The following is a 41,642-nucleotide window of genomic DNA, read 5'->3' as shown; positions in this document are numbered from 1 at the left end:
TGCGCTTCGCGATCCGCGAGGGTGGCCGCACGGTCGGCGCCGGCGTGGTGGCCAAGATCATCAAGTGACGATTGGCCAGCCCAGCGCCCAGGCGCTGGGCGCCAACCAATCGCCATCCCTGGGTGCTTCATCGGGGATCCGGGGTTGGCTCTGCAGGCGAATCACTCTGCGAAAATGATCGAACCGGGCTTGCAATGATTTTGCCGGCCCCGCTATAATGTTCGACTACTTCGGGGATTGCCTTCGGGCATCCACGAAGACCGCGAAATGAGGCGCCGGATGCGCTTCGTTTTCGCCAGACACGGAAATGTCGCGTGGCAGCGCTCCACCCGTCCCGAAGTTCTTCGGGGCATATAGGGAGGAGCCAGCCGGCGCGTCTGCGATCCCAAGTCTGGCGGACCGGGTAACCGGTCCGTTCTTGCGTTCAGGATACTGCCGAGGCACGGACAACCTTCGGCAAGTCATTGTTTCCACGGGGCTCTGCGCAAACAGCCGCACAGCCTGTCGCTCTTTCAACGAAGGAATCTCCGTCATGGCGGACCAAAAGATCCGGATCCGGCTGAAAGCGTTCGATCATCGCCTGATCGACCGTTCGGCCAGCGAGATCGTCGAAACGGCCAAGCGGACCGGCGCCCAGGTGTGTGGCCCGATCCCGCTGCCGACCAAAATCGAGCGTTACACCATCCTGACGTCCCCGCACGTCGATAAGGATGCGCGTGACCAGTACGAAACCCGCACGCACAAGCGCGTGCTCGACATCATCGACCCCAACGACAAGACCGTGGACGCGCTGATGAAGCTCGAGCTCGCGGCTGGCGTCGACGTCCAGATCAAGCTGACCTGAGGGCCACGACCATGACCGCGAAGAAGTATTCGTTGGGCATCGTCGGCCGCAAGGCCGGCATGAGCCGCATCTTCACCGAGGATGGCGTGTCCATCCCGGTGACGCTGATCGAGGCGACCCCGAACCGCATCACCCAGGTGAAGACCCCCGAGACCGACGGCTACAGCGCCGTGCAGGTCGCCGTCGGCGTCAAGCGCGCCGCGCTGGTCAACAAGCCCGAAGCGGGCCACCTGGCCAAGGCCAAGGTCGAAGCCGGTCGTGGCCTGTGGGAGCTGCGCGTGGCCGACGACAGGATCGCCGACTTCAGCGTTGGCGGCGAGATCAAGGCAGACATCTTCGAAGTCGGCCAGATCGTCGACGTCGAGGGCGTCACCAAGGGCAAGGGCTTCCAGGGCACGATCAAGCGCTGGAACTTCAAGATGGGCGACGCGACGCACGGCAACTCGCTGTCGCATCGCTCGCCGGGCTCGATCGGCCAGCGCCAGACGCCGGGCCGCGTGTTCCCGGGCAAGAAGATGTCCGGCCACATGGGTGCCGTGCGCCAGAGCACGCAGCGCCTCGAGGTGGTCCGGGTCGACGCCGAGCGCGGCCTCATCGCGATCAAGGGCGCCGTGCCTGGCGCGCCGGGCGGCGACGTCATCGTCCGTCCGTCGAGCAAGGCATAAGGAGAACGACGATGGAACTTGCCATCAGAAATAGCAACGAGAAGCTGTCGGTTTCCGACGCCGTGTTCGGTCGCGAGTTCAGCGAGGACCTGGTCCACCAGGTCGTCGTCGCGTACCGCAATGCGGGTCGCGCCGGCACCAAGGCGCAGAAGACGCGCTCGGAAGTCAACGGCACCACCAAGAAGTCGAAGAAGCAGAAGGGCGGCGGCGCGCGTCATGGCGCCCTGACGGCCCCGATCTTCGTCGGCGGCGGCGTGACGTTCGCGGCCAAGCCGCGCAGCTTCGCGCAGAAGGTCAATCGCAAGATGTACCGCGCGGCGATTTCCGCGATCCTGTCGGAGCTCAACCGCCAGGGTCGGTTGACGATCGTTGACGGGTTCGACATCGATGCGTCCAAGACCAAGGGCCTGGTGTCCAAGCTGAAGGATTACGACCTGGGCCGCCGGCCGCTGATCGTGACCGAGGAAGCTTCCGAGCACCTGTACCTGTCCGCGCGCAACCTGCCATACGTGGAGGTGCGCGACGTGCAGGGCCTGGACCCGGTCGCGTTGGTCACTGCCGACAGCGTCCTGGTCACCAGCGATGCGGTGAAGAAGATCGAGGAGTGGCTGGCATGAACGACGCCAAGCTCTACAGCGTGATCCGTGCTCCGCGCGTGTCCGAAAAGACCGCGCGCCTGCAGGAAGTTTCCAACCAGTACGCGTTCGAAGTCGCGAAGACCGCGACCAAGGCCGACATCAAGACGGCCGTCGAACAGCTTTTCAGCGTCAAGGTCGAAGGGGTCAACGTGGTGAACGTGAAAGGCAAGAACAAGGCCTTCCGCAATCGCCAGGGCAGCCGCGGCGACTGGCGCAAGGCGTACGTGACGCTGGCCGACGGCCAGTCGATCGACGTGATGACGGCCAAGGCCTGAGGACGGACCGATGCCATTGATGACTTTCAAGCCTACTTCCCCCGGCCGCCGTTCCGCGGTGCGCGTGGTCACGCCCGACCTGCACAAGGGCGCGCCCCATGCGCCGTTGCTCGAAAAGCAGAGCAACAGCGGCGGTCGCAACCACCACGGCCGGATCACCACCCGGCACATCGGCGGTGGCCACAAGCAGCACTACCGCATCATCGACTTCAAGCGCGACAAGGAAGGCATTCCGGCGCGCGTGGAGCGGATCGAATACGATCCCAACCGCACCGCGCACATTGCGCTGCTGTGCTATGTCGACGGTGAGCGCCGCTACATCATCGCGCCCAAGGGCCTGAAGGCCGGCGACCAGGTGATCGCGGGCAACGACGCGCCGATCAAGACCGGCAACACGCTGCCGCTGCGCAACATCCCGGTCGGCTCCACGGTGCACTGCATCGAGATGAAGCCCGGCAAGGGCGCGCAGATCGCTCGCGCGGCCGGAGCAGGCGTGCAGCTGGTCGCCCGCGAGGGCGTCTACGCGACGCTTCGCCTGCGTTCGGGCGAGATGCGCCGCGTTCCGTCCGAGTGCCGCGCGACCATCGGCGAAGTCGGCAACGTCGAGCACAACCTCGAGAAGCTGGGCAAGGCCGGCGCCAGCCGCTGGCGCGGGATCAAGCCGACCGTCCGCGGCGCGGCGATGAACCCGGTCGACCATCCGCATGGTGGTGGCGAGGCGAAGGCCGGACAGGGCAACCCGCATCCGGTCACCCCGTGGGGCGTGCCGACCAAGGGTTACAAGACCCGCCACAACAAGCGGACGCAGCAGTTCATCGTGCGCGATCGCAGGAGCTAATCGACCATGGCACGTTCACTCAAGAAAGGTCCGTTCGTCGACCACCATCTCATCAAGAAGGTGGAAGCGGCGGGCAACACCAAGCGTCCGATCAAGACCTGGTCGCGTCGTTCGATGATCCTGCCGGAAATGGTGGGCTACACCATCGCCGTGCACAACGGCAAGAACCACGTTCCGGTGCTGGTCAACGAGAACATGGTCGGCCACAAGCTTGGCGAATTCGCGCTGACGCGGACCTTCAAGGGTCACGGCGGCGACAAGAAGTCCGGGAAGTAAGGAGATGACGACCATGTCCAACCAGAATGGGGCGAAGGCGATTCTTCGCAGCGCCCGCATCTCCCCGCAGAAGGCCCGCCTGGTCGCCGACCAGGTGCGCGGCCTGACCGCCGAACGGGCCGTCAACCTGCTGAAGTTCTCGGACAAGAAAGCCGCCCACCTGATCAAGAAGGTGGTGGAGTCGGCGATCGCCAATGCCGAGAACAACCAGGGCGCCGACGTCGACGAGCTGAAGGTCCAGACCATCATGGTCGACGAAGGCCCGACGCTGAAACGTTTCATGGCGCGCGCCAAGGGTCGCGGCACCCGCATCCTCAAGCGCACCAGCCACATCACCGTCGTCGTCGGCGAGGGGAAGTAACTCATGGGTCATAAAGTTCATCCGACCGGCATCCGCCTTGGCATCTCCAAGGACTGGAACTCGAAGTGGTATGCCGGCAAGAAGGAATACGCCGGTTATCTCGCCGCAGACCTCAAGGTTCGCGAGATGCTGCGCAAGAAGCTCGCCGCCGCGGGCATCAGCCGCATCATGATCGAGCGTCCGGCTAAGACCGCCCGCGTCACGATCCACACCGCCCGCCCGGGCGTGGTGATCGGCAAGCGTGGCGAGGACATCGAGAAGCTGCGCAAGGAAGTCTCCGACCTGATGGGCGTCCCGGCGCACATCAACGTCACCGAGGTCCGCAAGCCGGAACTCGACGCGCAGCTGGTCGCCGAGTCGATCGCGCAGCAGCTTGAGCGCCGCATCATGTTCCGCCGCGCGATGAAGCGCGCCGTCGGCAACGCGATGCGCCTGGGTGCGCTGGGCATCAAGGTCAACGTCGCCGGCCGCCTCAACGGCGCCGAGATCGCGCGTTCGGAGTGGTATCGCGAAGGCCGCGTGCCGCTGCATACGCTGCGTGCGGACGTCGACTACGGTTTCGCCGAGGCCAAGACCACCTACGGCATCATCGGCATCAAGACATGGGTCTACAAGGGCGAGATCTTCGATTTCTCCCAGGTCGGCCAGGAAAAGCAGGACGACACGCCGCGAGGTGACCGCGAGCGTCCGCGTGGACCGCGTCGTGAACGCGAGGCGAGGGACTGATCATGTTGCAACCCAAGCGAACCAAGTACCGCAAGATGCACAAGGGCCGCAATGACGGTCTGGCATGGAACGGCAACCTCGTCAGCTTTGGCGAGTATGGCCTGAAGGCCACGCAGACCGGCCAGCTGACCTCGCGCCAGATCGAGGCCGCGCGCCGTTCGATCAGCCGCTACGTCAAGCGCGGCGGCAAGATGTGGATCCGCGTGTTCCCTGACAAGCCGATCACCAAGAAGCCGATCGAAGTGCGGATGGGCTCGGGCAAGGGCGCCGTGGAGTTCTGGGTCGCCCAGATCCAGCCCGGCCGCATGATCTACGAGATCGAGGGCGTCGACGAGGCGACCGCGCGCGAGGCATTCCGCCTGGCCGCCGCCAAGCTTTCGGTCACCACCACTTTCGTGACCCGGACGGTGCGCTGATGGAACTCAAACAACTCCGCGAGAAGTCGGCCGACGACCTCAAGGCCCACCTGCTCGAGTTGCGCAAGGAGCAGTTCTCCCTGCGCATGCAGAAGGCCACCGGCCAGCTTGCCAAGACCCACGACGCGCGCCGCGTTCGTCGCGAAATCGCCCGCGTCAACACGCTGCTCGGCACGAAGCAGTAAGGACCCATGACCATGGACAACATTGATAAAAAGCAGCGCACGGTCGAAGGCCGCGTGGTCAGCAACAAGATGGACAAGACGGTGACGGTGCTCGTCGAGCGCCAGGTCAAGCACGCGCTGTACGGCAAGTACATCCGCCGCTCGACCAAGCTCCACGCCCACGATGCCGACAATGCCTGCAACGAAGGCGACGTCGTCCGGGTGGCCGAGATCGCACCGATGTCGAAAACCAAGAACTGGCGCGTGATCGAGATTCTCTCGCGCGCGGCCGAATAAGGGAGGCTGAACCATGATCCAGATGCAAAGCCACCTCGACGTGGCCGACAACTCCGGCGCCAAGGAAGTGATGTGCATCAAGGTGCTCGGCGGCTCCAAGCGCCGTTACGCCGGCATCGGCGACATCATCAAGGTGTCGATCAAGGATGCGATCCCGCGCGGCAAGGTCAAGAAGGGCGAGGTCTACGACGCCGTCGTGGTGCGCACCCGCAAGGGCGTCCGCCGCGCCGATGGTTCCTTGATCCGCTTCGACGGCAACGCCGCGGTGCTGCTCAACAACAAGCACGAGCCGATCGGCACGCGCATCTTCGGGCCCGTGACCCGTGAACTGCGTTCCGAGAAGTTCATGAAGATCGTCTCGCTCGCGCCCGAAGTGCTCTGAGCGGCCTAGACAAGCAAAGCTGGGCGAAAGCGACGCAGCCCCGGATTGAAGAGAGAACGATATGAACCGTATCAAGAAGGGTGACCGCGTGATCGTCACCGCCGGCAAGGACAAGGGCAAGCAGGGCGACGTGGTGCGCGTCATCGGCGACAAGGTCGTCGTGTCGAACATCAACATCGTCAAGCGCCACACCAAGCCGAACCCGCAGATCAACCAGCCGGGTGGCGTGATCGAGCGCGAAGCGCCGATCGACGCGTCCAACGTGATGTTGTTCAACCCTGCCTCCGGCAAGGGCGAGCGCATCGGTACCAAGGTCCTCGAGGATGGACGCCGCCTGCGCGTGTTCCGCTCGAGTGGTGAGGCGATCGACGCCTAAGGAATGCTGAGATGAATACCCGTCTGGAAAAGTTCTACAAGGAAGAAGTGGTGCCGAAGCTCATGGAGAAGTTCGGCTACACCAATCCGATGCAGGTGCCGCGACTGACCAAGATCACGCTCAACATGGGCGTGGGCGAGGCGGCGACCAACAAGAAGATCCTGGAGAACGCGGTCGCCGACATGTCGAAGATCTCGGGCCAGAAGCCGATCGTGACCAAGTCCCGCGTCTCGGTGGCCTCGTTCAAGATCCGCGACGGCTGGCCGATCGGCTGCAAGGTCACCCTGCGCCGCTCGAAGATGTACGAGTTCCTTGATCGCCTGGTGAACGTGTCGCTGCCACGCGTGCGCGACTTCCGTGGCGTTTCGGGCCGCTCGTTCGACGGCCGCGGCAACTTCAACATGGGCGTGAAGGAGCAGATCATTTTCCCGGAGATCGACTTCGACCAGGTCGACGCGCTGCGCGGCATGGACATCGCCATCACCACCACGGCGAAGACCAACGACGAGGCGCGGGCGCTGCTCGAAGCCTTCCGCTTCCCGTTCCGCTGATCCGAGGATAGAACCATGGCAAAGACATCAATGGTGAACCGCGAGACCAAGCGGACCAAGCTGGCGAAGAAGTTCGCAGCCAAGCGTGACGCGCTGAAGAAGATCATCAGCGACCAGGCGACCGGCTACGACGAGAAGATGGAGGCCGTGGTCAAGCTGCAGAAGCTACCGCGCGACTCCTCGCCTTCGCGCCAGACCACGCGTTGCGCCCTGACCGGTCGTCCGCGGGCGGTCTACAGCAAGTTCGGCCTGGGCCGCAACAAGCTGCGCGAAGCCACCATGCGCGGCGACGTGCCCGGCCTGCGCAAGGCATCCTGGTAACCGACCACAAACGTCCTGCCTTCCGGCGGGACCCCACGAAGACGTTCGCGAAAGCGGATATCGGTGTACTCAAAGGTAAACATCAATGAGCATGACTGATCCCATCGCCGACATGCTGACCCGCATCAGGAATGCGGCGGCAGTTGGCAAGCAGACGGTGAAGATGCCGTCGTCCAAGACCAAGGTCGCCATCGCCAAGGTCCTGCAGGACGAAGGCTACATCGGCGGTTCGCGCGTGACCGAGAACGGCGCCAAGGCCGAACTCGAGATCGAGCTGAAGTATTACGAAGGCCGCCCGGTGATCGAGCGCCTGCAGCGCGTGTCGCGCTCGGGCCTGCGCCAGTACCGCGGCAAGGACGCGCTGCCGACGGTCCTCAACGGGCTCGGTGTCGCCATCATTTCCACCTCGAAAGGCATCATGACCGATGCGCAGGCGCGCCAGCAGGGCGTCGGCGGTGAAGTCCTGTGCTTCGTGGCCTAAGGGAGTAACGAACATGTCCCGAGTAGCCAAGAAGCCGATCGTCCTGCCGAAGGGCGTCGAGCTGAACGTCCAGGCCGAAAGCGTCAGCGTCAAGGGCCCGAAGGGCACGCTGTCGATCGCCAAGCCGTCCGACGTCGACGTGCAGGTCGAGAACGGCCAGGCGCAGCTGTCGACCAGCGACGCCGAGAAGATCGCCATCACCGGCACCCTGCGCGCGATCCTCGCCAACATGGTGCACGGCGTGTCCGAAGGCTTCGAGCGTAAGCTTGAGCTGGTCGGCGTCGGCTATCGCGCCGCGATGGCAGGCAAGGACCTGAACCTGTCGCTGGGTTTTTCGCACCCGGTGCTGTTCAAGACCCCGGACGGCATCACCATCGCCACCCCGACCCAGACCGAGATCGTGGTCAGCGGCACCGACAAGCAGCAGGTCGGTGAAGTCGCAGCCAAGATCCGCGGCTTCCGTCCGCCGGAGCCGTACAAGGGCAAGGGCGTGAAGTACGCCGGCGAGAACATCATTCGTAAGGAAGCCAAGAAGGCCTGATCCCGCAAGGGATCCCAAGGTTTTCAGCTTTCGCCAGGAGCAAGAAGATGGACAAGAAAATCGCACGCCTGCGCCGCGCCAAGTCGACCCGCGCGCATATCCGCCAACTCGGCGTGCCGCGCCTGTCGGTGCTGCGCACCGGCCAGCACGTGTACGCGCAGCTGTTCAACGCTGACGGTTCGAAGGTGCTTGCCGCGGCCAGCACCACCCAGGCCGACGTCCGCGACGGCCTCAAGAGCGCCAAGAACACCGAGGCCGCCGCCAAGGTGGGCCGCGCCATCGCCGAGAAGGCCAAGGCCGCGGGCATCGAGAAGGTCGCTTTCGACCGTTCCGGCTACCGCTACCATGGCCGCATCAAGGCGCTGGCCGATGCCGCGCGCGAAGGTGGCCTGCAGTTCTGATGCTTGAACGCGTGGGGCGTTGTCCCCATGCACTGCTGTCCCTGCCGGCGCGGGTTGCGCCGGGCGGCGCGGCGGGTTCCCGCCACGACCGAAACGCCCGATCCATATCCCAACAATAAGCGGCGACAGCCGTAATCAAACTCTCCAGACAGGACAAGACAATGGCTAACGAACGCGATTCGCGCGGGCGCAACAACCGCGAGGAAATCGACGACGGGATGATCGAGAAGCTCATCGCCGTCAACCGCGTCTCCAAGACCGTCAAGGGCGGTCGCCAGTTCACCTTCACCGCGCTGACGGTGGTGGGCGACGGCAACGGCAAGGTCGGCTTCGGCTATGGCAAGGCGCGTGAAGTGCCGGTCGCGATCCAGAAATCGATGGAATATGCGCGCAAGGGCATGTCCAACGTCGAGCTCAACAACGGCACCCTGTGGCACGCGGTCAAGTCCGGCCACGGCGCGGCGCATGTGTACATGCAGCCGGCGTCCGAAGGTACCGGCGTGATCGCCGGTGGCGCGATGCGCGCCGTGCTCGAGGCCGTGGGCGTGAAGGACGTGCTGGCCAAGGCGACCGGCTCGCGCAACCCGATCAACCTGGTGCGCGCGACGCTCAAGGGGCTGACCGAAATGCATTCGCCGGCCCGCATCGCGGCCAAGCGCGGCAAGAAGGTGGAGGACCTGCATCATGGCTAAGAACGAAAACACCGGCGGCACCGTCAAGGTGCGCCTGGTCAAGGGGATGCGTGGCTCGCAGGCGAAGCATCGCCTGTCGGTCAAGGCGCTCGGCTTGAACAAGTTGAACGATGTCCGGGAACTCAAGGACAGCCCGCAGGTCCGTGGCCTGATCAACAAGGTCCACTACCTCGTCCGTGTGGAGGAATAAGACATGCGCATGAACACACTTTCGCCCGCAGACGGCGCTCGCCAGGAGCGCAAGCGCGTCGGCCGCGGCATCGGTTCGGGCCTGGGCAAGACCGCCGGCCGCGGCCACAAGGGCTCGTTCGCGCGCTCGGGCAAGGGCAAGATCAAGGCCGGCTTCGAAGGCGGCCAGATGCCGATGCACATGCGCCTGCCGAAGGTCGGCTTCCGTTCCAAGCTCAAGGGCGACACGGTGCAGGTCATGCTGTACCAGCTCGACAAGCTCGAGGGCGACATCGACCTGGCCGCGCTGCGTGCCGCCAAGCTGGTCCCGGCGAGCGCCAAGCAGGCCAAGATCGTGAAGAAGGGCGAGGTTTCCAAGAAGCTCGTGCTCAAGGGCCTGCTGGCCACGGCCGGCGCCCGCGCGGCGATCGAAGCCGCCGGCGGCAGCTTCACGTCGGTGGAAGCGGAGTAAGCAGCGCATGGCACGAAGCGGCAACGCGGTGGGCGGGCTCGGCAAGTTCACGGAACTGCGCCAGCGACTGCTGTTCGTGCTCGGCGCGCTGCTGGTCTATCGCGTCGGCTCCTTCATCCCCGTGCCGGGCGTCAACCCGCAGGCAATGCTGGCGTTGATGGAGCAGCAGAAGGGCACCATCGTGGACATGTTCAACATGTTCTCCGGTGGTGCGCTGTCGCGCTTCAGCCTGTTCGCGTTGAACGTGATCCCGTACATCTCGGCCTCGATCGTAATCCAGCTGCTGGTGCAGATCATGCCCAGCCTGAAGGCGATCCAGAAGGAAGGCGAGTCGGGTCGCCGGCGCATCACCCAGTGGTCGCGCATCGGCGCGATCCCGCTGGCGATATTCCAGGCCGCGGGCATCGCGACTGCGCTGCAGGGTGGCGGCGCCACCGGCGGCATCCAGGCCGTGTACAGCCCCGGCATCGGCTTCATCCTGACCGCGGTGGTGGCATTGACCGCGGGCACGATGTTCCTGATGTGGGTGGGCGAACAGGTGACCGAGCGCGGCGTCGGCAACGGCGTGTCGTTGATCATCTTCGCCGGCATCGTCGCCGGCCTGCCGGGGGCGGTCCTCACGACGCTCGAAGCGTTCAGTAACGGCGACATGAGCGCGATCACGCTGATCCTGATCGTGCTGGTGGTCTTCGCGTTCACCTTCTTCGTGGTGTTCGTCGAAAGCGGCCAGCGCCGGATCACGGTGAACTACGCCCGGCGTCAGGGCGGTCGCGGCGCCTACATGAACCAGAGCTCGTTCCTGCCGCTCAAGCTCAACATGTCCGGCGTCATTCCGGCGATCTTCGCCTCGTCGATCATCATGTTCCCGGCCACGGTCACGACATGGTTCGGCGGGCAGGGCGCCGGCGGCTTCCAGCTGACGCTGCAGAAGATCAGCCAGGCGCTGTCGCCGGGCGAGCCGCTGTACCTGATCCTGTTCGCGGCGCTGATTACTGGCTTCACGTTCTTCTACACCGCGCTGGTCTTCAACTCGCAGGAAACCGCCGACAACCTCAAGAAGTCGGGCGCGCTGATCCCGGGCATCCGCCCGGGCAAGGCGACGGCGGACTACGTGGACTCGGTGCTGACCCGGCTGACCGCCGCCGGCGCGGCCTACATGGTGCTGGTGTGCCTGCTGCCGGAGTTCATGCGCAAGGACCTCGGCGCGTCGTTCTACTTCGGCGGTACCTCGCTGCTGATCGTGGTGGTGGTGGTGATGGACTTCATTTCCCAGATCCAGGCCCACCTGATGTCGCACCAGTACGAAAGCCTACTCAAGAAGGCGAACCTCAAGGGCGGAGCCAGGGCGCGCTAGCGTCGGCATCGTCGGCGGACACTCGCCACGCGGGACGGACGCGGCCGACGCGGCGCGATCGGAACACCACTTCCATGTTCGTTGGAAGAGCGAAATCAAGGTCCACCCACGGAGCGGGAGGACGGCAGAAAGCGGCCCATCGGGCCGCGCCAGGATGGCGGTTTGACCCTCACAACGAGGGCTGATGGGCAACCCGGGCGGCGGTCTCGCGCACGGGTGGGCCAGTGCCGGTTCCCGCGCTTGAGTGGCGAGGGGCGGGCGGGGCGCCGGATCCACGGCGTCGCGTCCAGCACGGGTCCGTTGCCGGAGCATGGGCACACTCCCCATGCCGGAGCGGGGCATTGGCCGGTTCAGCGGCCAGATGCGGGCAGGATGCCGGCCCCCTTCCTAGCAACCCGAGACCCTGTTAGAATTTCGTGTTCACTCCGCCGGATTTCCCTGTCCGGCCGCCAAACAGTTGGAGATCTCGCGCATGGCGCGTATTGCAGGTGTCAACCTGCCTGCCCAGAAGCATGTCTGGGTCGGGCTGCAAAGCATCTACGGCATTGGCCGTACCCGTTCGAAGAAGCTTTGCGAATCGGCCGGCGTCAACTCGTCGACCAAGATCCGCGACCTGTCCGAGCCGGAAGTCGAGCGCCTGCGCGCCGAAGTCGGCAAGTTCGTGGTCGAGGGCGACCTTCGCCGCGAGATCGGCATGGCCATCAAGCGATTGATGGACCTGGCCTGCTACCGCGGCCTGCGCCATCGTCGCGGCCTGCCGCTGCGCGGCCAGCGCACCCGGACCAATGCCCGTACCCGCAAGGGTCCGCGCAAGGCCATCAGGAAGTAAAGGAAACAGACCATGGCCAAGCCAGCAGCAGCCAAACCGAAGAAGAAGATCAAGCGCGTCGTCACCGACGGCATCGCGCATGTCCACGCTTCGTTCAACAACACCATCGTGACCATCACCGACCGCCAGGGCAACGCGCTGTCGTGGGCGACTTCGGGCGGCGCGGGTTTCCGCGGCTCGCGCAAGTCCACCCCGTTCGCAGCCCAGGTCGCCGCCGAGAAGGCCGGCAAGGCCGCGCTCGACTACGGCGTGAAGTCGCTGGAAGTGCGCATCAAGGGTCCGGGTCCGGGCCGAGAGTCGGCCGTACGTTCGCTCAACAACGTCGGCTACAAGATCACCAACATCATCGACGTGACGCCCATCCCGCACAACGGGTGCCGTCCGCCGAAAAAGCGTCGCGTCTGAGGAGCTGAGAAAAGATGGCTCGTTATATCGGTCCCACCTGCAAGCTCGCCCGTCGCGAAGGCGCCGACCTGTCACTCAAGAGCCCGACGCGCGCGTTGGACTCCAAGTGCAAGCTGGAACAGAAGCCCGGCCAGCACGGCGCGACGAACACCCGTCGCGGCAAGCTGTCCGACTACGCCACCCAGCTGCGCGAAAAGCAAAAGGTCAAGCGCATCTACGGCCTGCTGGAACGCCAGTTCCGCAACTATTACAAGAAGGCCTCGACCAAGAAGGGCAACACCGGCGAGAACCTGCTGCAGTTGCTCGAAACCCGCCTGGACAACGTCGTCTACCGCATGGGTTTCGCGGTGACCCGCCCGGCCGCGCGCCAGCTGGTGTCGCATCGCGGCATCACGGTCAACGGCAAGCCGGTCAACCTGCCTTCGTACCAGGTCAAGGCAGGCGACGCGATCGCCCTGTCCGAGCGTGCGCAGAAGCAACTCCGCGTGAAGGAAGCGCTGACCGTGTCTTCGACGATGGACCTGTCCCCGTCCTGGGTCGAGGTCGACTCGAACAAGTTCAGCGGCGTGTTCAAGGCGGTCCCGGACCGCGGCGACCTGCCCGCCGACATCAACGAAGCGCTGATCGTCGAGTTGTACTCGAAGTAGGCAAGCGCCCGCTTCAGCCTTCCCGAAGCATTTGCATGGCATCGCCGGCCCCACCGGCGAGCCCCAGGAGACACCAGAACATGACGGCTAACGCCAACCAGGTCTTGCGCCCGCGTGGTCCCCAGATCGAACGCCTCGCGGGCAACCGCGCGAAGGTCGTGATCGAACCACTGGAGCGCGGCTACGGCCACACCCTCGGCAACGCGCTGCGCCGCGTGCTGCTGTCGTCGATCCCCGGCTTCGCGATCACCGAAGTCGAGATGGACGGCGTGCTGCACGAGTACAGCACGATCGAGGGACTGCAGGAAGATGTGCTCGAAGTCCTGCTCAACCTCAAGGATGTCGCCATCCGCATGGGCACTGGCGAGAGCTCCACGCTCACGCTCGCCAAGTCGGGCCCCGGCGTCGTCACCGCCGCCGACATCAAGACCGACCACAACGTCGAGATCCTCAACGGCGACCACGTGATCTGCCACCTGACCAAGGACGCGTCGATCAACATGCGTCTGAAGATCGAGCGCGGCTTCGGCTACCAGTCGGCAGCCTCGCGTCGTCGTCCGGACGAGGAAACCCGCGCGATCGGTCGACTGATGCTCGATGCCTCGTTCTCGCCGGTCCGCCGCGTGGCGTATGAAGTGGAAGCCGCCCGCGTCGAACAGCGCACCGACCTCGACAAGCTGGTCATCGACATCGAGACCAACGGCACGATCGATGCCGAGGAAGCCGTGCGCACTGCCGCCGACATCCTCACCGACCAGCTCAGCGTGTTCGGCGACTTCACGCACCGCGACCGCAGCGCGCCGAAGACCGCGCCGACCGGCGTCGACCCGATCCTGCTGCGCCCGATCGACGACCTCGAGCTGACCGTGCGTTCGGCCAACTGCCTCAAGGCCGAAAGCATCTACTACATCGGCGACCTGATCCAGAAGACCGAGGTCGAGCTGCTCAAGACCCCGAACCTGGGCAAGAAGTCGCTCACCGAGATCAAGGAAGTGCTCGCCCAGCGCGGCCTTTCGCTCGGCATGAAGCTCGAAAACTGGCCGCCGGCCGGCGTCTCCGCCCACGGCATGCTCGGCTAAGCCAAGAATCAACAGGAACCAAGACCATGCGCCACCAGAAATCCGGACGCAAATTCAGCCGCACCAGCGCGCACCGTGATGCGATGTTCACCAACATGGCCGCTTCGCTTTTCAAGCACGGACTGATCAAGACCACCCTGCCGAAGGCGAAGGAACTGCGTCGCGTCGCCGAGCCGCTGATCACGATGTCGAAGATCGATGGCGTCGCCAATCGTCGCCTGGCGTTCTCGCGCCTGCGCGACAAGGAAGCGGTCGGCAAGCTGTTCGTCGAGCTCGGCCCGCGTTACCAGGCCCGCCCGGGCGGCTACCTGCGGATCCTCAAGTGCGGCTTCCGCGACGGCGACAACGCGCCGATGGCGTACGTCGAACTCGTCGACCGGCCGCAGGCCGCCGAGTAGGCAGGCGGAACACCCGCATGCCACCAGAAACCCCGGTCTCCGCGCCGGGGTTTTTGCTATGGTGGCGCCGCCGCGGCGGGTGACCACCGCAATCGACACGAAGCACAAGGCGACCGGCCGTGACCTTCAATCCTTCCCGCTGGACCTTCCGCAGCCAGTGCCTCGCCGGTTTCCTGGTGTGCGTGGCCTTGGTCGGGTTCGCGATCTTCTCGCAGTTCCAGTGGGGCCTCGCGCCGTGTCCGCTGTGCATCTTCCAGCGCATCGCCTTCGCGGCGCTGGCGCTGGTGCTGTTGGTGGCGGGGCTGCACGCGCCGCGTGGCGCCGGCGGACGGCGCGCGTACGGCCTGCTGGCCCTCGTTCCCGTGCTTGTGGGCATCGGCATCGCCACGCGTCATGTCTGGCTGACCCATCTGCCGGCCGACCAGGTGCCGGCCTGCGGACCGCCGCTGTCTTTCATGATGGAAGCCAATCCGCTGACCGACGTGATCCGCCAGGTGCTGACCGGTTCCGGCGAGTGCGCGAAGGTCGACTGGACGTTCCTCGGCCTCTCGATGCCGGCCTGGAGCCTGCTCTGGTTCGTGCTGCTGGGACTGCTGGTGCTGTCCGCTGCGTTCAGGCGTCGCTGAACCGTCCGATGCGACGGGTTGCGGCGGGCTCGTTTCGGGCAGATGATGGCTTTCGCTGCGACGCAACATAAGCTGCCCGACGATGGCCCATTCCGAACGACCTGCCCTGCAACCTGTCAGCCTGCCCGAGGACTGGGCGCCGTCGAGCTGGCGTTCGCGCCCGGCGTTGCAGCTGCCCAGCTACCCCGATGCCGAGGTGCTCGCCGGCGTGCAGGAGGAACTGCGCGACCTGCCGCCGTTGGTGACCTCGTGGGAAATCACGGCCCTGAAGCAGCAGCTTGCCGATGCGCAGGAAGGTCGGCGCTTCCTGCTGCAGGGCGGGGACTGCGCGGAGAATTTTTCCGACTGCAGCTCGGATGTCATCTCCAACCGGCTCAAGGTGTTGCTGCAGATGAGCCTGGTGCTCGTGCACGGGCTGCGCCTGCCGGTGGTGCGCGTCGGCCGCTTTGCCGGCCAGTACGCCAAGCCGCGCTCGGCCGACACCGAGACGCGTGACGGCATCACCCTGCCGAGCTACCGCGGCGACATCGTCAATTCCCCCGGTTTCAGCGCGCAGGAACGCACGCCCGACCCGCGGCGCATGGTCAAGGCCCACGCGCGCTCGGCGATGACGATGAATTTCGTGCGCTCGCTGATCGACGGCGGCTTCGCCGACCTGCACCACCCCGAATACTGGGACCTGCGCTGGGTCGGGCATTCGCCGCTGGCCGACGAGTACCACCGCATGGTGTCCGGCATCGGCGACGCGGTGCGCTTCATGGAAACGCTGTCCGGGACCTCGGTGAACAACCTCAACCGGGTCGACTTCTTCACCTCGCACGAAGCCCTGCTGCTGCCCTACGAGGAAGCGCAGACCCGGCAGGTGCCGAGGCAGTGGGGCTGGTTCGACCTGTCCACCCACTTTCCATGGATCGGGATGCGCACCGCGGCGATCGACGGGGCGCACGTGGAGTATTTCCGCGGCATCCGCAATCCGGTGGCGGTGAAGATCGGTCCATCGGTGACGCCGGACCAGCTGCTGGCGCTGGTCGACGTGCTCAATCCCGACGACGAACCCGGCCGGCTGAGCTTCATCCACCGGATGGGCGCGACCCATGTCGCGTCCAGGTTGCCGCCGCTGCTTGATGCGCTCAAGCGCGACGGTCGCCGCGTGCTATGGATCTGCGATCCCATGCACGGCAACACCGAGGCGACCAGCAACGGCTACAAGACCCGGCGCTTCCGCAACATCCGCAGCGAGATCGAGCAGTCGTTCGACATCCACGCCGTCGCGGGCACGCGCATGGGTGGCGTGCACCTGGAGCTCACCGGCGAGGATGTCACCGAATGCACCGGCGGCGCGCGCGACCTGAGCGACCGCGATCTCGAACGTGCCTACCGCTCCAGCGTCGATCCGCGCCTGAACTACGAGCAGGCGCTGGAGACCGCCATGCTGATCGTGCGCAAGCAGAGCCTGCCGCGGACCTGATCCGGGGGCGACTGCCGCATGGCGCCAGCGTGGTGCCATTCGCACCCGGCGCCCAGCCGTCGCAGCCACGGCGCTTTTCCCTCACTCCAGGATAAGCACCTTCGTTGAAAGCGGGGCACGACGGATCGGCGCACCGTGATCCACTGACTACCGCTTCGCCGCTGTTGCCGTCGTCGCAGATCCAGGAGTGACGGTGGGCAGGAAGCGCGGCAGCTTGCGCGCTTTGGTGGCCTGCTCGAATGCGTAGGCCATCTCGACCATCCGCGGTTCGCTCCACGCCCGCCCCATGAACACGATGCCGACCGGCAGGCCGTGGCTGTCGCCCATCGGTACGGTGATGCTGGGCGTGCCGGCGGTGGCGGCGGCTCCGTAGCCGGCGCCAGTGAAATGGTCGCCGTTGACCGGATCGATCAGCCACGCAGGCGACGTCGCCGGTGCAACCAGCGCGTCGAGGCGTTGCGCCGCGAGCGCGGCGTCGATGCCTTCCGGTCCGGCGAGGCGGCGTGCCTTGGTGCGCGCGGCGAGATAGCCCGGCTCGCTGAGCGGACCCTTGGCCTGCGCCTGTTCGAAGATCTCCTGGCCGAAGAACGGCATCTCCTGGCCTGCATGCTGCCGGTTGAATTCGATCAGTTCCGCCAAGGTTCGGACCGGCGCCTCGCTCTTGCGCAGATATGTCTCGAGGTCGGCCTTGAGCTCGTACTTCAGGACCTCGAACTCGGCGTCGTTCCATTGCCCCAGGGTCGGGATCCTGGCGTCGACCACGGTCGCGCCAGCGGCCTCGATCGCCTGGATCGCCCGCTCCATCGCGGCGTCGACATCCGGCTGGTAGCCCATCAGTTCGCGCACCACGCCGATGCGGGCGCCCTCCAGGCCATCGGCCTTCAAATGCGCCGAGTAGTCCAGGACATGGTCCGCGCTCGCGCGGGTCGCGGGATCCGCAGCGTCGGTGCCCGTCATTGCCGTCAGCAGCGTCGCGGCGTCGGCGACGCTGCGTGCCATCGGCCCGGCGGTGTCCTGGCTGTGCGAGATCGGGATGATGCCGTCGCGGCTGACCAGCCCCACAGTCGGCTTGATCCCGACCAGCGCGGCAACCGCGGAGGGGCAGATGATGCTGCCGTCGGTCTCGGTGCCCACGCCGACCGCGGCAAGGTTGGCCGCGATCGCGGCGCCGGTACCGGCACTCGAGCCGCAAGGGCTGCGGTCGAGCGCATAGGGGTTGCGGGTTTGCCCGCCGCGCGCGCTCCAGCCGGAGGTCGAACGCGACGAGCGGATGTTGGCCCACTCGCTGAGGTTGGTCTTGCCTAGGATCACCGCGCCGGCTTCGCGCAGCCCGCGCACGAGGAATGCATCCGCCTTCGGGCGGTGGTCGGCGAGCGCGAGCGAGCCTGCCGAGTTCACCATCGGCGTCGCATCGATGTTGTCCTTCAACAGCACCGGGATGCCGTGCAATGCGCCGCGCAGCTTGCCGGACTTGCGCTCGGCGTCGCGCGCATCGGCCTCGGCGATTGCGTCGGGATTGAGTTCGATCACCGCATTGAGCGTCGGCCCGGCGTCATCGATGGCCGCGATCCGGTCGAGGTAGGCCACGGTCAACTCGTGGCTGGTGAGTTTGCCGCCAGACATGCGCGCCTGCAGGCCGGCAATGTCGGCTTCCTCGAAGGCGAAAGTGCCGGCAGTGCCGGTGGCGGCGGTTTCGGGTCCGGTTTCGGGGCCGGTGGGTGTGGCTGCGGCGGCTGCGGCTGCGGCGGGTGTTGCTGGTTGCGGGCCGCAGGCAGTGAGAAGCATGCAGGCCAGGAGTAGCCCGAACCTCGTTGGATGCGTCATGTGGTGCTCCCCGTGGCAGGGCTGCAGCATCGCGCGGTCTGGGTGGCGTGGGCAAGGAACGGGTTGGGTCGGTTTCCGCGAGCATCGGGGCTGAAGGCGCTCCCGCGAGTGCGTCGAATCAACCAAGTGCGTGAAGCCAGGCGACCTCGCGGCCGCGGGCGTTTCAACCGGGTCGCGCCGGATCCCGGATTCCGGTCGCGCGTGCCCGATGGGCCCGGTGCCGGCGCTTGATCAGGTCGCGCGCCAGCACCCACACGACGACGAGGTTGATTGCCACCACCGCCAGCGAGATCCAGCCCGGATGCCTCGCCAGCGCGAAGACATCGAACGGCAGGTAGGCCGCCGCGGTCACGCAGCCCAGCCAGGAAGCTCAGGACTTCGCCCGCCACAGGCCCCACGCTTCGAGCAGGTGCAACGCGCCGTAGAAGAACACCGCGGCTGCGGCCAGGTGCACTGCGCCGGGATTGATCGCGCCAACCAGCCACGCCATGGCGCCGTGCCCCGGGTCGAGCTGGAGGCGCGCGATCAACAGCTGCAGGAAATGCTGCAGTGGCGCCGGACCCAGCAATTCCAGCCCGCTGGCCGCCAGCACGGCGAGCGCGCCCTTGACCGCCTCCACGATCGCGATGACGTGCAGTCCCGGATGCGCATCCGGATCCGGGTCATAGGGCGCGTCCGTCACGACAGCGAACCCTGCTCCGGCGGGCGGGGCAATTCGGCGCGAGTCAACGCCCAGCTTCCGAGCGCGTCGTAGTGACCGCCGGGATTGAACAGCAGTTCGAAACGGTCAACGAGGAACGTGCCGGTCGAAGTGCAGTCGATGTCGTCCAGCCAGCCTTGGGGCTCGAGGTGCTTCTCGAGGTAGGCAAGGGTCAGGTGCGGCTGCGTGGTGACCAGGGCGGGGATGATCCCGCTTCGACGGATCGCGTCACGGGTGGCATCGCACAACGCCTGGAGCGCGTGGCACTGGGAAGGCAGGGCGACGATCACGCCCGACCCCGACCAGTAGGCGAGGCGCTCGATCCGGAAGGCGTGTGGCGGGATCTGCGCCGCGGCCCGGGCAAGCTGCTCCCGCAGCGACGGTGTTGCCAGATGCGGAGCGTCTTTGCCGATGAAGCACAGCGTTACATGCCATTGGTCCGGCGTGCGGAAAGACGACCGGAGTTTGAGCCCGCGTTCCCGGATGCCGTCCTGCAGCGCGGTGGCCGGCGGCGCGAGCCGTGCCGCCTCTTCCTTGTTTGGCCGCCAGCCCGGGAACAGCGCCTGGCTCACGCCGCGCGCGAAGCCCGCTTGCGGTCGGTTTCGGTGAGGAACTTCTTGCGCAGGCGGATTTCCTTCGGCGTGACTTCCACCAGCTCGTCGTCCTCGATGAAGTCCAGCGCCTGTTCCAGGGTGTACTTGATCGCCGGCGTCAGCTGGATCGCATCATCCTTGCCCGAAGCGCGCATGTTGGTCAGCGGCTTGGTCTTGATGACGTTGACGGTGAGGTCGTTGTCCTTGCTGTGGATGCCGACCAGCTGGCCTTCATAGACCTGGTCGCCTTCGGCGGCGAACAGCTTGCCGCGCTCCTGCAGTGGCCCGAGTGAGTAGGCCGGGGTCGCGCCGGGAGCGTTGGCGATCATCACCCCGTTGATGCGCTTGGCGATCGCGCCCTGTTCCTTGGGCCCGTAGTGGTCGAACACGTGGAACAGCAGGCCGGTGCCCTGGGTGAGGGTCTTGAATTCGTTCTGGAACCCGATCAGGCCACGGGCCGGGATCATGTAGTCCAGGCGCACGCGACCCTTGCCGTCGGACTCCATGTTCTTCAGCTGGCCCTTGCGGGTGCCGAGCTTTTCCATGACGCCGCCCTGATGGACTTCCTCGATATCGACCACCAGCTGCTCGATCGGCTCCATCTGCTGGCCGTCGATTTCCTTGATGATGACTTCCGGGCGCGACACCGCCAGCTCGAAACCTTCGCGGCGCATCGTCTCGATCAGCACCGACAGGTGCAGCTCGCCGCGGCCGGAAACCAGGAACTTGTCCGGGTCCGAGCCTTCTTCGACCTTCAGCGCGACGTTGTGCAGGGTTTCGCGCTCCAGCCGCTCGCGCAGCTGGCGGCTGGTGATGAACTTGCCGCCGCTGCGGTCCTTGTTGCCGGCGAACGGCGAGTTGTTGACCTGGAAGGTCATGCTGATCGTCGGCTCGTCGACGGTCAGCGCCGGCAGCGCTTCGGGCGCGTCCAGGGCACAGATGGTGTCGGAGATGCTGAGATCGGCGATACCGGACAGGGCGATGATGTCGCCGGCTTCGGCTTCCTCGACCTCGACCCGCTCCAGGCCCATGAAGCCGAGCACCTGCAACACCTTGCCCTGGCGCTTCTTGCCATGACGGTCGACCACGCTGACCGGCATGTTGGTCCGCACCTTGCCGCGCTGGATGCGGCCGACGCCGATCAGGCCGACGAAGTTGTTGTAGTCCAGCTGGCTGATGCGCATCTGGAAGGGGCCGTCCTGGTCCACGGTCGGCGGCGCGACGTGCTGCATGATCGCTTCGTAAAGCGGTGTCATGTCACCGTCGCGCGCGGTATCGTCGAGGCTGGCATAGCCGTGCAGCGCCGAGGCGTAGACGATCGGGAAGTCGAGTTGCTCGTTGGTCGCGCCGAGCTTGTCGAACAGGTCGAACACCTGGTCGATCACCCAGTCCGGGCGCGCGCCCGGGCGGTCGATCTTGTTGACCACCACGATCGGCTTGAAGCCCATCGCGAACGCCTTCTGGGTGACGAAGCGCGTCTGAGGCATCGGCCCGTCCATCGCGTCGACCAGGATCAGCACCGAATCGACCATCGACAGCACGCGCTCGACCTCGCCGCCGAAGTCGGCGTGACCGGGCGTGTCGACGATGTTGATGCGGTTGCCCTGCCAGGTGATGGCGGTGTTCTTGGACAGGATCGTGATGCCACGTTCCTTTTCCTGGTCGTTGCTGTCCATCACGCGCTCGGCGAGCACGGTGCGTTCGGAGAACGTTCCCGATTGCTTCAGCAGGCAATCGACGAGGGTGGTCTTGCCATGGTCGACGTGGGCGACGATGGCGATGTTGCGGAGGCGTTCTGTGGACATGACGAGGGGCGCGCCGGAACTGGTGAGGGCAGGGCGCGTCATAGGAAGTGGAGGAAGCCGAGTAGTATACCTCGCCGCCGCCCCGCAATTGAATCTCGTTGAATCCGGGGGCCAAGGCCGCATATCGGGCCCGCCCCCCACCCAGACCGAGGAATCCCATGTCCCTGAACGCCGTTTTCGATACCGACCGTGGCCCGATCAAGGTCGAGCTGTACCCCGACAAGGCCCCCCTGACGGTGGCCAACTTCGTCAACCTGGCCAAGCGCGGCTTCTATGACGGCCTGAGCTTCCACCGGGTGATCCCGGATTTCATGATCCAGGGCGGCTGCCCGCAGGGCACCGGCACCGGCGGCCCGGGCTACAAGTTCGAGGACGAGACCAAGAACGGGGTCCCGCATGAGCGCGGGGTGCTGTCGATGGCCAACGCCGGGCCCGACACCAACGGCAGCCAGTTCTTCATCACCCACATCAAGACCGACTGGCTCGATGGCAAGCACACCGTGTTCGGCAAGGTGGTCGAGGGCCTGGAAGCGGTGGACGCCGTCAAGCAGGGCGACACCATCAAGTCGGTGACGATCGAGGGCGATGCCGATGCCGCGCTGGCGGCCAAGGCCGACCGCGTCGCCGAATGGAACAAGATCCTCGCCGCCTGACCGCGGCGACAGGGCTCCCGGCACCCGCCCGGGCAGGCCGGCGCGGGTGGCCGGCGTGCTAAAATTCAGGCCTGCAACAGCGCGCGAAAATGCTCCTTGCCGCGCGCCATCCCGCAGTCCCGCTCCCCAAACTCCCGAGGTTCCGCGATGCCCCAGCTCGCCAAGCGCATGGGCCGTGCCAAGCCCAGTGCGATCATGGTGGTGGCCGAAAAGGCCAAGCAGCTCAAGGCCGAAGGCCGCGACATCATCAGCTTCTCGATCGGTGTCCCCAACTTCCTGCCCGGCGACCATGTGTACGCCGCCGCGCGCGAGGCGCTGGAGCACGACTCCGGCCAGTACGGCAGCAACCGCGGTTCCAACGAACTGCTCGACGCCTTCCTCAAGCACATCGAACAGGTCGGCCTGACCGGCTACACGCGCGCCAATTGCGCGACCGGAATCGGCGCCAAGCATGTGCTCTACAACCTGTGCGAAGCGCTGCTCGACGAGGGCGACGGCTTCGCCTTCGCCACCCCGTACTGGACCAGCTACGTCGACATCGGCGAGATCCTCGATGCCGACATCCAGCTGCTGCCGTGCCCGGCGGAGCAGGACTACAAGCTCACCCCCGCGCAGCTCGATGCGGCGTTGGCGAAAAAGCCCAAGGTGTTCCTGTTCAACAACCCGTCCAACCCGACCGGCATGGTCTACACCAGGGACGAGATCTCGGCGCTGGCCGACGTCCTCGTGAAGCATCCCGAGACCTGGGTGATCACCGACGACATCTACAACCGCATGGTGTTCGACGGCATCGGCTACCACAACTTCGTGCACGCCCGCCCCGAACTGCGCGAGCGGGTGGTGTTCATGGACTCGCTGTCCAAGACCTACGGCATGCCCGGCTGGCGCGCCGGCTTCATGGTCGGCCCGGAGGTGGTCGCCAAGGCCGTCACCACGATGAATTCCAACCACATCACCAACATCCCGGAAATCGTAACCGCGGCCGCCGTGGCGGCGCTGTCCGGGCCGCAGGACGTCCCCAACGCCAAGCGCGCCGAGTTCCAGGCCAAGCGCGACCAGGTGGTGGCCGCGCTGAACGCGATCCCGGGCGTGGTCTGCCCTGTTCCGCAGGGCGCCTTCTACGCATTCCCCGACATCAGCGTGGCCTTCGGCACGTCGCACGACGGCAAGACGATCGCCAACGACGTTGACCTGTGCAACGCGCTGCTCGAAGCCAAGGGCGTGGCCTGCGTGCCCGGCTCGGCGTTCGGCGAGCCGCGCGGCCTGCGCATCAGCTATACCTGCCCGACGCCGCAGCTGGCCCCGGGGCTGCAGCGCATCCAGGAGTTCTTCGCCGAGTTGAAGTGAGCCTTCGACCGGTTCCACCTTCGCTGTCCTCACGGCAGCGAGGGATCTTCCGTGTCTCTCCAGATCCCTTGCTTCGCACGTGACGACAAGTCCAACGTCACAGGAGTCCTTCGATGAAAACCCCCGTCCGCGTCGCCGTCACCGGTGCTGCCGGCCAGATCGGCTATTCGCTGCTGTTCCGCATCGCGTCCGGCGAAATGCTGGGCAAGGACCAGCCTGTCATCCTGCAGATGCTCGAACTGCCGATGGAAAAGGCCCAGGCCGCGCTCAAGGGCGTGATGATGGAGCTCGACGACTGCGCGTTCCCGCTGCTCGCCGGCATGGTCGGCACCGATGACGCCGAAGTCGCGTTCAAGGACGCCGACATCGCCCTGCTGGTCGGCGCGCGTCCGCGCGGCCCGGGCATGGAGCGCAAGGACCTGCTGCTGGAGAACGCGAAGATCTTCACCGCACAGGGCGCGGCGCTGAACAAGGTCGCCTCGCGTGACGTCAAGGTGCTGGTGGTCGGCAACCCGGCCAACACCAATGCCTACATCGCCATGAAGTCGGCGCCCGACCTCCCGGCGAAGAACTTCACCGCGATGCTGCGCCTGGACCACAACCGCGCGCTGTCGCAGCTCGCCGCCAAGGCCGGCGTGGCCGTGGGCGACATCGAGAAGCTGGTCGTGTGGGGCAACCACAGCCCGACCATGTATCCCGACTACCGCTTCGCCACCGCGGGCGGCGAATCGCTGAAGGACAGGATCAACGACGACGCCTGGAACGCCGAAACCTTCATCCCCACCGTCGGCAAGCGCGGCGCTGCGATCATCGAAGCGCGCGGCCTGTCGTCTGCTGCCTCGGCCGCGAACGCGGCTATCGACCACATCCACGACTGGATGCTGGGCAGCGACGGCAAGTGGGTGACGATGGGCGTGCCGTCGGACGGCAGCTACGGCATCCCGGAAGGCGTGATGTACGGTGTGCCGGTGATCACGAAGGACGGCGAATACACCCGCGTCGAAGGGCTCGAGATCGACGACTTCAGCCGCGCGGCGATGGACAAGACCCTCGCCGAGCTGGAAGAAGAGCGCGCCGGCGTGGCGCACCTGCTGGGCTGATCCTCGCCGCTCGTGCGAGCCAGAGAAGCCGGGCATTGCCCGGCTTTTTCGTGCAGGCCAGATGCGCAATGCCGCCGCCGGTCCGTGGGCGGGTCGCATGTGGCGTTGGGCTAAAATGCTGCACCCTTCCGGAGTCGCCATGAGTACCCAAACCTCCGCCGGCGCGCGTTTCCGCGCCGCCATCGAAGAAGAATCCCCGCTGCAGGTCATGGGCGCGATCACGGCCTATGCCGGCCTGATGGCAAGGCGCACCGGCTACCGGGCGCTATACCTGTCGGGCGGTGGCGTCGCGGCCAACTCGCTGGGCATGCCGGACCTGGGCATCAGCACCATGGAAGACGTGCTGATCGACGCGCGACGGATGGTGGATGCCACCGGGATGCCGCTGCTGGTCGACATCGACACCGGCTGGGGCGGGGCGTTCAACATCGCCCGCACCATCCGCAACTTCGAGCGCGTGGGCGTGGCCGCCGTGCACATGGAAGACCAGGTCGGGCAGAAGCGCTGCGGCCACCGACCGGGGAAGGAAGTGGTGCCCAAGGACGAGATGGTCGACCGGGTCAAGGCGGCGGTCGACGCGCGCACGGATTCGGGTTTCGTGATCATGGCGCGCACCGACGCCGCGGCGAGCGAAGGCATCGAGGCGGCGATCGAGCGCGCGGTGGCTTACGTCGAGGCTGGCGCCGACATGATCTTTCCCGAGGCGATGAAGACGCTCGACGACTATCGCCGATTCAAGGCCGCGGTGAAGGTGCCGATCCTCGCCAACCTCACCGAGTTCGGCTCGACGCCGTTCTTCACCACGGACGAACTGCGCGAGGCCGGCGTCGACATCGCGCTGTACTGCTGCGGCGCCTACCGGGCGATGAACAAGGCCGCGCTCGGCTTCTATGAAACCGTGCGCCGCGAAGGCACGCAGAAGAACATCATCGATCGCCTGCAGACGCGCGACGAGCTCTACGACTTCCTCGGCTACCACGCCTACGAGCAGAAACTCGACGAGCTGTTCTCGAAAGGCTAGCCAGCTGCCCGCGACGATCGGAGCATCGTTCGCGGGATAACCCGAATAGTCGGCCGGCAGGCCTGGAGAGAGTCGAAGTTCCTAGCCAGCCCCCTCTGGCCAGGCCCCACCGGCGCGTTGGACCGCGACGCGGGCCCATGCCTCGCGTGGCGTGGCTGCGATGCCCTCTCGGCATCGCGCCCTTGTCACAGCCAACGCGGATGCCGGCGCGAAGCGGACAGGCCCCGTGCGGAAAGCCGTAAAATGACCGGATCGCAACGATAAATACGACCGGAGCATGCCGATGAGCGACACCCCGTCCACCCTGCCCAAGCCGAAAAAATCGGTGGCCCTGTCCGGGACTGCCGCCGGCAACACCGCGCTGTGCACGGTCGGCCGCAGCGGCAACGACCTGCACTATCGCGGCTACGACATCCACGACCTGGCCACGAAGTCGACGTTCGAGGAAGTCGCCCACCTGCTGGTGCATGGCGCGCTCCCCACCGAGTCGCAACTGCGCGCCTACAAGGCCAAGCTCAAGCGGCTGCGCGGCCTGCCTGCGATCGTGCAGGAGGCGCTGGAACTGGTCCCCGCGAACGCCCATCCGATGGACGTCATGCGCACCGGCTGCTCGATACTCGGCACGGTGCTGCCCGAGCGCGAGGGTCATCCAGCCCCCGAGGCACGCGACATCGCCGACCGCCTGATGGCCAGCTTCGGTTCGATGCTGCTGTACTGGTGGCATTTCACCCGCAACGGCCGTCGCATCGACGTGGAGACCGACGACGATTCGATCGCGGCGCACTTCCTGCACCTGCTGCACGGCCAGCCGCCTAGCGAGCTGCACGCCGACGCGATGGACAAGTCGCTGATCCTGTACGCAGAGCACGAGTTCAACGCCAGCACGTTCACCGGCCGCGTGATCGCGGGGACCGGATCGGACATGCATTCGTGCATCACCGGCGCGATCGGCGCGCTGCGCGGGCCGAAGCACGGCGGCGCAAATGAAGTGGCGATGGACATCATCTCGCGCTACGCGACGGCCGACGAAGCCGAGGCCGACATCCGCGCGCGCGTCGAGCGCAAGGAGATCGTGATCGGATTCGGTCATCCGGTTTACACCATCGGCGATCCGCGCAATCCGATCATCAAGGACATCTCGCGCAGGCTGTGCGAGGACGGTGGCAACATGACGCTGTTCGACGTCTCCGAGCGGATCGAGAACGTCATGATGGGGATGAAGAAGATGTTCCCGAACCTCGACTGGTTCAGCGCGTCGAGCTACCACATGATGGGCGTGCCGACGCCGATGTTCACGCCGCTGTTCGTGATCGCCCGCACCGCCGGCTGGAGCGCGCACGTGATCGAGCAGCGCGAGGACGGCAAGATCATCCGTCCCAGCGCCAACTACACCGGTCCGGAAGACCGCGATTACGTGCCGATCGACAGGCGCTGATCGGGCGCGAACGCAACAAGAAAAGCCGCGCGAAAGCGCGGCTTTTTCTTCGTCCGGACCTTGGTCCCGGCTACCCCTCTTCCGCCAGCACCTTCTGCACGGCGGGATCCGATTCGATCCGCGCCACGAAGCGGGCGAGGTTGCCCAGACCCGACAGGTCGACATCGTTCGCCTTCGCCCACCGCGTCACCACGTACAGGTAGGGGTCGGCGATCGAACGCGTGCCGGCGATCCAGTCGTGGCGGGCGAGTTGCGCATCGATGCGTTCGAACAGCCCGCGCAGCGACCTGCGCGCAACCGCCTTGCCCCGTTCTATCGTCGCCTCGTCCTCGAGCCAGGCGATGGAACCGAACAGCGGCTTGAACGCGGGGTGCACGTCGGAGTTGACGAACGCCAGCCAGCGGGCGACTTCCGCGCGACCCTTCGGCGTCCCGTCGCCGGTCAGGCCTGCCTCGGGCGCGATGTCGGCGAGGTAGCCCAGGATCGCGGCGTTCTGGGTCAGCACCCACTCGCCGTCCTGCAGGACCGGCACGGCTCCGGCGGGATTGAGCTTGAGGAAGGCGGGCGACTTGCGTTCGTCGCGCGTGACGCGGATGGCTTCGTACGGCTTGCCGATCCATTCGAGCACGATGTGGTCGGCGAGCGAGCAGGCGCCGGGCGAATAGTAGAGTTTCATGCGACGTTCCATGGCAGCGGGAACCGCCATGATGCCGCGATCGCGATATCGAAGCGTTGCGCGCGACGAAACGGACCGTCGCGCCGCGCGAACCGGTCAGCCGTGGCGTGGCTTGAGGTTCTGCACCTTGAGGAAGGTGTGGCTGCCGATGGTTGCCACCTGATAGGCGTTGCGCCAGCTCGGGCTGGCGATGTCGTGCGCCATGAAGTGGCTGGCGCCGGGGACGATCTCCCGGCGCTCGCTGGCCGGCAGCGCCCAGTTGCGCTCGGATTCGATGGCCACCGTGACCGCCTGCGACCAGGCTTCGACGTTGCCGAGGCGGGTGTTGGGCGACACCAGGGACGGCGCGAACTGCTTGCGCGCGGTCACCACGTCGCACATCGAGTCACCCCACAGGCCGCTGTCCTGGCGGCGCAGCGCCACCTCGGCGACGGCCTGCTGGCCGCGGTCGGACTGGTCGCGGGCCTCGAGGTACACCGTGGTGCTGAGGCAGAGCGAGTCGGCGGCTTGCGGCGGCAGAACGGAGGCCAACCACAGGATCCAGGCCAGTTTCATCGAACAACTCCTTGCTGCGTTGCGCCCGTCGGCATCACCGCAACCCTTGGGGGCTCGGTAGTACCAACGGACATGGCGTATTGGGGAGGGCAGCGGCTCTATGGCGCTTTCGCCCGGGCTCCGAAGACCGCAGGAGAGCGGTCCGGGCCGGTCCCGCCAATCGGGCGGCGGGAAAAGTTGGCGCACGGTAGCGGTCGGTTTCCCAACGCTACCTGAACAGGGGTCTGCGAAAATCCTTGATCGGATTGGAGTTTTTATTCTGATCGGGCGCACACAACGGGACGCTAGAGCGCCGCCGCCACCCGCGCCGCCTGGGCAATTGCGCGCTTGGCGTCGAGCTCGGCGGCCACGTCCGCGCCGCCGATGACGTGGGTCCGGACCGACGCGGCCTGCAGCGGAGCCAGCAGGTCGCGCCTGGATTCCTGGCCGGCGCAGATGACGACGTGGTCCACGGGAAGCAGCGATCCGGTGCCGTCGATGCGCACGCGCAGTCCGGCGTCGTCCACGCCCAGGTATTCCACGCCGCCCAGCAGCTTCACGCCCTTGGCCTTGAGCGTGGCCCGATGGATCCAGCCGGTGGTCTTGCCCAGCCGTGCGCCGGGCCGACCGGCGCTGCGCTGCAGCAGCCAGAGTTCGCGGACCGGCGGCTCGGGTCGCGCCGGGACCAGCCCGGCCCGGGCATCGAAGCCCGGATCCACGCCCCATTCGGCCATCCACCGGTTCGGGTCGAGAGTGGGCGAGGGGGCGTCTTGCACCAGGAACTCGGCCACGTCGAAACCGATGCCGCCGGCACCGATGATGGCCACGCGCGCGCCGGGCACCACGCGCTGCTGCAGCACGTCGAGATAGCCGATGACCTTCGGATGGTCGTGACCGGGAAAATCGACCTTGCGCGGCGTCACGCCGGTGGCGAGCACGACCTCGTCGTAGCCGGCCAGGAGTCCGGGCGTGGCGGTCGTCGCCAACCGCAGCTCCACCCCGGTCTCGTCGATGCGCTGGCCGAAGTAGCGCAAGGTTTCGTGGAATTCCTCCTTGCCGGGAATCGTCTTGGCCAGGTTGAACTGGCCGCCGATCTCGCCCGCGCCGTCGAACAGGGTGACGCGATGGCCGCGTCCGGCCGCGATCGTCGCGCAGGCCAGGCCAGCGGGGCCTGCGCCGACCACGGCGATACGTTTTGGCGCCGGCGTGGGCGGGTAGTTCAGTTCGGTCTCCGCGCAGGCGCGCGGGTTGACCAGGCAACTCGCCTTCTTGTTCTGGAACACATGGTCCAGGCAGGCCTGGTTGCAAGCGATGCAGGTGTTGATCGCGTTCGCCTTCCCGGCGCGGGCCTTGGCCACCCACTGCGGGTCGGCGAGCAGCGGGCGCGCCATCGACACCATGTCCGCGCCGCCGCCCGCGAGGATGCGCTCGGCCACGTCCGGCATGTTGATGCGGTTGGTGGCGACCAGCGGCAGCGCGACGTGCGGACGGAGCTTGGCAGTGACGCCCGCGAACGCGCCGCGCGGCACCGACGTGGCGATGGTGGGCACGCGCGCCTCGTGCCAGCCGATGCCGGTGTTGATGATCGTCGCGCCCGCGGCTTCCACCGCTTTTGCCTGGGCGAGGATCTCGTCCCAGTCGTTGCCGCCGTCGACCAGGTCGAGCATCGACAGCCGGTAGATCACGATGAAATCCGGCCCGCAGGCCTCGCGCACGCGACGCACGATCTCGACCGCGAAACGCATGCGACGCTCGGCACTGCCGCCCCAGCGGTCGTCGCGCCGGTTGGTGCGGGCCACGGTGAACTGGTTCAGCAGGTAGCCCTCCGAACCCATCACCTCGACCCCGTCGTAGCCGCCATCGCGTGCCAGCCTGGCCGAGTTGGCGAACGCGTCGATCTGGCGTTCGACGCCGCGAGCGGAGAGCGCGCGTGGGGTGAAGGGATTGATCGGCGCCTTGAGCTTCGACGCCGAGACGGAAAGCGGATGGTAGGCATAGCGCCCGGCATGCAGCAGCTGCAGGCAGATCTTCGCGTCGTGCGCGTGCACCGCCGCGGTGACCTGGCGGTGCTTGTGCGCTTCCCACGGCCAGCTGAGCTTGCTGGCGAACGGCTTGAGCCAGCCGACCAGGTTGGGTGAGAAGCCGCCGGTCACCATCATCCCGACGCCGCCCTCGGCGCGTTCGGCGAAGTACGCCGCGAGCTTCGGGAAATCGCGTCGGTGATCCTCCAGCCCGGTATGCATCGAGCCCATCAGCACGCGGTTGCGCAGCGTGGTGAAGCCCAGGTCGAGCGGCGCGAACAAATGCGGGTAAGAAGTGGCGTCGGACATGCTGGCGTGCGCTGGCGTACGGAACGGGCCACGATGCCGGTAAAGCCCGCAGGCGGCAACCTGCGAGGTGCGCTTCGGGGCCGTTGGATGCCGCGCGATTCGGACCCGGTGCCCCGGGCTCGGCGGAGAATCCCGCCGCAGCGGTCGCACCGGAGTTGCCGGCCGCGTCGCGGAGGTCGGCCCCGGCCGGGAGTTTCAGTCGATCGACACCGCGGTTCCGCGCACCACGATTCCGCCCGTTTCGGGAATTTCCACCTGCAGCCGGCTCGGCCGGCCCATCACTTCGCCCTGGCGGATCAGGACCGACGCCGGTGCGGCCAGCAGTCCGGCATCGCGCAGGTAGCCGCCCAGCGCCGCTGCCGCCGCGCCGGTGGCCGGGTCCTCGACCACGCCGCCGACCGGGAAGGGATTGCGGGCGTGGAAGACGCGGGGACTCTCCCGCCACAGCAACTGCAACGTGGTCAGGTCGTCGGCCAGCATCAGCGCCTTGAGGCGGTCGAAGTCGTAATCCAGTCGCGCCAGCGTGGGCGCATCGGCGACCGCGAGCACCAGGTGCCACGCGCCGGAAAAGGCGCGGGCCGGCGGAATCGTCGGATCCAGCTCTTCGCGCGTCCAGCCCAGCGTCGAGAGGGCGGCATCGACCAGCGCTGCGGGCGCAGGCGCATGCCGCGGCTCCACCGAGGTCAGCGCGGCTTCGCGTCGGCCGCCCTGCGTGCGCACTTCGACCGGCACCTCGCCCACGCGCGTGGCCAGCCGGTAGACGCCATCGCCTTCGTTCGCACCCAGCACCACGCCGGTGGCGATGGTGGCGTGGCCACAGAACGGTACTTCCGCTTCCGGACTGTAGTAGCGGATGTCGCGCGCGCCGCCGCGCATCGGCGCGACGAAAGCGGTCTCCGAGTAACCGACCTCGCGGGCGATGGCCTGCATCGTCGCGGATTCCGGCAGCACGTCGCCGATCCAGACGCCGGCGGGATTGCCGCCCGCGGGATCGTCGGAAAACGCCGCGTAACGATGCAGGGTGCCGTGGCTCACGACGCGTCCGCGCGCGGCGCGCGCTGGTGCGCAGTGATGGTCACCATCCCGCCAGCACGAGCTTGCCGATCGTGCCTCCGGATTCCAGTCGCCGGTGCGCCGCGCGCAGGTTGGTTGCATCGATGCGGCCCACGGTTTCGGCGTGGGTACCGCGCAGTTCGCCGGCATCGAGCAACGCCGCGATGCGGTCGAGGATGCGACCCTGTTGATCCATGTCAGCGGTGCGGAAACGCGAACGGGTGAACATCAATTCCCAGTGGATGCCGATGCTCTTGAGCTTGTAGGGATCGCCGATGTGCAGCGGCGCCGACGGCTCGACGATCAGGCCGACGTGGCCCTGCGGCGCGAGCAGTTCGCCGAGCGCTTCCCAGTAACGGTTGGTGTCGGCGAGGTTGATCGCGGCGTCGACCTGCTCGAGTCCCAGCGCCGCGAGCTTTGGCGCCAGCGGCTGGCGGTGGTCGATGACATGGTGCGCGCCCATCGCCTTGCACCATTCGATGGTTTCCGCGCGCGACGCGGTGGCGATCACGGTGAAGCCCGCGCGCCGCGCCAGCTGGATTGCGATCGAGCCGACGCCGCCGGCGCCGGCGATCACCAGGAGCGACTTGCCGTCGCCGCCGTCCTCCGGGTCGAACGGCATGCGCTGGAACAGCAGTTCCCACGCGGTGAGCGCGGTCAGTGGAAGCGCAGCCGCCTGGGCGAAATCGAGCGACGTCGGCTTGTGGCCGACGATGCGTGCATCGACCAGCTGGTACTCGGCGTTGCTGCCCGGGCGGGTGATGTCGCCGGCGTAATAGACCTCGTCGCCGGGCTTGAAGCCGGTGACCTGCCCGCCAACGGCCTCGACCACGCCCGCGCCGTCGTAGCCCAGCACCTTCGGTGCCGTTTCGATCTGTGGCTTCGGCGCGCGCACCTTGGTATCGACCGGATTGACCGACACCGCTTCCACCCGCACCAGCAGGTCGTGGCCGGTGGGCGCGGACGGCTTCGGCAGATCGACGTCGAGCAGCGACTGCGGATCGTCGATCGGCAGGTAGCGGGTGAGGGCGACGGCTTTCATGCGGACTCCTGGTTAACGGGATGGACGGGTACGGGCGCGGGGCTGCGTTCGGCGAATTGACCGTTCCAGTACGGGTAGTAGGGATAGGGCGGCGTCACGGCGCTTGCGGCGTCGAGCCGGGCGACCTGGGCGGCATCCAGGTTCCACCCGACCGCGCCGAGGTTCTGTTTCAGCTGCGCCTCGTTGCGTGCGCCGATCAGCACGCTCGACACGGTGGGCCGTTGCAGCAGCCAGTTCAAGGCGACCTGCGGCACGGTCTTTCCCGTTTCTTCGGCGACGATGTCCAATGCATCGACGATCCGGTACAGCCGGGCCTCGTCGACCGGCGGCGCGAAACCGGCGGTACCGTGCAGGCGACTGCCTTCGGGCAGCGGGTGGCCTCGACGGATCTTGCCCGTCAGCCGGCCCCAGCCCAACGGGCTCCACACCACGGCGCCGATGCCCTGGTCCAGTCCCAGCGGCATCAGTTCCCATTCGTAGTCGCGGCCGACCAGCGAGTAGTACGCCTGGTTGGCGATGAAGCGCGGATAGCCGCGGCGGTCGGCGATGGCCTGGGACTTCATCAGCTGCCAGCCGGAGAAATTCGACGCGCCGAGGTAGCGCACCTTGCCGGCGCGGACCAGGCCGTCGAGCGCGGACAGCGTTTCCTCGATCGGCGTACGCGCATCGAAATGGTGCAGCTGCAACAGGTCGATGTAATCGATGCCGAGCCGTCGCAGCGCGTTGTCGACCGCGATGAGCAGGTGGTGGCGCGAGGAACCGATATCGTTCGGGCCCTCGCCGAGGCGCAACGACGTCTTGGTCGAGAGGATCACCCGCTCGCGGCGGCCCTTGATCGCCGCGCCGAGGATCGACTCGGACGCGCCGTCGGAATACACGTCGGCGGTGTCGAACAGATTGACGCCGGCGTCGAGGCTGATGTCGACGATGCGCCGCGCCTGCTCCACGTCGGTATTGCCCCAGGCACTGAACAACGGCCCCTTGCCGCCGAAAGTGCCGGCGCCGAAGCCGAGCGCGGAAACTCTCAGGCCCGAGGCGCCGAGATGGCGGTAGTCCATCGCCGCATCGATGCTGCTCATGCCACTGCTCCCCGCTGCATCGTGATCTCCATGCTCATCCGGCCGTCGCCGACCCACCAGTCGGAGAAGTCGTTTTCCGCGAGATAGACGAACACGTCCTGCGGGCGGATATCCGCGGCCTGCCCGAGCGCTGGACGCCGAGGAAGCCACGGTCGAAAAGGAAGTCGCCGGGCTGGTACTCCGACAGCAGCTGGAACAAGTCGTCTTCGGGAATGCCGATCGCCGCGACCATCGCGTCGTGCACGCCGCGTGCGATGGCGGCCTTGTGCGCCGCCGGTGTTCCAGCGGGAATGGAAATTCGGGTGAAGGGCACGAGGAACTCCTGGGTGGATGGAAATTCCGGCGTTCGCGTCAGGGCGCGCGCCGGCGCGATGACCCGGGGCGTTCCGGATCGGGGAAGCGCGCAGCCTAGGTCGTTGCATCTTCATCAGAAACTGCCAAGATGACGAATAAATATCAATGAATTGTTGATAATGGATGACCGGATCAGCGACATCGGCCTGTACCTGCGCGTGCTCGACCTGGGCTCGATCAGCGCCGCCGCGCGCAGCCTCGACCTCTCGGTGGCCGTCGCCAGCCAGCGCCTGAAGCGGCTCGAACGCGCGCTGGGTGTGCGCCTGCTGCACCGGACCACCCGCCGCCTGCATCCCACGCCCGAGGGCATCGCGCTGGCGGAGCAGGGACGGGTGCTGGTCGAGGACCTGGAAGCGCTGACCAGCGGCCTGCGCCAGTCGGCGACCGAGGTGTCCGGAACGCTGCGCGTGACCACGTCGGCCTCGTTCGGGCGCCTGTATATCTCGCCGCTGCTGCCCGAATTCCTGCTCGCGCATCCGCGGCTGCGGGTGAGCATCGATCTGACCGATCAGACGCTCGACCTGGTGAGCGCCGGCTTCGACCTCGCGATCCGGATCGGCGCGCTCGACGACTCCAGCCTGGTCGCGCGCAAGCTCGCCAGCAACCGCCGGGTGCTGTGCGCCGCGCCCGGGTACCTGCACCGGCATGGCACGCCGCGCACGCCGGAAGACCTGGCCGGGCACGAATGCATCCTGCTGTCCGGCAGCCACGGGCGCCAGGACAACTGGCGGATGCGCGACCGCCTGGGCCGCGACACCGTGGTCCGCGTGCAGGGCCGCCTGGAGAGCAATTTCGGCGAGGTGATCCGCGACGCAGCGGTCGCCGGCCTCGGTATCGCCCTGCATTCGACCTGGCACGTCTGCGAGGACCTGCACGCCGGCCGCCTGCAGCGGGTGCTGCCTGATTGCGCGATCGACGACAACGGCATTTACGCGGTGATGCCGCAACGGCGCATGGTGCCGCCGCGGGTGCGGGCATTCACCGAGTTCCTCGCGGGGAAGTTCGGCGAAAACCCGCCGTGGGAGCGTGCTCTGGCAAAATGACGACATCTCCTCACGTCCGCCGCTATGGCGCCCGGGGCCCCATCGCGCGATGGGCCTGGTGGCGTGCCTGCGACCCGACCCTTGCCAGAGACCCGCTACCACCGATGAACACCGATTACCGCAAGCCGCTGCCCGGCACCGAACTCGACTACTTCGACACGCGTGCCGCGGTCGAGGCGATCAGGCCGGGGGCCTACGACGGACTGCCGTACACCTCGCGCGTGCATGCGGAGAACATCGTGCGTCGCGCCGACCCTGCCAGGCTGGTCGACTATCTGGCCCAACTGGTCGAGCGTCGCCGCGATCTCGACTTTCCGTGGTTCCCGGCTCGCGTGGTGTGCCATGACATCCTCGGCCAGACCGCGCTGGTCGACCTGGCCGGCCTGCGTGACGCGATTGCCCAGCGTGGCGGCGATCCGGCCCTGGTCAACCCGGTCGTGCCGACCCAGCTGATCGTCGACCACTCGCTGGCGGTGGAGGCGGCGGGCTTCGACAAGGACGCGTTCGGCAAGAACCGGGCGATCGAGGACCGCCGCAACGAGGATCGTTTCCACTTCATCGAGTGGACCCGGCATGCATTCCGCAACGTCGACGTGATCCCACCGGGCAACGGGATCATGCACCAGATCAACCTCGAGAAGATGTCGCCGGTGGTCTACGTGAGCGACGGCGTCGCGTTCCCCGACACCTGCGTCGGCACCGACAGCCACACCCCGCACGTCGACGCGCTGGGCGTGATCGCGGTGGGCGTCGGCGGGCTGGAGGCGGAAAGCGTGATGCTCGGCCGCGCATCGTGGATGCGGCTGCCGGAGATCGTCGGCGTGGAGCTCGGCGGCCGTCCGCAGCCCGGAATCACGGCCACCGACATCGTGCTGGCGCTGACCGAGTTCCTGCGCCAGTCGAAGGTGGTCGGCGCATACCTGGAATTCCGCGGCGAAGGCGCATCCGTGCTCACCCTGGGCGACCGCGCGACGATCTCCAACATGGCGCCCGAGTACGGTGCGACCGCGGCGATGTTCTTCATCGACGACAACACCATCGACTACCTGCGCCTGACCGGCCGCGACGACGAACAGGTCCGGCTGGTGGAGACGTATGCCAGGCACACCGGGCTGTGGGCCGATGCACTGGCCACCGCGCAATACGAGCGCACGCTGGCGTTCGACCTGTCGACCGTCACCCGCAACATGGCCGGCCCGTCCAACCCCCACCGGCGCCTGCCGACATCAAAGCTGGCCGAGCGCGGCATCGCCGGCAACCTCGACGCCGCGCGCGCCGAGGAAGCGCAGGGCCTGATGCCCGACGGCGCGGTGATCATCGCCGCGATCACCAGTTGCACCAATACCTCCAACCCGCGCAACGTCGTCGCCGCCGGCCTGCTGGCCAAGAAAGCCAATGCGCTGGGCCTGGTGCGCAAGCCGTGGGTCAAGACCTCGCTGGCTCCGGGCTCGAAGGCGGTGCAGCTGTACCTGGAGGAGTCGAAGCTGTTGCCGGAGCTGGAGCAACTGGGCTTCGGCATCGTCGGTTTCGCCTGCACCACCTGCAACGGCATGAGCGGCGCGCTCGACCCGGCGATCCAGAAAGAGGTCATCGAGCGCGACCTCCATGCCACCGCCGTGCTGTCGGGCAACCGCAACTTCGATGGCCGCATCCACCCGTATGCCAAGCAGGCCTTCCTCGCTTCACCGCCGCTGGTGGTCGCCTACGCAATCGCGGGCACCATGCGTTTCGACATCGAGAAGGACGCATTGGGCACCGATCCGCAGGGCCGGCCGATCACGCTCGCCGACCTGTGGCCGAGCGACGAGGAAATCGATGCGGTCGTGCGCGAATACGTCAGGCCCGAACAGTTCCGTCAGGTGTACGAGCCGATGTTCAACGTCCGGGTCGAACGCAACCGCAAGGCCGAACCGCTATACGACTGGCGGCCGCAGAGCACTTACATCCGCTGCCCACCGTACTGGGAAGGCGCGCTGGCCGGGGAGCGCACGCTCACCGGGATGCGTCCGCTGGCCGTGCTCGGCGACAACATCACCACCGACCACCTGTCGCCGTCGAATGCGATCCTGCCCACCAGCGCCGCCGGCGAATACCTGGCGAAAATGGGCTTGCCGGAGGAGGACTTCAATTCCTACGCCACCCACCGCGGCGACCACCTCACCGCGCAGCGCGCCACGTTCGCCAATCCGAAGCTGCTCAACGAGATGGTGCGCGACGAGGCCGGCAACGTGCGCCAAGGCTCGCTGGCGCGGATCGAGCCGGAAGGGCGGGTCATGCGCATGTGGGAGGCGATCGAAACCTACATGGACCGCAGGCAGCCGCTGATCATCATCGCCGGCGCCGACTACGGCCAGGGCAGCTCGCGCGACTGGGCCGCCAAGGGCGTGCGCCTGGCTGGGGTGGAGGCGATCGCCGCCGAAGGCTTCGAGCGCATCCATCGCACCAACCTCATCGGAATGGGCGTTCTGCCGCTGGAGTTCCTGCCCGGCACCGACCGCAACACGCTCGGCATCGACGGGACCGAGACCTTCGACGTCGGCGGAACGCCGGCGCCGGGCGCGGCGCTGACGCTGGTGGTCCACCGCAAGGATGGCCAGCGGCTGGACGTGCTGGTCACCTGCCGCCTCGATACCGCCGAGGAAGTTTCGATCTATGAAGCCGGCGGCGTGCTGCAGCGCTTCGCCAACGACTTCTTCGACGCGTCGCAGGTGGCGTAGGCGGATCGCGTTCGTCGCGCCTCGCCCCCCAATCTTTCGGCGTCGCATCCCCAAGCCCTGGAGCCCATCCGTGCCGCACGTCCCGCAACTCCGCATCCCCGCCACCTACATGCGTGGTGGTACCAGCAAGGGCGTGTTCTTCCGACTGCAGGACCTGCCGCAGGCCGCGCAGGTGCCGGGACCCGCGCGCGATGCGCTGCTGATGCGCGTGATCGGTTCGCCCGATCCCTACGCAAAGCACACCGACGGCATGGGCGGGGCGACATCGAGCACCAGCAAGTGCGTGATCATTTCGAAGGGGTCGGTGCCCGGGCACGACGTCGACTACCTCTACGGCCAGGTCGCCATCGACAAGGCCTTCGTCGACTGGAGCGGCAACTGCGGCAACCTGTCGTCCGCGGTCGGGCCGTTCGCCATCGCCAACGGCCTGCTCGATCCGGCGCGCGTGCCGCGCGACGGCACCGCGGTGGTGCGCATCTGGCAGGCCAACATCGGCAAGACGATCATCGCCCACGTGCCGGTCGCCGACGGCCAGGTGCAGGAGACCGGCGACTTCGACCTCGACGGCGTCACCTTCCCGGCCGCCGAGATCAGGCTGGAGTTCATCGACCCTTCCGACGCGGACGAAGGAAATGGCGCGGCGGCGGGCATGTTCCCGACCGGGAACCTCGTCGACGAGCTGGACGTGCCCGGCGTGGGCAGGTTCACGGCGACGATGATCAATGCCGGCATCCCGACGATCTTCCTCGACGCCGCCGAGTTGGGTTACCGCGGTACCGAACTTCAGGCCGCAATCAATGACGACGCGGCCGCGCTGGCACGATTCGAGGCGATCCGTGTCGCCGGGGCGGTGCGCATGGGCCTGATCGCGCAGCCTGCAGATGCGGCCACCCGCCAGCACACGCCCAAGGTCGCGTTCGTCGCCCCGGCGCAGGACTATGTGTCCTCCAGTGGCAAGGCGATTGCCGCCGGCGAGATCGACCTGCAGGTGCGCGCGCTGTCGATGGGCAGGCTGCACCACGCGATGATGGGTACGGCCGCCGTCGCCATCGGCACCGCGGCATCGATCCCCGGCACCCTGGTCAACCGGGCAGCCGGCGGCGGCGAGCGCGAGTCGGTGCGCTTCGGCCACCCGTCCGGCACGCTGCGGGTCGGCGCGCAGGCGCAGCAGGTCGACGGCCGATGGACCGTCACCAAGGCGATCATGAGCCGCAGCGCGCGGGTGCTGATGGAGGGTGCGGTGCGAGTTCCCGCAGGGACGTTGTAGGGCGAAGCGAACTGCCGTGCCGTTCGATCGTGGCTACCGAACTGCGGTGGGAGCTGCGACTGCATGATCCTCGCCTGATTCGCCTGCCCGGGCGGCCACACGTGGCCACCACGCCTGTCGTCGCACAATGACTGCATCCTTTCCGCACGGGCCGATCATGACCAGTACCGACGTCCGTTCCGCCGCGCGCCCCGATCCCGACCAGCCGATGGTCGACATCGCCGATTACGTCATCGATGCCCGGATCGATTCGCAGGAGGCCTTCGATACCGCGCGCTACATGCTGCTCGACTCGCTGGCCTGCGCGATGCTGGCGATGAAATTCCCCGATTGCGTGAAGCACCTCGGCCCGCTGGTGCCCGGCGGCGAGATCCCCGGCGGCGCGCGCGTGCCGGGTACCTCGTTCGAGCTCGATCCGGCCCAGGCCGCGTTCAACATCGGCACCCAGGTGCGCTGGCTCGACTTCAACGACACCTGGCTGGCGGCCGAGTGGGGCCATCCGTCCGACAACCTCGGCACCATCCTTGCCGTCGCGGACTGGCTGTCGCGCAAGGCCGAACGGGAAGGCGGCAAGGGCCTGACCGTGCGCGACGTGCTCGGATGGGCGATCAAGGCCCACGAGATCCAGGGCGTCTACGCGCTGCAGAACTCGTTCAACCACGTGGGCTTGGACCACGTGATCCTGGTGCGCCTGGCCTCGACCGCGGTCGCCACCGCGATGTTCGGCGGCGGCAAGGAGCAGGTGATCAACGCGGTGTCGCATTCTTGGATCGACAACGGCGTACTGCGCACGTATCGCCACGCGCCCAATACCGGGCCGCGCAAGAGCTGGGCTGCGGGCGATGCCTGCCGCCGCGCCGTGATCCACGCGATCAACGCGGTCGACAAGCAGGTGGTGGGTTATCCCAGCGCGCTGTCGGTCAAGACCTGGGGCTTCTACGACATCGCCTTCAAGGGCCAGGAGTTCAAGTTCGAACGTCCGTTCGGCAGCTACGTGATGGAGAACGTGCTGTTCAAGATCAGCTTCCCGGCCGAATTCCACGCCCAGACGGCCGTCGAGTGCGCGATGCAGCTGCACGCCGAGGTCAAGGACCGCATCGACGGCATCGAGCGCATCGAGATCCAGACCCAGGAAGCCGGCGTGCGCATCATCGACAAGACCGGCCCGCTGGCCAACTACGCCGACCGCGACCACTGCATCCAGTACATGGTCGCCGTGCCGCTGATCTTCGGTCGCCTGACCGCCGGTGACTACAACGACGACGTCGCGGCGGACCCGCGCATCGATGCGCTGCGCGCGAAGATGGCCGTTTCGGAGGACCCGCAGTTCACGAAGGACTACTTCGACCCCGACAAGCGCTACATCGGCAACTCGGTGCAGGTGTTCTTCAAGGACGGCAGTGCGACGGAGAAGGTCTCGATCGACTATCCGATCGGCCACCGCAAGCGCCGGGCCGAGGGCATCCCGGTGCTGATGGACAAGTTCGAAAAGGCGCTCCGGGCGCATCTTCCGCAGGACAAGGTGGATCGCCTGATGGCGCTCGCCGGGGAGCCTGCGGCACTCGACGCGCTCCCTGTTTCCGAGTTCATTCAGCTTTGCCAACAATAATGACCCGTTCAGCGGAGCTGTTACGGAGGCGTTAACAGCGCCTTCACGGCAATCGCCCTAGGGTTGCGCCGGACGTTCTCGCGCCGTCTGAACGAAAAAAAGAAATCCGAACAAAGCAAGCCTTCCCCTGAATCAAAGGAGCTGGACCCGAATGAACAAGAAACTCCTCTGTGCCGCGCTGCTCGCCGGCATCGGTTTCGTGCAGGCCGCCAATGCACAGGAGTTCGACGATCGCTGGTACTTGACCGGCAGCGTCGGCTACAACTTCCAGGATAGCGACCGCACCACCGACAGCGCCCCGTTCGGCACCATCGGCCTGGGCAAGTTCATCACGCCGAACTGGTCGGTCGACGGTGAACTGAACTACCAGAACCCGAACATGGAAGCGAACGACGACCTGAACTGGAGCCAGTACGGCATCTCGTTCGACGCGCGCTACCACTTCATCAACGAAGGCCGCAGCTGGAACCCGTACCTGCTGGCGGGTCTGGGCTACCAGCGTTCGGAAGAGGAATACGACAACTTCCCGTCGCCCAATTCCCCGATGGAGCGTAAGGACGGCCATGTCGCCGGCAAGCTCGGCGTTGGCGTGCAGAGCACCTTGGCCCGTCGCGTCGGCGTCCGCGCCGAACTGGCGTACCGGATCGATGCCGACAACGACAGCATCGGTGCGCTGGCCAGCGATCCGAACCACGACGACGGTGAAGACTGGTTCGGCGACATCCTCGCCTCGGTCGGCGTGGTGATCCCGCTGGGTCCGGAGCCGACC

The 41,642-nt window shown here is 66.7% G+C and carries 49 protein-coding genes and 2 pseudogenes; 40 read left to right on the top strand and 11 right to left on the bottom strand.

Going from position 1 to position 41,642, the window contains the following annotated elements; genetic code table 11:
* The 30 genes from ACFOM9_RS15670 to ACFOM9_RS15525 all read left to right on the top strand — a co-directional run.
* On the top strand, window positions 1–68 hold a 68-nt coding region (locus ACFOM9_RS15670; RefSeq protein ID WP_080265453.1), incomplete at its 5' end, for an EF-Tu C-terminal domain-related protein.
* Window positions 69–532: 464 nt separating this feature from the next.
* The gene (rpsJ, locus tag ACFOM9_RS15665; RefSeq protein ID WP_027080654.1) at window positions 533–844 is read left to right on the top strand and encodes a 30S ribosomal protein S10; all 312 of its coding nucleotides are present in this window, start codon (window positions 533–535) and stop codon (window positions 842–844) included.
* An 11-nt stretch (window positions 845–855) separates the two neighbouring features.
* A complete protein-coding gene (gene rplC / locus ACFOM9_RS15660) occupies window positions 856–1,509 on the top strand; it encodes a 50S ribosomal protein L3 (RefSeq protein WP_386713032.1) in 654 nt (217 codons plus the stop codon).
* An 11-nt stretch (window positions 1,510–1,520) separates the two neighbouring features.
* On the top strand, window positions 1,521–2,126 hold the full coding sequence (gene rplD / locus ACFOM9_RS15655) for a 50S ribosomal protein L4 (RefSeq protein ID WP_386713029.1): 606 nt from the start codon (window positions 1,521–1,523) through the stop codon (window positions 2,124–2,126).
* Window positions 2,123–2,422: a 50S ribosomal protein L23 gene (gene rplW, locus ACFOM9_RS15650; RefSeq protein WP_386713026.1), complete on the top strand. Its 300-nt coding sequence runs from the start codon at window positions 2,123–2,125 to the stop codon at window positions 2,420–2,422. Before rplD ends, rplW begins: the two co-directional genes overlap by 4 nt.
* A gap of 10 nt (window positions 2,423–2,432) precedes the next feature.
* Entirely contained in the window at window positions 2,433–3,260 is an 828-nt protein-coding gene (gene rplB, locus ACFOM9_RS15645; protein WP_386713023.1) for a 50S ribosomal protein L2, read from the top strand.
* A 6-nt stretch (window positions 3,261–3,266) separates the two neighbouring features.
* Window positions 3,267–3,536, top strand: coding sequence for a 30S ribosomal protein S19 (rpsS, locus tag ACFOM9_RS15640; protein ID WP_386713020.1), 270 nt, complete (start codon window positions 3,267–3,269; stop codon window positions 3,534–3,536).
* Between the two features lie 13 nt (window positions 3,537–3,549).
* Entirely contained in the window at window positions 3,550–3,897 is a 348-nt protein-coding gene (gene rplV, locus ACFOM9_RS15635) for a 50S ribosomal protein L22 (RefSeq protein WP_386713016.1), read from the top strand.
* A 3-nt stretch (window positions 3,898–3,900) separates the two neighbouring features.
* The gene (gene rpsC / locus ACFOM9_RS15630; protein WP_386713013.1) at window positions 3,901–4,623 is read left to right on the top strand and encodes a 30S ribosomal protein S3; all 723 of its coding nucleotides are present in this window, start codon (window positions 3,901–3,903) and stop codon (window positions 4,621–4,623) included.
* Between the two features lie 2 nt (window positions 4,624–4,625).
* Complete coding sequence (rplP, locus tag ACFOM9_RS15625) at window positions 4,626–5,039, top strand: 50S ribosomal protein L16 (RefSeq protein WP_386713010.1); 414 nt, start codon at window positions 4,626–4,628, stop codon at window positions 5,037–5,039.
* Window positions 5,039–5,224: a 50S ribosomal protein L29 gene (gene rpmC, locus ACFOM9_RS15620; RefSeq protein WP_386713006.1), complete on the top strand. Its 186-nt coding sequence runs from the start codon at window positions 5,039–5,041 to the stop codon at window positions 5,222–5,224. Before rplP ends, rpmC begins: the two co-directional genes overlap by 1 nt.
* 12 nt (window positions 5,225–5,236) lie before the next feature.
* Window positions 5,237–5,500 (top strand): 30S ribosomal protein S17, encoded by a 264-nt coding sequence (rpsQ, locus tag ACFOM9_RS15615; protein ID WP_386713003.1) that lies wholly within the window; start codon window positions 5,237–5,239, stop codon window positions 5,498–5,500.
* A gap of 13 nt (window positions 5,501–5,513) precedes the next feature.
* Window positions 5,514–5,882, top strand: a complete 369-nt coding sequence (gene rplN / locus ACFOM9_RS15610; protein ID WP_027080643.1) for a 50S ribosomal protein L14 — start codon at window positions 5,514–5,516, stop codon at window positions 5,880–5,882.
* 61 nt (window positions 5,883–5,943) lie between these two features.
* Entirely contained in the window at window positions 5,944–6,258 is a 315-nt protein-coding gene (rplX, locus tag ACFOM9_RS15605; RefSeq protein ID WP_386713000.1) for a 50S ribosomal protein L24, read from the top strand.
* A gap of 11 nt (window positions 6,259–6,269) precedes the next feature.
* On the top strand, window positions 6,270–6,809 hold the full coding sequence (rplE, locus tag ACFOM9_RS15600; RefSeq protein ID WP_386712997.1) for a 50S ribosomal protein L5: 540 nt from the start codon (window positions 6,270–6,272) through the stop codon (window positions 6,807–6,809).
* A 15-nt stretch (window positions 6,810–6,824) separates the two neighbouring features.
* Window positions 6,825–7,130 carry a 30S ribosomal protein S14 gene (rpsN, locus tag ACFOM9_RS15595; RefSeq protein ID WP_386712994.1) on the top strand — a complete coding sequence of 102 codons (306 nt, stop codon included), beginning with the start codon at window positions 6,825–6,827 and terminating at the stop codon, window positions 7,128–7,130.
* 85 nt (window positions 7,131–7,215) lie between these two features.
* On the top strand, window positions 7,216–7,611 hold the full coding sequence (rpsH, locus tag ACFOM9_RS15590) for a 30S ribosomal protein S8 (RefSeq protein WP_386712991.1): 396 nt from the start codon (window positions 7,216–7,218) through the stop codon (window positions 7,609–7,611).
* Between the two features lie 13 nt (window positions 7,612–7,624).
* Window positions 7,625–8,152, top strand: a complete 528-nt coding sequence (gene rplF / locus ACFOM9_RS15585; protein WP_386712988.1) for a 50S ribosomal protein L6 — start codon at window positions 7,625–7,627, stop codon at window positions 8,150–8,152.
* Between the two features lie 47 nt (window positions 8,153–8,199).
* On the top strand, window positions 8,200–8,553 hold the full coding sequence (rplR, locus tag ACFOM9_RS15580) for a 50S ribosomal protein L18 (RefSeq protein ID WP_386712985.1): 354 nt from the start codon (window positions 8,200–8,202) through the stop codon (window positions 8,551–8,553).
* A 161-nt stretch (window positions 8,554–8,714) separates the two neighbouring features.
* Window positions 8,715–9,245, top strand: coding sequence for a 30S ribosomal protein S5 (rpsE, locus tag ACFOM9_RS15575; RefSeq protein WP_386712982.1), 531 nt, complete (start codon window positions 8,715–8,717; stop codon window positions 9,243–9,245).
* Window positions 9,238–9,435, top strand: a complete 198-nt coding sequence (gene rpmD, locus ACFOM9_RS15570) for a 50S ribosomal protein L30 (RefSeq protein ID WP_386712979.1) — start codon at window positions 9,238–9,240, stop codon at window positions 9,433–9,435. The genes rpsE and rpmD overlap by 8 nt, the downstream gene beginning before the upstream one ends.
* 3 nt (window positions 9,436–9,438) lie before the next feature.
* Entirely contained in the window at window positions 9,439–9,885 is a 447-nt protein-coding gene (rplO, locus tag ACFOM9_RS15565; protein ID WP_386712976.1) for a 50S ribosomal protein L15, read from the top strand.
* 7 nt (window positions 9,886–9,892) lie between these two features.
* Window positions 9,893–11,239 carry a preprotein translocase subunit SecY gene (secY, locus tag ACFOM9_RS15560; RefSeq protein WP_386712973.1) on the top strand — a complete coding sequence of 449 codons (1,347 nt, stop codon included), beginning with the start codon at window positions 9,893–9,895 and terminating at the stop codon, window positions 11,237–11,239.
* A 472-nt stretch (window positions 11,240–11,711) separates the two neighbouring features.
* Window positions 11,712–12,068 (top strand): 30S ribosomal protein S13, encoded by a 357-nt coding sequence (rpsM, locus tag ACFOM9_RS15555; protein WP_386712970.1) that lies wholly within the window; start codon window positions 11,712–11,714, stop codon window positions 12,066–12,068.
* A 12-nt stretch (window positions 12,069–12,080) separates the two neighbouring features.
* Entirely contained in the window at window positions 12,081–12,473 is a 393-nt protein-coding gene (gene rpsK, locus ACFOM9_RS15550; RefSeq protein ID WP_386712967.1) for a 30S ribosomal protein S11, read from the top strand.
* Between the two features lie 14 nt (window positions 12,474–12,487).
* Window positions 12,488–13,120 (top strand): 30S ribosomal protein S4, encoded by a 633-nt coding sequence (gene rpsD, locus ACFOM9_RS15545; RefSeq protein WP_386712964.1) that lies wholly within the window; start codon window positions 12,488–12,490, stop codon window positions 13,118–13,120.
* Window positions 13,121–13,200: 80 nt separating this feature from the next.
* Entirely contained in the window at window positions 13,201–14,199 is a 999-nt protein-coding gene (locus ACFOM9_RS15540) for a DNA-directed RNA polymerase subunit alpha (protein WP_386712961.1), read from the top strand.
* A 26-nt stretch (window positions 14,200–14,225) separates the two neighbouring features.
* Window positions 14,226–14,597, top strand: a complete 372-nt coding sequence (gene rplQ, locus ACFOM9_RS15535) for a 50S ribosomal protein L17 (RefSeq protein WP_386712958.1) — start codon at window positions 14,226–14,228, stop codon at window positions 14,595–14,597.
* A 119-nt stretch (window positions 14,598–14,716) separates the two neighbouring features.
* Entirely contained in the window at window positions 14,717–15,223 is a 507-nt protein-coding gene (locus ACFOM9_RS15530) for a disulfide bond formation protein B (RefSeq protein WP_386712955.1), read from the top strand.
* A gap of 82 nt (window positions 15,224–15,305) precedes the next feature.
* A complete protein-coding gene (locus tag ACFOM9_RS15525) occupies window positions 15,306–16,691 on the top strand; it encodes a class II 3-deoxy-7-phosphoheptulonate synthase (RefSeq protein WP_386712952.1) in 1,386 nt (461 codons plus the stop codon).
* Between the two features lie 147 nt (window positions 16,692–16,838).
* On the opposite strand, the gene ACFOM9_RS15520 is transcribed toward ACFOM9_RS15525, so the two are convergent.
* The 4 genes and pseudogenes from ACFOM9_RS15520 to typA form a co-directional block, all read right to left on the bottom strand.
* Window positions 16,839–18,515, bottom strand: a complete 1,677-nt coding sequence (locus ACFOM9_RS15520; RefSeq protein ID WP_449284271.1) for an amidase — start codon at window positions 18,513–18,515, stop codon at window positions 16,839–16,841.
* 163 nt (window positions 18,516–18,678) lie between these two features.
* Window positions 18,679–19,197 (bottom strand): annotated as a pseudogene (locus tag ACFOM9_RS15515) (DUF2127 domain-containing protein).
* Complete coding sequence (locus tag ACFOM9_RS15510) at window positions 19,194–19,787, bottom strand: 2'-5' RNA ligase family protein (protein ID WP_386712950.1); 594 nt, start codon at window positions 19,785–19,787, stop codon at window positions 19,194–19,196. Before ACFOM9_RS15510 ends, ACFOM9_RS15515 begins: the two are co-directional and overlap by 4 nt.
* Entirely contained in the window at window positions 19,784–21,613 is a 1,830-nt protein-coding gene (gene typA, locus ACFOM9_RS15505) for a translational GTPase TypA (protein WP_386712948.1), read from the bottom strand. Before typA ends, ACFOM9_RS15510 begins: the two co-directional genes overlap by 4 nt.
* Before the next feature lie 158 nt (window positions 21,614–21,771).
* Here typA and ACFOM9_RS15500 point away from each other — a divergent pair, with 158 nt between their 5' ends.
* The 5 genes from ACFOM9_RS15500 to prpC all read left to right on the top strand — a co-directional run bounded on the left by ACFOM9_RS15500 (window position 21,772) and on the right by prpC (window position 27,169).
* The gene (locus ACFOM9_RS15500) at window positions 21,772–22,266 is read left to right on the top strand and encodes a peptidylprolyl isomerase (protein ID WP_386712945.1); all 495 of its coding nucleotides are present in this window, start codon (window positions 21,772–21,774) and stop codon (window positions 22,264–22,266) included.
* 147 nt (window positions 22,267–22,413) lie between these two features.
* On the top strand, window positions 22,414–23,613 hold the full coding sequence (locus ACFOM9_RS15495; protein WP_386712942.1) for a pyridoxal phosphate-dependent aminotransferase: 1,200 nt from the start codon (window positions 22,414–22,416) through the stop codon (window positions 23,611–23,613).
* A gap of 113 nt (window positions 23,614–23,726) precedes the next feature.
* Window positions 23,727–24,713, top strand: coding sequence for a malate dehydrogenase (locus ACFOM9_RS15490; protein WP_386712939.1), 987 nt, complete (start codon window positions 23,727–23,729; stop codon window positions 24,711–24,713).
* Between the two features lie 139 nt (window positions 24,714–24,852).
* The gene (gene prpB / locus ACFOM9_RS15485; protein WP_386712936.1) at window positions 24,853–25,734 is read left to right on the top strand and encodes a methylisocitrate lyase; all 882 of its coding nucleotides are present in this window, start codon (window positions 24,853–24,855) and stop codon (window positions 25,732–25,734) included.
* Between the two features lie 283 nt (window positions 25,735–26,017).
* Complete coding sequence (gene prpC / locus ACFOM9_RS15480) at window positions 26,018–27,169, top strand: bifunctional 2-methylcitrate synthase/citrate synthase (RefSeq protein ID WP_386712933.1); 1,152 nt, start codon at window positions 26,018–26,020, stop codon at window positions 27,167–27,169.
* Between the two features lie 70 nt (window positions 27,170–27,239).
* Here prpC and ACFOM9_RS15475 read toward each other — a convergent pair whose 3' ends face one another.
* The 7 genes and pseudogenes from ACFOM9_RS15475 to ACFOM9_RS15445 all read right to left on the bottom strand — a co-directional run.
* The gene (locus tag ACFOM9_RS15475) at window positions 27,240–27,845 is read right to left on the bottom strand and encodes a glutathione S-transferase family protein (RefSeq protein WP_386712930.1); all 606 of its coding nucleotides are present in this window, start codon (window positions 27,843–27,845) and stop codon (window positions 27,240–27,242) included.
* A 96-nt stretch (window positions 27,846–27,941) separates the two neighbouring features.
* Window positions 27,942–28,400, bottom strand: a complete 459-nt coding sequence (locus ACFOM9_RS15470; protein ID WP_386712927.1) for a cell wall hydrolase — start codon at window positions 28,398–28,400, stop codon at window positions 27,942–27,944.
* A 284-nt stretch (window positions 28,401–28,684) separates the two neighbouring features.
* Window positions 28,685–30,709: an oxidoreductase gene (locus ACFOM9_RS15465; protein WP_386712924.1), complete on the bottom strand. Its 2,025-nt coding sequence runs from the start codon at window positions 30,707–30,709 to the stop codon at window positions 28,685–28,687.
* A 195-nt stretch (window positions 30,710–30,904) separates the two neighbouring features.
* Window positions 30,905–31,744 carry a PhzF family phenazine biosynthesis protein gene (locus ACFOM9_RS15460; protein WP_386712921.1) on the bottom strand — a complete coding sequence of 280 codons (840 nt, stop codon included), beginning with the start codon at window positions 31,742–31,744 and terminating at the stop codon, window positions 30,905–30,907.
* 40 nt (window positions 31,745–31,784) lie between these two features.
* Window positions 31,785–32,804 (bottom strand): zinc-binding alcohol dehydrogenase family protein, encoded by a 1,020-nt coding sequence (locus ACFOM9_RS15455; protein ID WP_386712918.1) that lies wholly within the window; start codon window positions 32,802–32,804, stop codon window positions 31,785–31,787.
* Window positions 32,801–33,862, bottom strand: a complete 1,062-nt coding sequence (locus ACFOM9_RS15450) for an aldo/keto reductase (RefSeq protein WP_386713036.1) — start codon at window positions 33,860–33,862, stop codon at window positions 32,801–32,803. The genes ACFOM9_RS15455 and ACFOM9_RS15450 overlap by 4 nt, the downstream gene beginning before the upstream one ends.
* Before the next feature lie 187 nt (window positions 33,863–34,049).
* A pseudogene (locus ACFOM9_RS15445) lies at window positions 34,050–34,196 on the bottom strand (tautomerase family protein); the annotation flags it as partial.
* 160 nt (window positions 34,197–34,356) lie between these two features.
* Between ACFOM9_RS15445 and ACFOM9_RS15440 the strand changes: the two are divergent.
* The 5 genes from ACFOM9_RS15440 to ACFOM9_RS15420 form a co-directional block, all read left to right on the top strand.
* On the top strand, window positions 34,357–35,280 hold the full coding sequence (locus ACFOM9_RS15440; protein WP_386712915.1) for a LysR family transcriptional regulator: 924 nt from the start codon (window positions 34,357–34,359) through the stop codon (window positions 35,278–35,280).
* 104 nt (window positions 35,281–35,384) lie between these two features.
* Window positions 35,385–37,997 carry a Fe/S-dependent 2-methylisocitrate dehydratase AcnD gene (acnD, locus tag ACFOM9_RS15435; RefSeq protein WP_386712912.1) on the top strand — a complete coding sequence of 871 codons (2,613 nt, stop codon included), beginning with the start codon at window positions 35,385–35,387 and terminating at the stop codon, window positions 37,995–37,997.
* A 70-nt stretch (window positions 37,998–38,067) separates the two neighbouring features.
* Window positions 38,068–39,264 (top strand): 2-methylaconitate cis-trans isomerase PrpF, encoded by a 1,197-nt coding sequence (gene prpF / locus ACFOM9_RS15430; protein WP_386712909.1) that lies wholly within the window; start codon window positions 38,068–38,070, stop codon window positions 39,262–39,264.
* A 157-nt stretch (window positions 39,265–39,421) separates the two neighbouring features.
* Window positions 39,422–40,873, top strand: coding sequence for a bifunctional 2-methylcitrate dehydratase/aconitate hydratase (locus tag ACFOM9_RS15425; protein ID WP_386712906.1), 1,452 nt, complete (start codon window positions 39,422–39,424; stop codon window positions 40,871–40,873).
* A gap of 151 nt (window positions 40,874–41,024) precedes the next feature.
* Window positions 41,025–41,642 (top strand): porin family protein (locus ACFOM9_RS15420; protein ID WP_386712903.1); only part of this gene is annotated, 618 nt, incomplete at its 3' end.

It is taken from the genome of Luteimonas notoginsengisoli, from assembly GCF_042648885.1.
Lineage (GTDB): Bacteria > Pseudomonadota > Gammaproteobacteria > Xanthomonadales > Xanthomonadaceae > Luteimonas > Luteimonas notoginsengisoli.
Note: the sequence above shows the minus strand (reverse complement) of the source record. Positions and strands in the feature narration are given on the sequence as shown.

What these genes read in the sequence shown, in the direction of transcription:
- rpsN (WP_386712994.1), top strand. Translation starts at nt 6,825, where the DNA reads ATGGCAAAGACATCAATGGTGAACCGCGAGACCAAGCGGACCAAGCTG.
- ACFOM9_RS15490 (WP_386712939.1), top strand. Translation starts at nt 23,727, where the DNA reads ATGAAAACCCCCGTCCGCGTCGCCGTCACCGGTGCTGCCGGCCAGATC.
- rplW (WP_386713026.1), top strand. Translation starts at nt 2,123, where the DNA reads ATGAACGACGCCAAGCTCTACAGCGTGATCCGTGCTCCGCGCGTGTCC.
- ACFOM9_RS15475 (WP_386712930.1), bottom strand. Translation starts at nt 27,845, where the DNA reads ATGAAACTCTACTATTCGCCCGGCGCCTGCTCGCTCGCCGACCACATC.
- ACFOM9_RS15540 (WP_386712961.1), top strand. Translation starts at nt 13,201, where the DNA reads ATGACGGCTAACGCCAACCAGGTCTTGCGCCCGCGTGGTCCCCAGATC.
- ACFOM9_RS15455 (WP_386712918.1), bottom strand. Translation starts at nt 32,804, where the DNA reads ATGAAAGCCGTCGCCCTCACCCGCTACCTGCCGATCGACGATCCGCAG.
- rplE (WP_386712997.1), top strand. Translation starts at nt 6,270, where the DNA reads ATGAATACCCGTCTGGAAAAGTTCTACAAGGAAGAAGTGGTGCCGAAG.
- secY (WP_386712973.1), top strand. Translation starts at nt 9,893, where the DNA reads ATGGCACGAAGCGGCAACGCGGTGGGCGGGCTCGGCAAGTTCACGGAA.
- rpsQ (WP_386713003.1), top strand. Translation starts at nt 5,237, where the DNA reads ATGGACAACATTGATAAAAAGCAGCGCACGGTCGAAGGCCGCGTGGTC.
- ACFOM9_RS15440 (WP_386712915.1), top strand. Translation starts at nt 34,357, where the DNA reads ATGGATGACCGGATCAGCGACATCGGCCTGTACCTGCGCGTGCTCGAC.
- ACFOM9_RS15425 (WP_386712906.1), top strand. Translation starts at nt 39,422, where the DNA reads ATGACCAGTACCGACGTCCGTTCCGCCGCGCGCCCCGATCCCGACCAG.
- ACFOM9_RS15500 (WP_386712945.1), top strand. Translation starts at nt 21,772, where the DNA reads ATGTCCCTGAACGCCGTTTTCGATACCGACCGTGGCCCGATCAAGGTC.
- rplR (WP_386712985.1), top strand. Translation starts at nt 8,200, where the DNA reads ATGGACAAGAAAATCGCACGCCTGCGCCGCGCCAAGTCGACCCGCGCG.
- rplB (WP_386713023.1), top strand. Translation starts at nt 2,433, where the DNA reads ATGCCATTGATGACTTTCAAGCCTACTTCCCCCGGCCGCCGTTCCGCG.
- ACFOM9_RS15450 (WP_386713036.1), bottom strand. Translation starts at nt 33,862, where the DNA reads ATGGACTACCGCCATCTCGGCGCCTCGGGCCTGAGAGTTTCCGCGCTC.
- rplC (WP_386713032.1), top strand. Translation starts at nt 856, where the DNA reads ATGACCGCGAAGAAGTATTCGTTGGGCATCGTCGGCCGCAAGGCCGGC.
- rplF (WP_386712988.1), top strand. Translation starts at nt 7,625, where the DNA reads ATGTCCCGAGTAGCCAAGAAGCCGATCGTCCTGCCGAAGGGCGTCGAG.
- rplP (WP_386713010.1), top strand. Translation starts at nt 4,626, where the DNA reads ATGTTGCAACCCAAGCGAACCAAGTACCGCAAGATGCACAAGGGCCGC.
- rplX (WP_386713000.1), top strand. Translation starts at nt 5,944, where the DNA reads ATGAACCGTATCAAGAAGGGTGACCGCGTGATCGTCACCGCCGGCAAG.
- rpsK (WP_386712967.1), top strand. Translation starts at nt 12,081, where the DNA reads ATGGCCAAGCCAGCAGCAGCCAAACCGAAGAAGAAGATCAAGCGCGTC.
- rpsC (WP_386713013.1), top strand. Translation starts at nt 3,901, where the DNA reads ATGGGTCATAAAGTTCATCCGACCGGCATCCGCCTTGGCATCTCCAAG.
- ACFOM9_RS15525 (WP_386712952.1), top strand. Translation starts at nt 15,306, where the DNA reads ATGGCCCATTCCGAACGACCTGCCCTGCAACCTGTCAGCCTGCCCGAG.
- rpsE (WP_386712982.1), top strand. Translation starts at nt 8,715, where the DNA reads ATGGCTAACGAACGCGATTCGCGCGGGCGCAACAACCGCGAGGAAATC.
- rpsH (WP_386712991.1), top strand. Translation starts at nt 7,216, where the DNA reads ATGAGCATGACTGATCCCATCGCCGACATGCTGACCCGCATCAGGAAT.
- rplO (WP_386712976.1), top strand. Translation starts at nt 9,439, where the DNA reads ATGCGCATGAACACACTTTCGCCCGCAGACGGCGCTCGCCAGGAGCGC.
- rpsD (WP_386712964.1), top strand. Translation starts at nt 12,488, where the DNA reads ATGGCTCGTTATATCGGTCCCACCTGCAAGCTCGCCCGTCGCGAAGGC.
- ACFOM9_RS15465 (WP_386712924.1), bottom strand. Translation starts at nt 30,709, where the DNA reads ATGTCCGACGCCACTTCTTACCCGCATTTGTTCGCGCCGCTCGACCTG.
- rplV (WP_386713016.1), top strand. Translation starts at nt 3,550, where the DNA reads ATGTCCAACCAGAATGGGGCGAAGGCGATTCTTCGCAGCGCCCGCATC.
- prpC (WP_386712933.1), top strand. Translation starts at nt 26,018, where the DNA reads ATGAGCGACACCCCGTCCACCCTGCCCAAGCCGAAAAAATCGGTGGCC.
- rplQ (WP_386712958.1), top strand. Translation starts at nt 14,226, where the DNA reads ATGCGCCACCAGAAATCCGGACGCAAATTCAGCCGCACCAGCGCGCAC.
- ACFOM9_RS15495 (WP_386712942.1), top strand. Translation starts at nt 22,414, where the DNA reads ATGCCCCAGCTCGCCAAGCGCATGGGCCGTGCCAAGCCCAGTGCGATC.
- typA (WP_386712948.1), bottom strand. Translation starts at nt 21,613, where the DNA reads ATGTCCACAGAACGCCTCCGCAACATCGCCATCGTCGCCCACGTCGAC.
- rpmD (WP_386712979.1), top strand. Translation starts at nt 9,238, where the DNA reads ATGGCTAAGAACGAAAACACCGGCGGCACCGTCAAGGTGCGCCTGGTC.
- rpsM (WP_386712970.1), top strand. Translation starts at nt 11,712, where the DNA reads ATGGCGCGTATTGCAGGTGTCAACCTGCCTGCCCAGAAGCATGTCTGG.
- ACFOM9_RS15520 (WP_449284271.1), bottom strand. Translation starts at nt 18,515, where the DNA reads ATGACGCATCCAACGAGGTTCGGGCTACTCCTGGCCTGCATGCTTCTC.
- rplN (WP_027080643.1), top strand. Translation starts at nt 5,514, where the DNA reads ATGATCCAGATGCAAAGCCACCTCGACGTGGCCGACAACTCCGGCGCC.
- rpmC (WP_386713006.1), top strand. Translation starts at nt 5,039, where the DNA reads ATGGAACTCAAACAACTCCGCGAGAAGTCGGCCGACGACCTCAAGGCC.
- rplD (WP_386713029.1), top strand. Translation starts at nt 1,521, where the DNA reads ATGGAACTTGCCATCAGAAATAGCAACGAGAAGCTGTCGGTTTCCGAC.
- acnD (WP_386712912.1), top strand. Translation starts at nt 35,385, where the DNA reads ATGAACACCGATTACCGCAAGCCGCTGCCCGGCACCGAACTCGACTAC.
- rpsS (WP_386713020.1), top strand. Translation starts at nt 3,267, where the DNA reads ATGGCACGTTCACTCAAGAAAGGTCCGTTCGTCGACCACCATCTCATC.
- prpB (WP_386712936.1), top strand. Translation starts at nt 24,853, where the DNA reads ATGAGTACCCAAACCTCCGCCGGCGCGCGTTTCCGCGCCGCCATCGAA.
- ACFOM9_RS15470 (WP_386712927.1), bottom strand. Translation starts at nt 28,400, where the DNA reads ATGAAACTGGCCTGGATCCTGTGGTTGGCCTCCGTTCTGCCGCCGCAA.
- rpsJ (WP_027080654.1), top strand. Translation starts at nt 533, where the DNA reads ATGGCGGACCAAAAGATCCGGATCCGGCTGAAAGCGTTCGATCATCGC.